The organism is Cellulomonas sp. EB106-03-03-XG116 (genome assembly GCF_058792015.1).
In genome coordinates this window covers 1-55,890 of the sequence record NZ_JBYTEP010000002.1, presented here as the reverse complement: position 1 = coordinate 55,890, position 55,890 = coordinate 1, and the positions used below count along the sequence as shown (strand labels likewise).

Below are 55,890 nucleotides of genomic sequence, written 5' to 3'. Positions count from 1 at the left end.
GAGCAGGTCGAGGTCGGCGCGCAGGGCGTCGGTCTCGCGACCGACTACTACGGAGCGTCCGCGGAGGGCTCGATCGACGACGCGGTCGGCAGCTACCTGGCGCTGACCCGGCGCGGACCGGCGATCACGCTCGTCGGGTTCGAGGGCGGCGAGGGCACCATCGCGACGGAGCGCGCGACCGCGACCGGGCTGGCGCAGGAGGCGTGGGGCCTGCTCTGCGCGTACGACGAGGCCGGGTGCTGATCGCGCGCCGAGCGGGGCGGTCGTACCCTCCGACGATGGCCGACATGGTGGAACGCGACGTCCGAGAGCTCCGCACCGCGGGCTCCGAGGTCCCGCTGCCGGGGTCCTGAGCGTGGCCGCCGCTGCCGCCCGCACGAGCGCGGGTCTGCTGCTGCACCGGCCGGCGCCCGGCGGTCCCGAGGTCCTGCTCGGGCACATGGGCGGCCCGTTCTGGGCGCGGAAGCCGCACGGCTGGACCGTCCCCAAGGGCGAGCCGCTGGACGGCGAGGACCCGCACGCCACCGCCCTGCGCGAGTTCGCCGAGGAGGTCGGCGTCCCCGCGCCCGACGGCGAGGACGTCGACCTCGGCGAGGTCCGGCAGCGCGCGGGGAAGGTGGTCCGGGTCTGGGCGCGCGCCGCCACCCTCGACCTCGACGCCCCGCGCGGACCGGTCAGCGAGGTGACGGTCGACTGGCCGCCGCGCAGCGGGCGGACGGTCACGTTCCCGGAGCTCGACGAGCTGCGGTGGCTGCCGGTGCCGGAGGCCCGGGAGCTCGTCGTCACGGCCCAGGCGGAGTTCCTGGACCGGCTGCTGGCGCACCTCGCCGGGCGCTGAGCCAAGGCCCGTCGTGCGGGCGCCGAGTCGTCCACAGGTGTCGTGGTCGTGCGGCGTCCCCAGGCCCGGCTGGTGCGCCGGGGGCGTGTCGGTGGCCGTCGGTAGCGTCGTTCCATGGCATCTGACCTGCAGGAACACCCGGAAGGCGACCCGGTCGCCGCCGTGGTGCTGCCGGTCTACGGGCCCGACGGGACGTGCCTGACCGACTTCGGCCCGGACCCCGTCGTGGCCGCCGGCGGGACACCGAGGACGGGTGAGCAGCGGCAGGTCGAGGCGATCGCGGCGTGCCCGCCGGGGCCAGAGCTCGACGCCTGGCTGCGAGGGTTGGATCTGCACGTGCTGTCCTCGACGGTGCTGGTCGAGGTGATCGCCGCGCAGGACCGGGTCGAGAGTCATCAGCACGCCCGCAAGCTGGCCATGGTCGCCGAGCTCGCCTCCCGGGAGGAGATGAGCCCGGAGTGGTCGCCGCTCGCCGGTGCCCCGCCGACCCAGGCGTGCGTGGCCGGGGACGAGCTGGCGATGCGCCTCGGGTGGCCGCGGGTCACCGCGACGAAGACCGTGCAGCGCGCGTTGGTCCTCGACGGGCTGCTCGGCGCGACCCGGGAGGCGTTGGAGACCGGGCACCTCGACGCGGCCAAGGCCGGGGTGCTGGCGGCGGCGCTGACCGACCTGCCGTTCCAGGTCGCGCACGCCGTCGAGGACGCCGTGCTCCCCGACGCCGACCAGTGCTCGGTCGCTCAACTCCGACAGCGGGTCGAGCGCGAGATCCGGCTCGTGGACCCCGACGGCGCCGCCGACCGGCACGACCGGGCCCGGTGCACCCGAAAGGTCTCCCACCCCCGCCCGCAGCCCGACGGCATGGCCTCGATGTGGCTGGTGCTGGACGCGGCGGACGCGCTGCGGGTCGACGGGGTCCTGACCCATGCCGCCAAGACCGCCAAGGCCCTGGGTGACGACCGCACCTTGGACCAACTCCGCGCCGACGGGCTGCGGGACCTGGTGGTCGGGGACGTGCCTGCATCTGACGGGCCGGCGTTCGAGGTCCACCTGACCCCCGGCGTGCCGGTGCCGCCGCAGCCGAAGCGGTCGTGGAACGGGGCGCTGTTCATGGACCGGGACGGTCTGGTGCTCGCGCGCCCGGTCGAGCCGATCCCGGTCGCCACCCTCACCCCGCTCGGTGACGCGGCCGCGCACCCCGGGCCCGACCTGCGCCACCCCGCCTCCCGGCGCGGAGCACCAGACGGACCGACCGGGACTCAGACCGACACCGGGACCGATATCGAGGCTGACGCCAGGACCGCGATCGAGGTCGAGACCGGGGTCGAGACCGGCACCGAGACCGGGGTCGACACCAGGACCGGCACCGTCCCCACGGCGCCCGGCGCACCGACCGGGGCCGCCGAGCCTGCCATCGTGCCCACCGGGTCCGCGCCCGCGCGTCGCGCCTGCACCCGCTGCGCGGGCCGACCGGGCGCCGAGGTCCGCATCACCATCCCCGCCTCGACCCTGCTCGGCCTGGACGACCAACCCGCCCACCTCGACGGGCACGGACCCATCGACGCGGTCGCCGCCCGCGCTCTCGCCGCCGGCGGGGTCTGGCAGCGGATCGTCACGGACCCGCTCACCGACCGGGTCCTGGACGTCGGCCGCGAACGCTACCGACCACCCACCGCCCTGTCCGAACTCGTCCGCACCCGCGACAAGACCTGCGCCGCACCGGGCTGCACGGTCCCCGCCCGCGGCTGCGACCTCGACCACACCCAGGAGTTCCACCCCCAACCCTGCGCCGACCCCGACGCGCCCCTGGGGCGGACAGACGCGGACAACCTCGGGCCTCTGTGCCGCCGGCACCACCGCCTGAAGACCGACGGAGGGTTCCGGCTGCGCCAGATCAGCCCCGGGCTGTTCGAGTGGATCACCCCGACCGGCCACCGGTACCTCACCCGGCCCGGCACCGGGCAGTCCCACGACGCCACCGCCGACCCGCACGACGAACCGCCCCCGTTCTGAGTCGAACGGGCCGGCTCGGCCGACGGCGTCACGACCGCGTCCGTCGAGCCGACCGCGTGCGCTGAGGCGACGACGTGCCGGGCGCGTCCGCTGAGCCGACGCGCCCGCTCCGAAGTGAGCACTCCTGCCCGGACTCGCGCCCGCCAGGGCGCCCCATCGCCGTCCGGACGCCCGCGGGGCGGCGGGCTCACCGCCCGCGCACAGGGGCGTGTCAGTGGTGGGTCGTACGGTTCGGGGCATGAGCAGGCGGCCGATCGACCACGAGCGACTCCGGGAGATCCACGCGCGGTTCTCGGCGACGCCGCCGCCGCGCACCCTCGCGGAGCAGGACGCCTACGACCAGCTCGAGGCCGAGCTCATCGAGGCGATGGGGCTGACCCGCGACGAGTTCGAGCGGATGTCCGCGACGTACGCCCAGCTGCGCCGCGCCAGCTGACCCCCGGACGCGCACGTCCGGTCACCGGTCGGCGTCCTCCTCGCGGCCGTCCGAGAGCGTGCCGCATCACCAGACCGGCGGCCGCCGGTCCGGCCACCGCAGCCGCTCCTCCAGCTGCGCCGCGAGCGCCAGCAGCACGTGCTCGCCGCCGGGCCGCCCGACGAGCTGGACGCCCATCGGCAGCCCCGCGGGCGCGCCGGCGTCGGGCTCGGTCCAGTGCGTCGGCACCGTGATCGCGGGCAGGCCGCAGACGTTGAGCATCGACGTGTACGGCGTGTACTCGCACTGCTGGGCGAAGTTCCGCTCCGGGTCCTCGGCGTCGTACCAGCCGAGGGGTCGCGGGGTGAGCGCCATCGCGGGCAGCAGCACCGCGTCGTACTCCTCGACCCGCGCGACCATCGTCCGCTCGAAGGCCGCGAGCGCCCCGACCGCCTCGACGAGCTGCCGTGCGGGGACGGCCCGGCCGCGCTCGATCAGCCACTGCGTGAGCGGCTCCAGCAGCGCCAGCCGCTCGGGGTCGTCGATCGGGACGGCGGACGCGCCCGCCATCCACAGGGTCCGGAACGCCGGCGCGTAGGCGGGGTCCGGCTCCCAGGTGCCGGCGTCGACGACGGCGTGGCCGAGCCCGTCGAGGGCGGCGGACCCGGCGTCGAGCGCGGCCCTCGCCTCGGGGCCGAGGACGATGTCGTACGCCCCCTCCCAGGCGCTGAACGTGCTGACGCCGATCCGGAAGGCCGCCCGGCCGTCCGGGGTCCGCCCCTGCTGGGCGGCGTCCAGGTAGGAGCCCCGCGGGCCGGCGGCCGTGCGCAGGGTCCGCGGGTGGTCGACGGTCCCGTCCGCGCGCCGCGGCAGCATGCCCTCGAGCAGCAGCGCGGCGTCCGCGGTCGCGCGGGCGATCGGGCCGTGCACGACCAGGCCGCCCAGCGACTCCACCCCGCCGCCGGCCGGCAGCAGCCCGCGGGTGGTCTTGAGCCCGACGAGCCCGCAGGCCGCCGCCGGGATGCGGACCGACCCGCCGCCGTCGGACCCGGGGGCGACCGGCAGCAGCCCGGCCGCCACCGCGACGGCCGCCCCGCCGCTCGACCCGCCCGACCCGCGCGACGGGTCCCAGGGGTTCCGCGCGGGCGGGCCGACGAGCGTCTCGGTGTACGAGGGGAAGCCGAGCTCGGGCGCCGCGGTCTTGCCGAGCGACACGATGCCGGCGTCGTCGAGGACCCGCGTGATGTCGCTGCTGACCTCGGGCACGTACCGGTACCGCCCGGCGAACGCCCGCGAGCCGAAGCCCGTGGGGACGCCCGCGCGGTCGGTGAGGTCCTTGTCCGCGGTGGGCAGGCCCCAGAGCGGAGCGTCCGGGCCGGGGCGGGCGTCGCGGCGCAGGGCCGCGGCGCGCTCCCGGGCGAGGTCCGGCGTGACCGTCGCGAAGGCACCCAGCCCGGGGTCGCGGTCCGCGATGCGCTCCAGGTAGTGCTCGGCGAGCTGGGTGGGGTCGACCTCGCCGGACCTGAGCAGGTCACGGAGGGCGACGGCGGTCATCTCGTGCAGCGCGGTCACCCGGCCAGCCTAGGCACGCAGCGGCGCGCAGGGCCGCGGCGCGGAGGGCCCGGGGCGCGGGGTCGGGGCCCGGGGCGAGCACCTACGCGGCGGCCCGCAGCACGACCGGGCGCGACCGGGGCGCGACCCGGCCGCGGGAGCATGGCCCCATGCGCACCGACGTCACGCTCGAGGACCGCCTGCCCACCCCGTCGGAGCACCGCCGCCTGGCGGAGGCCGTCGGCTGGGCCCACGCGTTCGACTGGCCGTCCCAGGCCGCGTCGCTGGCCGGCTCGACCCTCGGCGTCGTGGCGGTGACGGCCGACGGCGAGGCGGTCGGCATGGCGCGGGTCGTCGGGGACGGCGTGAAGTACTTCATGGTGCAGGACGTCGTCGTGCTGCCCGACCACCAGGGCCGGGGCATCGGGCGGGCGCTGCTCGCGCGGGTGCTCGACCTGATCGCCCGGCGCGCGCCGGCACCGGCGTTCGTCACGCTGTTCGCGACGGCCGAGGGCAGCGCGCTCTACCGGGCGGCGGGGTTCGAGGTCGGCGACATGACGGGCATGGTCCGGGTGGTCGACCCGCGGTCCTGAGCGCGCCCGCGGCACCCTCGGCGGCTTCCGCACGCTCGGCGCCCTCCGCGCGCCCTCCGCGCGGCCCGGCCCCCTCAGCCGCCCTCCGGCACCAGGCGCAGCGTCACGTCCGCGACCTGCGGACCCACCACGGTCCCGACGATGCGAGGGCCGTGCCGGTCGTACTTCGCGTGGTACGCCGCGTCGACGGCGTCGTGCGCCGCGGGGTCCCCGGCCACGAACCGCACCTCCTTGGTCACGCCGCCCGCCTCGATGCGCCCGCGGCCCGCGGCCTGCGCGCGGCGGAACCAGCCGTTCCCCGGGCCGTACGCCGAGCGCACCACGAGGTCGTCCCCGACCCGCACCACCCAGATGGTCGCGGCGGGGCGCAGCGAGCCGTCCGGCCGGTACGAGGCGAGCCGCAGCTCCTCCGCCCGGCCGACCCGGTCGAGCTCGTCGGCGGTCCAGCCGCTCACCGCGCCCCACCCCCGTCGTACTGCATGTCGGCGACCGGCTCCGCCCAGGTGGTCTCCGAGCCGTCCCGGGCGTCGGTCGTCTCCCACATCGCGAGGTGCTCCATGAAGGCGTCGGGGCCGGCACCGTGCCAGTGCTCCTCGCCCGGCGGGCACCAGACGGTCTGCCCCGGCACGGCCTCGAGCACGCGGCCGTCGCGGGTCCCGACCCGGGCGACGCCCTGCGTCACGCGCAGCGACTGCCCCACCGCGTGGCTGTGCCAGTGCGTGCGCGCACCCGGCGCGAACCGGACGACGTTGACCCGCAGCCGCGACGGGGCGGGCGGCGCGGCGAGGACGTCGAACCAGACGTCCCCGGTGAACAGGGCGGACGGGCCGGCGGTCGTCGGCTCCTGGGTGCGGATCTCCACGCAGGTCTCCTCGGTGCGCTCCGGCGCCGCGCGGACCGCGGCGCACCGTCCCAGCAGACACCCGGGCCGTCGCACCCGGGAGGCCCCGCCGTGACGGGTACTGGCAGGACCTGCCAGCCGCGCCGCGCCGGACGTACCGTCGAGGCATGGACAACCGCGACGAGGTGCGTGACTTCCTGGCGTCCCGCCGGGCGCGGATCACGCCCGCCCAGGCCGGGCTCACCGCCTACGGGTCGAACCGTCGCGTCGCCGGCCTGCGCCGCGAGGAGGTCGCGATGCTGGCCGGGGTGTCCTCCGACTACTACGTGCGCCTGGAGCGCGGGAACCTGTCGGGCGTCTCCGAGTCGGTGCTCGCCGCGATCGCCCGGGCCCTGCAGCTCGACGAGGCGGAGACCCTGCACCTGCACGACCTCGCCCGCGCAGCGGGCCCCCGCACCGCGCGCGCCCGCCGCCGGCCCACGCCGCCGGTGCCGCCGAGCGTCCAGGTGATGCTGGACGCGATGACCGGCGCCCCGGCCGTCGTCCGGAACGACCGGCTCGACATCCTCGCGACCAACGCGCTGGGCCGGGCGCTCTACGCGCCGCTGTTCACCGGTCCGTCGCACGTCGAGGGCCGCCCCGCCAACCACGCGCGGTTCGCCTTCCTGGACCCCGCCGCGCACGACTACTGGGTCGACTGGGAGAAGGCCGCGAAGGACACGGTCGGCATCCTGCGCGGCGTCGCGGGTCGCGATCCCCACGACAAGGCGGTGCACGACCTCGTCGGCGAGCTGTCCACCCGCAGCGAGGAGTTCCGCGAGCGCTGGGCCCGGCACGACGTGCACCTGCACCGCGGCGGCCTCAAGCACATCCAGCACCCGGTCGCCGGCCGGCTGGACCTCATGTACGACACGCTGCCGATCGCGCAGGCGCCCGGGCTGACGATGCTCGTCTACACCGCCGGTCCCGGGACGGCGTCCGCCGACGCCCTGCAGCTGCTCGCGAGCTGGTCCGCGAGCGCGGACGGCGAGGCGGCGCAGCAGCCCGCGCCCGCCACGCCCGCCACGCCCGCGACCCCCACGACCGCCGTCGGCTGACCGCGGCCGCCCCCCGCACCCTCCCCACGCACGACCCCCGCACCCGGCCGACCCGGCCGGGCGTCCCGTCGACCCCCACGGAAGGCACCGCCATGCACACCCGCACGCTCGGACAGGGTCTCGAGGTCTCGGCCGTCGGCCTCGGCGCGATGGGCATGTCCATGTCCTACGGCCCGAACCCCGGCAGCCGCGACGACATGATCGCGGTGCTGCGCGGCGCCGTGGAGCTCGGCGTCACGTTCGTCGACACCGCCGAGGTGTACGGCCCCTACGTCAACGAGGAGCTGGTCGGGGAGGCGCTGGCGCCGCTGCGCGACCGGGTCGTCGTCGCCACCAAGTTCGGCTGGGACATCGCCGACGGGCGGATGGTCGGGCTGAACTCGCGCCCCGAGCAGATCCGCGCGGTCGCCGAGGCGTCGCTGCGCCGGCTCCGGGTCGAGACGATCGACCTCTTCTACCAGCACCGGGTCGACCCGGACGTGCCGGTCGAGGACGTCGCCGGCACGGTCGGCGAGCTCGTGGCCGAGGGCAAGGTGCGGCACCTCGGGCTGTCCGAGGCGGGCGCGGCCACCATCCGGCGCGCGCACGCCGTGCACCCGGTCACCGCCGTGCAGTCGGAGTACTCGCTGTGGACGCGCGACCCCGAGCCCGAGGTGCTGCCGACCTGCGCGGAGCTCGGCATCGGGTTCGTGCCGTTCAGCCCGCTCGGCAAGGGGTTCCTCACCGGCACGGTCGACTCGTCGACGACGTTCGCGGAGGGCGACATCCGGCACCGGGTGCCGCGGTTCACCGCCGAGAACCGGGACGCGAACGAGGCGCTGGTCGCCCGGGTGCGCGCGCTGGCCGAGACCCGCGGGGCGACGCCGGGTCAGGTCGCCCTCGCGTGGCTGCTCGCGCAGCAGCCGTGGATCGTGCCGATCCCGGGGACGCGGCGGCTGTCGCGGGTGCAGGAGAACGCGGACGCGACGACGGTGGCCCTGTCCGCGGACGAGCGGTCGGAGCTCGACGCGCTCGCGGCGACGCTCGGGGTGTCGGGCAACCGGTACGACGACGCGGGCATGGCGATGGTCGGCCGCTGAGCCCGCCGGCGCCCCCGCGCCCCCGCAGCGAGGTCAGGCGCGCGGGAGCGGGCGGGGCTCCCCCGCCGGCTGGTCCGGGAGCAGGGCGACCACCGTGGTGAGCACCCCCCACGCCAGCGCCGGGCGGGTGTGCGCGAACCGCACGCCGGCGGCCCGGCGGCGCTCGCCGCGGCGGAACACCGCCCGCTCGATCGCGACGACCGACGCGACGGAGCCGGCGAGCACCGCGGCGCCCGCGCCCACCGCCGAGGCGCGGGCGCCCGGCGACATCGAGCCCCACATGGCCGGCCAGTCGACCTGCTCGGCCTGGGGGTCCTGCGCGTCGGCCGCGCGCTGGGCGCGCACCTCGGCGAGCCCTCGGCGCATGTCGGGAACGGACGTCGCGACGACGACGGCGGTCAGGGCGGCCTTGGCCCAGCCGCGGGCCGCGCGGGACCGGATGAGGTCCGGCGCGGCGTAGTAGGCGGTCGCGGCCAGTCCGCCCAGCGCGGCGTTCAGCACGCGGGGGGCGGGCGGGGTGGACGGCATGACGGGTCCTCCGGGGTGGTCGACGGGTCGTCCCGCCACGCTAACCAGCGGGCCCTGCCGCCCACATCCGCCCTGCGGCGGAGCGCGCGTGGTCCGTCCGGCGTACCGCTCCCGGGCGGGCCGGCACCGCGATCCCGCCGCCGGCCCCGGGGCACCCGGACGGGCGAACGCCCTGGACAGCGCCTCCCCCCGCTGGCGAGCCCCTCGGACCCGGGCGATGATCGCGGCCGGAACCGCCCCCCGGCGCGTCCGCCGATCCCCGAGCCGCGAGGAGACCCATGCCCGACGGCACCCGCCCCGTCCGCCTCCAGGACACCAGCCCGCCGCCGGACCTGCTCCTCGCCCCGCTGCCGGCGACCGTCGCCGACGCGCTCCGGGCGGCCGCCGCCTGGCCGGAGCACCTGCGCCCCGGCGCCAGCGCCACGGCGGCGCTCTGGGAGCTGCTCGCCACGCTCGGGGCGCACGACCTCGCGGTCGCGCGGGCCGTGGAGCCGCACCTCGACGCCCGCGCGATCCTCGACCAGACCGGGACCGGCACCCCCCTCGACGCCGGCGCGACCACCTGGGGCGTGTACGCGGCCGAGGGCCCCGGCCCCGCGCTCACCGCCACCGCCGACGCCGACGGCTGGCTGCTCGACGGCACCAAGCCCTGGTGCTCGCTGGCGGGCGAGCTCGACGCCGCCCTCGTCACCGCGCGCCTGGCGGACGACGACACGCGCCGCGGCCTGTTCGCCGTCGACCTGCGGGCGCCGGAGGTCCAGCCGGTCGACGCCCCGTGGCCGTCACGCGGCCTCGCCGAGATCCCGAGCACCCCGGTGCGGTTCGACCGGGCGCGGGCGACGCTGGTCGCGGAGGGCTCCTGGTACCTGGACCGACCCGGCTTCTGGTGGGGCGCGATCGGGGTCGCGGCGTGCTGGTTCGGCGGCGCCGTCGGCGTCGCCCGGCGCCTGCACGCGCACGCCGCCGCGCGGCCCGACGACCGGCTGCTCGCGATGCACCTGGGCGCGGTCGACGAGCGGCTGGCCGCCGCGCGCGTGGTGCTCGCGGACGCCGCCGCCCGCGTCGACGCGTCGGGCGCCGCCACCCGCGGCGGGCTCGACCCGGAGCCGGAGGCGGACCGCGCCGCGGGCCGGGTGCTCGCCAAGCGGGTCCGCGCCACCGTCGCCCGCACCTGCGAGGACGTGCTCCGGCTCGCCGGTCACGCGCTCGGCCCCGGACCCCTGACGCAGGAGCCCGGGCACGCCAAGCGGGTCGCCGACCTGGAGGTCTACGTCCGGCAGCAGCACGCCGAGCGCGACGACGCGTCGCTCGGCGGCCTGCTCGCGGCGGGACCGGCGCCGTGGTGATCTTCGACGGCCGGGCGGGCGGCACCCCGGCCGGGATCTGGGAGGCCTCCGCGCGGTTCGCCGCCCTGCCCGGGCTGGCGCTGCCCGCCGGCCGCACGGTGGTCGTGGCGGCGCACCCCGACGACGAGACCCTCGGCGCCGGCGGCCTGCTGCACCGGCTCGCCGAGGCCGGGCGGCCCGCGGACGTCGTGGTGGTGACCGACGGGGCGGGCTCGCACGCCGGCTCCGCCACCCTGGCGCCGGAGGACCTGGTCCCGATGCGGGCGCGCGAGCTGGCCGCGGGGGTCGCCGTGCTGTCCCCCGGGTCGGCCGTCACCACGCTCGGCTTCCCCGACGGCGGGACGCGCGAGCACCGCGAGGCGGTCGCGGCGGCGCTGCGCGCGGCGGTCGGCGACGAGCCGCTCGCCGTCCTGGTCGCGCCGTGGCGCGGCGACGGCCACCGGGACCACCGCGTCGTCGGGGAGGTCTGCGCCGAGCTGGCGGCCGAGACCGGCGCGCAGCTCCTGGAGTACCCCGTGTGGCTGTGGCACTGGGCGACGCCGGACCACGCCGACGTCCCGTGGGACCGGCTGCGGGCGCTGCCCCTCGACGACCGGGACCTGACCGCGAAGCGCCGCGCGCTCGCCCAGCACGTGACCCAGACCCAGCCCTGGTCGCCCGCGCCCGAGGACGCCGCGCCGCTGCACCCGGAGTTCCTGCGGAACTTCGACCGGGACGTCGAGCCGTTCGTGGTCGCCGACGACCTGCCCGCCGGGGTCCCGCCGGAGTACTTCGCCGGGAAGTACGAGCGGCGCGACGACCCGTGGGGGCTCGCGACGCGCTGGTACGAGGAGCGCAAGCGGGCGCTCACCCTCGCGGCGCTGCCGGCGCGGCGGTACGGCTCGGTGCTGGAGGTCGGCTGCTCGGTCGGCACCCTGACGGCCGGGCTGGCGGGACGGAGCGACCGGCTGCTGGCGACCGACGTCGTGCCGGCCGCGGTCGAGGCGGCCCGGGAGCGCGTGGCCGACCAGCCGCACGTGACGGTCCGCCGGCACGACGCGCGGTCCGGCGTCCCGGCGGGGCCGTACGACCTCGTCGTGCTGTCCGAGGTCGCGTACTACCTCACCCGGCCCGAGCTGCTCGACCTGGTGGAGCGGCTGCGTCCGGAGCTCGCGCCCGGCGCCACCGTGCTCGGCTGCCACTGGCGGCACCCCGTCGCCGAGCACGCCCAGACGGGCGACGACGTCCAGGCGACGCTCGACCGCGCGCTCGACCTGGCCCGCGTGGCGTCGTACCGGGACGCGGACGTGGCGCTCGACGTGTGGTCCGCCGACCCGGCGTCCGTCGCGGAGCGCGAGGGCCTGCTGCCGTGAGCCCGCGCCCGGCCGCCGCGCGCCCGCCCGTCGAGCGGCTGCTGGTCGTCGTGCCCGTCCACGACGAGGAGGAGCTGCTGGCCGCGTGCCTGGCGTCCGTCGCGGCCGCCGCCGACGCCGCGGGGGCCCCGGTGGACGTGGTGGTCGTCCTCGACGACTGCCGCGACGGGTCGGCCGCGGTGGCCGCGACCGCGGGCGTGCGCACGCTGACCGTCCGGGCGGGGGCCGTCGGGGCGGCGCGCGCGGCCGGGGTCGGGACCGGCCTCGCCCTGCGCGCGGACGACCCCCGTGCGGTGTGGATCGCCTGCACCGACGCCGACACCGTCGTGCCCCCGCACTGGCTGCGCGGGCACCGCGCGCTCGCCGACGCCGGCGCGGACGTCGTGGTCGGCACCGTCCGCCCCGACCCGCGCGACCTCACGCCGCGGCAGCTCGCCGCGTGGCGGGCCACCCGGGTCCCCGGCCGGCCGAACGGGCACGTGCACGGCGCGAACCTCGGGATCCGCGCCGACGCCTACCTCCGCGCGGGCGGCTTCGCCCCGCTCGTCGAGCACGAGGACGTCGACCTCGTGGCGCGGCTGCGGGCCGACCCCGAGGTCGTGGTGCGGGCGTCCGACGAGGTGGACGTCGTGACGTCCGGCCGCACGGTCGGCCGCACCCCCGGCGGCTACGCGGGCTACCTGCGGGACGCGTTCCCCGCCTGACCCGCGTCCCCACCGTGCCGGGGCCCGTCGGCGCCCGGCACGGGCTCCCCCGCCACCTCGGCGTCGAACCGGACCGGCCCGGCCCCGCGCCCGCCCAGCACGTCGTCCGGGTTGAGCAGCGCGCAGGCCCGGAGCGACAGGCAGCCGCACCCGATGCAGCCGGCGAGATCCCGCTCCAGGCGCTCGATGGTGCGCCGGCGCTCCTCCAGCCGCTCCTTCCACCCCCGGGACAGCCGCCGCCACTCCCCGGTGGTCGGCGCGCGGTCGAGCGGCACCGCGGCGAACACCTCGCTCAGCTCGGCCAGCGGCACGCCGAGCCGCTTCGCCACGACGATCAGCGAGATCCGCCGGAGCATGTGCCGCGCGTACCGGCGCTGGTTGCCGGCCGTCCGGGTCGACACGATGAGGCCGCGGCGCTCGTAGAAGTGCAGGGCGGAGACGGGCACGCCGGTGCGGCGGCTCACCTCGCCGACGGACAGCGTGTCGTCCGGCTCCACGGGCCTCCTCGGTGCGACGCGACGATCGGCCTCAGTCCCCGTGCACCTGGAGCGGCAGCGTGGCGATCACGGGGTGGTCGAACGCCTGCGCCCCGGTCCGCGCGGCACCGCCCGGCGAGCCGAGGGTGTCGAAGAACTCGACGTTGGCGCGGTAGTACTCGCTCCACTGCTCGGGGACGTCGTCCTCGTAGTAGATCGCCTCGACGGGGCAGACCGGCTCGCATGCCCCGCAGTCGACGCACTCGTCGGGGTGGATGTACAGCGAGCGCTTGCCCTCGTAGATGCAGTCGACCGGGCACTCCTCGATGCACGCCTTGTCCTTGACGTCCACGCAGGGCTGGGCGATCACGTACGTCACGGGGCCTCCGTCCGGGCCCGCGCCCCGGCGGCCGGGCCCGCGTCGACGCTAGGACCTCAACCATGGTCGAGATCAAGGCGCGGTGGCCGAGGTCACACCCCGCGGTCCAGTGCCGCGAGCCACCGGCGGAGCAGCCGCTCCAGCTCCGCGGCGTCCTCCTCGGGGCCGAGCAGGTCGAGCAGCCGCCGCTCGTTCGCCATGTGCGCGGTGAACGCCGCGTCGATCACCTCCCGGCCGCGCGGCGTGAGCGCGACGACCCGCCCGCGGCCGTCGACGGCGCTCGGCCGGCGGGTGACCAGGCCGGCGCGCTCCAGGCGGTCGACCCGCTTCGTCATCGCCCCGGTGGTCACCATCGTGTGCGCCGCGAGGTCGCCCGGAGCCCGCTCGTACGGCTCCCCCGCCCGGCGCAGCGCGGCGAGCACGTCGAACTCGCCCTCGCCGAGCCCGTGCTCCCGGTAGACCTCGGTGATCTCGCCGGTGAGGGCGAGCGCGAGCCGGTGCAGCCGGCCGATGACGCCCTGCGGGCGCACGTCGACGTCCGGCCGCTCGCGGGCCCACTCCTGCTGGATGCGGTCGACGTGGTCGGGTGCCATGCCCACCATCATATCTTCCGCGGAAGGTATAGTCGCTTCCGTGGAAGACAACCGCCGGTGGCTGCCGGTCGCCGCGATCGCCCCGGTCCTGTGGGGCAGCACCTACTACGTCACCCGGCACGCCCTGCCGGCCGACAGCCCGCTGTGGGGCGCCCTGCTCCGCGCGCTGCCCGCGGGGATCGTGCTTCTCGTGCTGGCGCGCCGGCTGCCGCGCGGCTCCTGGTGGTGGCGGTCCCTGGTGCTCGGCACGCTCACCGTCGGCGCGTTCTTCGCGCTGGTCTACGTGGCCGCGCAGGCGCTGCCCAGCAGCATCGCGTCGACCGTCATGGCGGTGGGGCCGGTCGCGATGATGCTGGCGGCGTGGGTGCTGCTGGGGCAGCGGCCCCGGCTGCGCGCGGTGGTCGGCGGCGTGCTGGGCGTCGTCGGCGTGGCGGTGATGCTGCTGGGCGGCGGGGACGGCGTCGCGCTCGACCCGCGCGGGATCCTCGCCTCGGTCGCGGCGATGCTCATGTCGTCGGTCGGCTACGTCCTGGCGAACCGCTGGCAGGGCGAGGTCGAGGTGCTGCCGCTCACCGCGTGGCAGCTCGTCGCCGGGTCCCTCGTGCTGCTGCCGGTCGCGGTCGCCGTCGAGGGGGCGCCGCCGGCGCTCGACGGCACGGCGGTGCTCGGGTTCGCGTACGTCTCGCTGGTCGCGACCGCCGTGGCGAACGTCGCGTGGTTCGCGGCGCTGCGGCACCTCGGGCCGTCGACGGTCGGGCTGGTCGGGCTGCTCAACCCGGTGACCGGCGTGCTGCTCGGGACGGTTCTGGCGGCGGAGGTGCTGTCCTGGCGCCAGGCCGCGGGGATCGCGGTGGTGCTCGGCGCGATGGCGCTGGGCGCGACCCGCGCGCGGCGGCGCGTCCCCGACGGCGTCGAGGGCGCGGGTCACCCCGCCGGCTCCGCCGCCCCCTCCGGCGCGAACCGGTAGCCCATCCCCTGCTCGGTCAGCAGGTACCGCGGCGCCCCGGGCTCCGCCTCCAGCTTCTTACGGAGCTGCGACAGGTAGAGCCGCAGGTAGCCGGACGACGTGACGTGGTGGGTGCCCCAGATCTCCGACAGGATCGTCTGCCGCGTGACCAGCCGGCCGGGGTTCCGGACGAGGATCTCCAGCACCTGCCACTCCGTCGGCGTGAGGTGCACCGGGCCCACGCCGTCGCGGGTCACGACCTTGGCCGCCAGGTCCACCCGCACCCCGCCGAACGTGACGACGGGTGCCTCGTCGTCGGGCGCGCCGGAGCGCCGCCCGAGCGCGCGCAGCCGCGCGAGCAGCTCGTCCAGGTTGAACGGCTTGGTCACGTAGTCGTCCGCGCCGGCGTCGAGGGCCTCGACCTTGTCGTCCGACCCCGTGCGGCCGGAGACGACGAGGATCGGCGCCTGGGTCCAGCCGCGCAGCGCCTGGATCAGGGCGATGCCGTCGAGCCGCGGCATGCCGAGGTCGACCAGGTACAGGTCGGGGCGGTGCGCGGCGGCGCGGTCGATCGCCTCCGTGCCGTCGGAGGCGGTGAGCACCTCGTAGCCCCGGGCGCGCAGCGTGATGCGCAGCGCACGCAGGATCTGCGGGTCGTCGTCGGCCACCAGGATCTTCACGGCCGGACCTCCGCGGGGTCGAGGGCGGTCGGCAGCCCGACGACCATCGTCAGGCCGCCGCCGGGGGTGTCCTCGGGGGTCAGCGTGCCCCCCATCCCCTCGGCGAACCCGCGGGACAGGGCGAGCCCGAGGCCGAGGCCGGCGGTGTTGTCGGTGTCGCCGAGCCGCTGGAACGGCACGAACAGGTCCGCGCGCCGCTCGGCCGCCACGCCCGGCCCGTGGTCGACGACCCGGATCTCCACCCGGTCCGCGAACGCGCTCGTGGTCAGGCGCGGGCGGCACCCCGGCGGGCTGAACTGGACGGCGTTGGCCAGCACGTTGACCACCACCCGGCGCAGCAGGGCGGGGTCGGCCTGCACCCGCGGCAGGTCGGGGTCCAGGTCCAGCTCCACGTCGTCGGGACCGAGGTGCAGCTCGTCGAGCGCGGGCAGGATCACGTCGTCCACGTCGGTGCTGGTGCAGGAGACGCCGAGGACGCCGGCCTGCACCCGGCTGACGTCCAGCAGGTCCGTCACCAGCACGGTCAGCGTGTCGAGGCTCTCCTCGGCCGTGGCGAGCAGCTCGGCGCGGTCGGCGGGCGACCAGTCGACGTCGTCGGCGCGCAGGCTGCTGACGGCGGTCGCGGCGGCGGTGAGCGGGCGGCGCAGGTCGTGGCTCACCGCGGAGAGCAGCGCGCTGCGCACCTGGTCCGTCTCGAGCAGCGGGGCGATCTCGCGCGCGGTCGCGGTGAGCCGCTCGTGCTCGAGCGCCGCGGCGGCCTGGGTGACGACGACCGGGAGCAGCCGGCTCGCCGAGCGGTCCAGGGGCGGGCCCGCCAGCTCGAGGGTCGCGTCCGCGGTCACCGGGACCACCACCGGCGCGGACGCCGCCGACGCGTCGCCCTTCTCCACCCGGAGGGCACCCGCCACCCGCAGCCGCACGGCGTCCAGGCCGAACGCCTCACGGGTGCGGGCCAGGAGCGCGCCGAGGGCGTCCTCGCCCCGCAGCACGCCGCCGGCGATGCCGATCAGCATCTCCGACTCCGCGGCCGCCCGCTGCGCGACCCGGCTGCGCCGCGCGGCCTGGTCGACGACGAGGCTGACCAGGGCGCCGTTGGCCACGTACAGCGCGAGCGCGAGCGCGTGCACCGGCTCGCTCACCGTGATGGTGTGCACCGGCGCGACGAACACGTAGTTGAGGGTGAGCCCGGACATCAGCGCGGTGAACAGCGCCGGCCACAGGCCGCCGACCAGCGCGATCACGACGACGAGCAGCTGGTAGGCCAGCACGTCGCTGGCGAGCGACTGCTCGTTGCGGGCCACGACCAGCAGCCAGGTGAGCAGCGGGCCGAGCACGAGGGCGAGCAGGAAGCCCAGCACCCGGCGGCGCACGGTCAGCGCCCCGGTGAGCCGCGGCAGCGCGAGCCGGGTGCCGGCGGCGGCGTGGTTGACGATGTGCACGTCGATGGCGCCGGCCTGCCGGATGACCGTCGCGCCGATGCCCGGGCCGGTGAGCGCCGCCTTCAGCCAGCTCCGCCGGCTCAGCCCGATGACCAGCTGCGTCGCGTCCTGCCCGCGCGCGAACCCCACCAGGGCGTCGGGCACGTCCTCCCCCACCACCTGGTGGAAGCTGCCCCCGAGCTGCTCCGCGAGCGCCGCCTGCGCCGCCAGCGCGCCGGGGCTCGCGTCCCGGAGCCCGGTCTGGGCGGAGACGTGCACCGCGAGCAGCTCCCCGCCGGCCGACCGCGCGGCGATCCGCGCGCCGCGGCGCAGCAGCGTCTCCCCCTCCGGGCCGCCGGTCAGCGCGACCACCACCCGCTCCCGGGCCTCCCAGGGCGCCTCGATCGCGTGCTCCGCCCGGTACGTGCGCAGCGCGGAGTCCACCTCGTCCGCCAGCCAGAGCAGCGCCAGCTCCCGCAGGGCCGTCAGGTTCCCCAGCCGGAAGTAGTTCGACAGCGCCGCGTCGACCCGCTCCGCGGGGTACACGTTGCCCTCCGCCAGCCGGTCGCGCAGCGACTGCGGCGCGAGGTCCACCAGCTCGACGTCGTCTGCGGCGCGGAGCACCGCGTCCGGCACCGTCTCGCGCTGCGGCACCCCCGTGATCGTGCGCACCACGTCGTTCAGCGACGCGATGTGCTGGATGTTCACCGTGGTGACCACGTGGATCCCCGCGTCCAGCAGCTCCGCCACGTCCTGCCAGCGCTTCTCGTTCCGCGACCCGGGGGCGTTCGTGTGCGCGAGCTCGTCCACCAGCGCCACCACCGGTCGTCGGACGAGCACCGCGTCCAGGTCCATCTCCGCCAGCCGCACCCCGCGGTGCTCGACCTCGGCGCGCGGCACGACCTCCATGCCGTCCAGCAGCGCGGCCGTGGCGGCGCGGCCGTGGGTCTCCACGACCGCGACCACCACGTCCTTGCCGTCGCGGTGCATGTCCCGCCCCGCCTCGAGCATCGCGAAGGTCTTGCCGACCCCCGGCGCCGCGCCGAGCAGGACCCGCAGCCGCCCCCTCGGCACGCCTCAGCCCGCCAGCCGGTCGAGCGCGAGGTTGAGCTCGAGCACGCGCACGCCGGCCTGGCCCAGGAAGCCCAGGTCCGGCCCGGTGGTGGCCGCCGCCACCAGCCCGCGGACCTCGTCCTCGGACAGGCCGCGCTCGGCGGCGACCCGCGGGACCTGCAGGTCGGCGTACTCCGGGCTGATCTGCGGGTCGAGGCCCGACGCCGAGGCGGTCAGGGCGTCGGCGGGCACCGCGGCGGGGTCGACGTCCTCCAGGTCCGCGACGGCGGCGCGGCGGTCCTCGATCGCCGCGACCAGGTCCGGGTTCTCCGGCCCCAGGTTCGACCCGGACGACGCGGCCCCGTCGTACCCGTCGCCGGCCGCGGACGGCCGGGACTGGAAGTACTGCGGCAGCGGCGCGCCGTCCGCGTCGGTGAACGACTGGCCGAGCAGCGACGACCCGACGACGGCGCCGTCCGCCCCGGTCACCAGGGACCCGTCGGCCCGCGCCGGCAGCAGCCGGCCCAGCCCGGTGACGAGCAGCGGGTACGCGACCCCGAGGATGACGGTGAGGACCAGCATCGCCCGCAGGGAGACGACGAGGTGCGACCAGGTGGTGCGAGGGGAGCTCACGGCTCTCTCCTTCAGTCCGAGGGGGTCAGAAGCCGGGCAGCAGGCTGACGAGCAGGTCGATCAGCTTGATGCCGAGGAAGGGCGCGACGACGCCGCCGAGGCCGTAGACCAGCAGGTTGCGGCCGAGGATCGACGACGCGGCCGCGGCGCGGTACCGCACCCCGCGCAGAGACAGCGGGATCAGCGCGACGATGACCAGCGCGTTGAACACGATCGCGGAGAGGATCGCGGACGCGGGCGACGACAGCTGCATGATGTTGAGCGCCGCCAGCCCCGGGAACACCCCGGCGAACAGCGCCGGGATGATCGCGAAGTACTTTGCCACGTCGTTCGCGATGGAGAACGTCGTCAGCGCGCCGCGGGTGATGAGCAGCTGCTTGCCGATCCGGACGACGTCGATCAGCTTGGTCGGGTCCGAGTCGAGGTCGACCATGTTCCCGGCCTCCTTGGCGGCCGAGGTCCCGGTGTTCATCGCCACGCCGACGTCGGCCTGCGCGAGCGCGGGGGCGTCGTTGGTGCCGTCCCCGGTCATCGCGACGAGGTTGCCGCCCTCCTGCTCCCGCTTGATCAGCGCGAGCTTGTCCTCCGGGGTGGCCTCCGCGAGGAAGTCGTCCACCCCGGCCTCGGCGGCGATCGCCTTCGCGGTCAGCGGGTTGTCGCCGGTGATCATCACGGTGCGGATGCCCATCGCGCGCAGCTCGGCGAACCGCTCGGCCAGGCCGTCCTTGACGACGTCCTTGAGGTGCACAACCCCGAGGACCCGGCCGCGGCCGGACCAGTCCTTCGCCGCGACGACCAGCGGGGTGCCGCCCTCGGACGAGATGCGCTCCACGTGGCCGTCGAGCTCGCGGCGCACGGCGGCGGGCAGGGCGCCCTCCTCCTCGAGCCACGCGACGACGGCGCTGCCGGCGCCCTTGCGGATCCGGGTGACGTCCGGCAGGTCGACGCCGCTCATCCGGGTCTGCGCGGTGAACGGCACGACCTCCGTGCCGGCGGCGATCGTCGCGGCGTCGCCCGCCACGCCCTGCTCGGCGGCGAGGTCGACGATCGACTTCCCCTCCGGCGTCGGGTCGGCGGCCGAGGCCTGGGCGGCGGACCGCACCAGGTCGTGCGCGTCGACACCGCCCAGCGGCAGGAAGGCGACCGCGCGGCGGTTGCCGTAGGTGATGGTGCCGGTCTTGTCGAGCAGCAGGGTCGTGACGTCGCCCGCCGCCTCGACGGCGCGGCCGGACATCGCCAGCACGTTGCGCTGCACCAGCCGGTCCATGCCGGCGATGCCGATCGCGGACAGCAGGGCACCGATCGTCGTCGGGATCAGGCACACCAGCAGGGCGATCAGCACCGGCACGCTCACCGAGGCCCCGGAGTACCCGGCGATCGGGTTCAGCGTGAGCGCGACGACCACGAACACGATCGACAGCGACGCCAGCAGGATGTTCAGCGCGATCTCGTTCGGCGTCTTCTGCCGGGCCGCGCCCTCGACCAGCGCGATCATCCGGTCGACGAACGTCTCGCCGGGCTTGGACGTGATCCGCACGACGATCCGGTCGGACAGCACCCGGGTGCCGCCGGTGACGGCCGACCGGTCGCCGCCGGACTCCCGGACCACGGGCGCCGACTCGCCGGTGATGGCGGACTCGTCGACCGAGGCGATGCCCCAGACGATGTCGCCGTCGCCCGGGATCAGCTCCCCGGCGGTCACCACCACCACGTCGCCGAGCGCCAGGTCCGGCGAGGCGACCGGCCGGGTGCGGGCGCGCTCGGCACCCGGGTCGCGCACGGGGTCGTACCCGTCGACCACCGCGGCCGTGGTGCTCGACCGGGTCTGCCGGAGGCTGTCCGCCTGGGCCTTGCCGCGGCCCTCGGCGACGGCCTCCGCGAAGTTCGCGAACAGCACCGTGAGCCAGAGCCACACGGCGATGCCGGCGGTGAACGTGGCCGGCGTGTCGGTCCCGCCGGACTGCTCGGGGCCGCCGGTGAACGGCTCGACGACCGCCAGGACCGTGGTGAGCGCCGCGCCGACCTCGACGACGAACATCACCGGGTTGTGCCACATCAGGCGGGGGTCGAGCTTGCGGAACGTGTCGGGCAGCGCCTCCCGGGCCTGCGCGAGGCTCAGCCCGCGGGGGCGGCGGGGGGCGGGCGCGGCCGGGTCGGCCGGGCCCGTCGTCGGGGCAGCGTCGTGCTGCAGGGCAGTACTCATCGACGTCACAGACCTTCCGCCAGGGGACCCAGCGCGAGAACGGGGAAGTAGGTGAGGGCGGTCACGATCACCGCGACGCCCGTGAGGAGGCCGACGAACTGCGGCCGGGAGGTGGGCAGGGTGCCGGCGGTGGCCGGGACCTTGTCCTGCGCGGCGAGCGAGCCCGCGAGCGCCAGCACCAGCACGATCGGGACGAACCGGCCGAGCAGGATCGCGACGCCCAGCGCGGTGTTGAACCACGGGGTGTTCGCGGTCAGGCCCGCGAAGGCCGAGCCGTTGTTGTTCGCCGCGGACGTGAACGCGTACAGCACCTCGGAGAAGCCGTGCACCCCGGGGTTCCAGATCGACGTGGACTCCACGGACTCCCGCACCGCCGGGACCGCGAACGACAGCGCGGTGCCGGCCAGGACGAGCGTCGGGGTCACCAGGATGTACAGGGACGCGAGCTTGATCTCGCGCGGGCCGATCTTCTTGCCCAGGTACTCGGGCGTCCGCCCGACCATGAGGCCGCCGACGAACACCGCGATGACCGCGAGCACGAGCATCCCGTAGAGCCCCGACCCGACGCCGCCGGGGGCGATCTCGCCGAGCATCATGTTGAGCATCGGGAACAGCCCGCCGAGCGCGGTGAACGAGTCGTGCATGCCGTTGACCGCGCCGGTCGACGTCAGCGTGCTGACGCTGCCGAACAGCGTGGTGGCGGCGACGCCGAACCGCTGCTCCTTGCCCTCCATCGCCGCGCCCGCGAGCTGCGGGGCGGTGCCCGCGCCGTGGCTCTCGACGACCGTGAGCAGGACGGTGCTGGCGAGGAAGATCGCGCCCATCGCGGCGAGGATCGCGTAGCCCTGCTTGTGCGAGCCGACCATGCGGCCGAACGTGCGCGGCAGGGAGAACGGGATCGCGAGCATGAGCACGACCTCGAACAGGCTGGTCCAGCCCGTCGGGTTCTCGAACGGGTGCGCGGAGTTGGCGTTGAAGAACCCGCCGCCGTTCGTGCCGAACAGCTTGATGACCTCCTGCGAGGCCACGGGTCCGCCGGGGATCGACTGCACGCCGCCGGCCAGGGTCGTGACGTCCGTGGGGGCGGCCCAGTTCTGGATGACGCCGCCGGCGATCAGGACGCCCGCGCCGAGCACCGCGACCGGCAGCAGCACCCGCAGCGTGCCGCGGGTGAGGTCCACCCAGAAGTTGCCGATCGTGCCCGTGCGGCGGCGGGCGAACCCGCGCACCAGGGCGACGGCGACCGCCATGCCGACGGCCGCCGACACGAAGTTCTGCACCGCCAGGCCGAGCACCTGCACGGAGTACCCGAGGGTCTGCTCCGGCGAGTACGACTGCCAGTTGGTGTTGCCGACGAAGGAGGCCGCGGTGTTGAACGCCAGGTCGGGGCGGACGGCCGGCAGCCCCAGGTCCCAGGGCAGCCAGGCCTGCGCCCGCTGCAGCAGGTAGACGAGCAGCAGCCCGACGAGCGAGAACGCCAGCACGCTCCGGACGTAGGAGCGCCAGGACTGCTCGGACCGGGAGTCGACGCCGACCAGCCGGTACAGCACGCGCTCGACCCGCAGGTCGCGCGGCGAGGTGTACACGTGGGCCAGGTAGTCGCCGAGGGGCCGGTACAGCGCCGCGACCACGACGGCCACCAGCAGCAGCTGCGCGGCGGCCAGCCAGCCGGCCATCAGAACCGCTCCGGCTTCACGAGCGCCCACACCAGGTAGACGACCGCCGCGACGCCGAGCGCCGCCGCGACGAGGTCGAGGACGATCACAGCCTCTCGACCCCCGCGGCGACGGCGCTCACGAGCGCGAACAGGGCGACCGCGGCCGCCACGAACACCAGGTCCAGCACGGGGGGACTCCAGACGTCGAACCGAGCCGGCGGGCCCCGGGGTGGGCACCCTGCCGGCGGACCCGGGTCGGTTCCCCGGGCCGGGTCCCATCCGACTCCCGCCCGGCCGCGCCGGCGGCCATCCTCACGGGTTCCATACGGGCCGCGGCCGGTTCCTGACGGATCGCGTGCGGAGGACCTCCGGGTCAGCCGACGTCGAGCCCCACGGCGCGCGAGCAGCGCCCGACCTCCTCGGCGGTGAGCGCCAGGTCGGCCGCCTGCGCGGAGTCGGTGATGGACGCCGGCCGCCGGGCGCCGGGGATCGCGACCAGCACGTCGCTCAGCGCGAGCTCCCACGCGAGGACGACCTGCTGCGGGCTGACCCCGTGCGCCTCGCCGACCTCCCGGAACACGGAGAACCGGTCGCCGACGCCGCGGCCGCCGCCGCCCGTGCCGCCGAGCGGGCTCCACGGCAGGAACGCGATCCCGTGCTCCTCGCAGTACCGCAGCTCGTCGTAGCTGCCGGGGTGCCGCGGGGAGAACTCGTTCTGCACGCTGACCAGGCCGCCGTCGCCCAGCACCTGCTGCGCGATCTCGATCTCCTCGACGCTGGCGTTGGAGATGCCGATCTCGCGGATCTTGCCCTCCTGCTTCAGCGTCGCCAGGTGCTCCATGATCTCGCCGTAGACGAGCCACCGGTCGGGGCGGTGGTACTGGTAGAGGTCGATCGCCTCGACGCCGAGCTCGCGGAGCGACTTCTCCACCGCCGACCGGAGGTAGGCGAGGGAGCCGTCGCGGCCCCACTGCTCACCCTCGCTGCGGGTGATGCCGCCCTTGGTGGTGATCAGCAGGCCGTCGGTGTCGCCGCCCCAGGTGCGGACGGCCTCCGCGACGAGGCGCTCGTTGTGGCCCATCTGGTCCCAGGTCGGTGCGTAGATGTCGGCGGTGTCGATCAGCGTGACGCCCGCGTCGAGCGCGGCGTGCACCGTCGCGATCGCCTCGTCGTGGTCCGGGTAGACCTTGTCGTTGTTCATCGACATCGGCATGGCGCCGAGGCCGATCGCGGAGACGGTGTACGGGCCGATGCTGCGGTGCTGCACGGGTGCTCCTTCGCGCGGGGTGCCGCCCCGCGGCGGGCTGCGGCGGGGCCGGGGCCCAGCATCCCGCCGCCGCCCGCCGGGAGCATCCCGACGCCCCTCAGCACTCCACGACGTTGACGGCGAGACCGCCGCGGCTCGTCTCCTTGTACTTCTCGCTCATGTCCAGGCCGGTCTGCCGCATGGTCTCCACCACGGCGTCGAGGGAGACGATGTGCGACCCGTCCCCGTGCAGCGCCAGCCGGACGGCGGTGACGGCCGTCGTCGCCGCGATCGCGTTCCGCTCGATGCACGGCACCTGCACCAGCCCGGCGATGGGGTCGCAGGTGAGCCCGAGGTGGTGCTCCATCGCGATCTCGGCCGCGTTCTCCACCTGCTCCGGCGTCCCGCCCAGCACGGCGCAGTACCCGGCGGCGGCCATCGCGCACGCCGACCCGACCTCCGCCTGGCACCCGCCCTCGGCGCCCGAGATCGACGCGTTCGCCTTGATCAGCGACCCGACGGCCGCCGCGGTGAGCAGGAACCGGTGCACACCCTCGGTCGACGCCCCCGGCTCCGTGGCCCAGTAGTGGTGGAGCACGGCGGGCAGGATGCCGGCCGCGCCGTTCGTCGGCGCGGTGACGACCCTCCCGCCGGCGGCGTTCTCCTCGTTCACCGCGAGCGCGTACACCTGCAGCCACTCGCTCCCGGTGCGCCGGCCGTGCGCCTCCGCGCCCTCGAGGCTCGCGCGCATCGCGGCGGCCCGCCGCCGGACGCGCAGGCCCCCCGGGAGCGTGCCCTCGGTCGTGGTCCCCGCCTCGACGCACGCGCGCATCGCCGCCCACACGGCGTCCAGACCCGCCCGGACGTCCGCGGGCTCCCGCTGGGCGACCTCGTGCGCCCAGGCGACGTCCGCGATCGTCCGCCCGCCGCGGCAGCGCGCCAGCAGCTCGGCACCGGACCGGAACACCGGCAGGTCGGCGGCGGCCGCCTCCCGGGCGGCGGCCACCGGGGCGACGGGCTCCGCCGGCTCGTCGCCCACGCACCGGATGAACCCGCCGCCCACCGACTCGTAGGTCTTCTCCAGCGCGGGCTCGTCGGCGCCGTCCGCCCACGCGCGCAGCACGAGCGTGTTGGGGTGCCCGGGTCGCCGCACCCGGGGTTCCAGCACGACGTCGGCGGCCGCGAACGCCACCGGGAGCACACCGCCGAGCAGCAGGACCTGGCCCTCCGGGTGCGCGGACCAGGCGCCGCGCACGGCCGCGGGGTCGCAGGTCTCCGGCGCGAGGCCCGCGAGCCCGGCGACCAGCGCGTCCGGCGTCCCGTGCCCGAGGCCGGTGGCGGCGAGGGACCCGTACAGGACCGCGCCGACCCGGGTCACGCGGCCCGGGAGCGCGGCCAGCGCGCGGCGCGCGAAGTCCGCCCCGGCCCGCATGGGCCCCACCGTGTGCGACGACGAGGGGCCGATGCCGATGGAGAACAGGTCGAGGGCGGAGACGTACACGCCCACATCCTCGCGCGACCGGACCGGCGCCGCCGTCACTCGCGTCCCTGGGGCGTCGTGGTGGCGCCCGCCGGCCGGGCCGCCTGCCGGGCGAGGAGGTCGGCGCGGGTCTCCGGGGACAGCGCCGCGGCGCACGCCGCCCACGCCAGGCCGGTCGCGGCGTCGAGGACCGCGGCGTCCGCCGCCGGGGAGGCCGCGTCGGCGGCGAAGCCCACGGTGTGCGGGGCAGCGGTCGAGCCCCGGACCGCGATCCCCGGGTGGATGGACGGCACGACCTGCGAGACGTTGCCCATGTCCGTCGAACCCCCGGCGGCCCCGCCGAGCGACACGGTGGGGCGGCCCAGGTCCGCGAGCGCCGCGTTCCACGCCTCCGCCAGCACCGGCTCCTGCCGCAGCGGGTCGTACCGCGGCTCGGTCGGGCGCTGCTCCCACGTGCAGCCCGAGGCGACCGCCCCGGCCTCGAAGCACGCGAGGACGCGGCGCTTGGCGTCGCGGAGCTCGTCCAGGTCGAACGAGCGGACCTCGGCCTGCAGGACCACCCGGGCCGGGATGATGTTCGTGACCTCGCCGCCCGAGGTCACCACGGCGGCGGTCCGCACCGTGCCCGGCAGCTGCTGGCGCAGCAGCCCGATCGAGGTGAGCGCGATCGTCGCCGCGTCCAGCGCGTTGATCCCCGCCTGCGGCGCGGCGGCCGCGTGCGCCGCCCGCCCGGTGTAGACGACCTCGAACCGGTCGACGGCCTGCGTCGTGAACTCGTCGCAGCGCACGTCGACGCCGGGCGCGCCGTGCACCATGAGCGAGATCGTCGCGTCCTCCCAGGCGCCGGCCTCGAGCATGTGCACCTTGCCGCCCCCGTGCTCCTCGGCGGGCGTGCCGAGCAGCCGGACCGTCAGGCCCGCCTCGTCCGCGACGGACGCCAGGGCGACCGCCGCCCCGAGACCGGCCGCGGCGATGATGTTGTGCCCGCAGGCGTGCCCGAGGCCCGGGAGGGCGTCGTACTCCGCGCACACCGCCACCACGAACTCCCCCGAGCCGGCCGTCGCGTCGATCGCGGTGTCGAGCCCGAAGGCGCCGACCGTGACGTCGAACCCGGCGTCCCGCAGGGCGTCGGCGAGCAGGCCGGCCGCCCGGTGCTCCGCGAACGCGATCTCCGGGTGCGCGTGGATCTCGTGGCTGACCGCGAGCAGCCGCTGCTCCCAGCCGCGGACGACCTCGGCGGTGCGGCGCCGCGCCTCGGCGACGTCGATGCGCACCGGGGCGGGCGTCGGGGTGGTCGGGCTGACGGATCCGGTGAGGGTCATGCGTGCTCTCCTGCGGTGACGGGCTGGACGGCGGGGACGGTGGCGGCGGGCTGGGCGGCGGGCTCGGTCTCGGCGGCCGCCGGCCCGCGGAGGAGGCGGGCGAGGGCGGTGACCGCGACGCCGATCGCCGCGCACACCCCCCAGACGGCGACGTACCCGGTGAACGAGGTGGTGGTGACGGCCTCGTCGCCCGACCCGACGGTGGCGACGAAGCTCGCCATGAGGAGCGCGAACACGGCGCCGGCGACCGCACCGGCCGCGGTGCGCGAGGTGTTGTACAGCGCCGAGGCGATCCCCACCGAGTCGGCCGGCGCGCGGGTCACGACGATCGTCGGCAGGACCGAGATCAGGATGCCGTTGCCGAGGCCGCCGACCAGCATCGCCGCGATCACGACCACCGCGGACCCCGATCCCAGCAGCAGGCCGACGTAGCTGACCGTGAGCAGCGCGCCGCCGAGCGCGACGGCGCCCGGCACGCCGAGCCGCGTCGCGACCCGGTCGCCGGCGCTCGACGCCACGAACGCGGCGAGCGCCACGACGAGCGAGACGATGCCGACGGCCGCGGAGGTGAGGCCGAGGCCGAAGCCGACCGCGGCGGGGTCGCTCAGCATGAAGAGCGTCGAGGCGGTCTGGCTGCCGAACAGCTGCGCGCCGAACAGGAACGCGACCACGATCGGCAGGCCGATGCCGCCGCGGACGAGGAGCGTCACGTCGACCAGCGGGTGCGCGACCCGGCGCTCGACGGCCACCCAGGCGACGAGCACGGCGAGGCCGCCGAGCACCGCCAGCGCCGTGAGGGGGCTCGTCCAGCCCCAGGACGCGGCGTTCGAGATCCCGCCGAGCACGGCGAGCAGGCCGACGCCCAGCAGCGCCGCGCCGAGCCAGTCGGTCGTGCCGCTCGCCCGCACCCGGGACTCGGGCACCAGGAACGCGACGACCGGGACGCAGACCGCGAGGAACAGCGCGGGCACCCACAGCACGAGCCGCAGGTCCCCGACGGCACCGTAGAGGGCGCCGGCCCCGAGCGACCCGATCGCGGCGCCGAACGTCAGCGCCCCGACCAGCTTGCCGATGGACCGGCCGGCGGACTTCGGGTCCCGGTCCCGCACGATCGCGAACTCCAGCGGCAGGAAGGCGGCCAGCGGGGCCTGCAGGGCGCGCCCGACCAGCAGCACCGCGAAGTTCGGGGCGAGCGCGACGACGACCGAGCCGAGCGCGACCAGCGCGGCGGCCACGGTCAGCATCCGCCGGTGCCCGTACCGGTCCCCGAGCTTCGCGATGATCGGCACGCACACCACGGTGGCGAGCATGTAGGCGGCGCTGACCCAGTTGAGCGAGGCCGCGGTGACGCCGAACTCGGACCCGATGGCCGACAGCAGGACGGGGTACCAGCCCTGCAGCATGCCGGAGCCGAGCTCCATGACGACGAGGAAGCCGACGACCCCGCGGAGCGCGGGGCGGGCCTGGGCGGTGCCGGGAGGTGCGGAGGCGGTCATGAGGTCTCCTGGGACGGGCCGACGAGGTGGCGCGACGCTAGGAGGCGCACCGGCGTCGATGGTGCAGACTGCCGGAAACAGACCGAAAGGCGGTGCGCTGTGCAGGATGAGGCCCTCGACCACCTGGACCAGCGCCTGATCCACGCGCTGCAGATCAGCCCGCGCGCGCCGTGGTCCGGCCTCGCGCCGGTGCTGGGGGCGGACCCCGTCACCCTGTCCCGGCGCTGGGCCCGGCTCACCCGCGAGGGCCTCGTCTACGTCACGGGGTACGGCTGGGGGGACCAGACCCAGCTGTCCCTGATCGAGATCGAGTGCAGCCCCGGCGAGACCCTCGCGGTCGCCCACGCGCTGGCGGCCGACGGGGAGGCCTTCACCATCGACCTCACCGCCGGGGGCCGCGACATCATGCTCAGCCTCGGCTCCACCGGGACCGAGGCCGTGGCGTCCTGGACGCTCGAGCGGATCCGCGGCGTCTCCGGCGTCCGCGCGATGCGCACCCACCTGGTGTCGGACGTCGTCACCGACGCCCGCAGCTGGCGGATGCGCGCGCTGTCGAAGGAGGAGGTCGCGCGGGTCGCCGCGCTGGACGCCCGGCCGACCGGCGGGGCGGTCGCCGTGCGCCCGCACGAGGCGCGGGCGCTGAGCGAGGCGCTCACCGAGGACGCGCGGATCGGCGTGGCCGAGCTCGCCGCCCGGGTCGGGATGACGCCCCGCCGCACCCGGGACGCCCTCGCGACGATGCGGGCGTCCGGCCGGTTCGTCATGCGGGTCGACGTGGCGCGGGCGCACACCCCGTGGCCGATCTACGCCTGGTACTTCCTGCGGGTGCCGGCGGCGATGGTCGCGCGGGTCGGCCCGCAGCTCGGCCGGATGGACGAGGTCCGGCTGGTCGTCACCACCGTGGGCGAGTACAACGTGATCGTCGCCGTCTGGCTGCGGACCCTGCAGGACGTCGGAAGGCTCGAGGCCGTCGTCGAGGAGCGCCTGCCCGGCGTGACGATCGCCGACCGGTCCGTGGTGCTGCGGACCACCAAGCACCTGGGGCACCTGCTCGACGCCGGCGGGCGGGCCACCGCCGGGATCGTCCCGATGCCCTGAGGCGGCCCGGCGCGCGCCTCAGGCCACCCGGTACCGGGCCACCAGGTCGTCCATCACCGCGTCGAGGCGCGCGTCGACCACGCGGCGCACCGCGTCGGCGTCGTGCCACTCGACGATCTCCCGGGCGCCCTGCTCGAACCGGATCGTCGTCGCGAAGTCGGGCACCAGCCGGCGCAGCTTCGTCGTGTCGAACACCATCGAGTGCGCCTTGTCGCCGAGGAGGCCGGCGCCCCACTCCGGGTCCGCGCCCGCGATCGCGTCCGACGGCACGTGCACGATCCGCGGCTCCACCCCGAGCGCGGCCGCGAGCGCCCGCACCACCTGGTCCCAGGTCAGCACGTCGTCCGAGGTGATGTGGAACGCCTCGCCGAGCGTGCGCGGGTGCCCCAGCAGCGGGACCAGGCCGCGGGCGAAGTCCTCGTGGTGGGTCAGCGTCCACAGCGAGGTGCCGTCGCCGTGCACCACGACCTCGCGGCCCTGCCGCATCCGCTCCATCGCCGTCCAGCCGCCGTCGAGCGGGACGAGCGTGCGGTCGTAGGTGTGCGACGGGCGGATCACCGTCGCCGGGAAGCCGGAGTCCCGGTACGCCCGCACCAGCAGGTCCTCGCACGCGATCTTGTCCCGGGAGTACTGCCAGAACGGGTTACGCAGCGGGGTCGACTCGGTGACCGGCAGCCGCTCCGGCGGGGTCTGGTACGCCGACGCGGACGAGATGAACACGTACTGGCCCGTCCGCCCGGCGAACAGGTCGACGTCGGTCTGCACGTGCTCCGGCGTGAACGCCACCCAGTCGACGACCGAGTCGAACTCGCGGTCGCCCAGCGCGGCGCGGACGGACGCCGGGTCCCGGACGTCGGCCTGGACCACCTCCGCGCCCTCCGGGAGCGGGCGGGTCGCGCTCGACCCGCGGTTGAGGACCGTGACGTCGAGGCCCCGCTCGACCGCGAGCCGGGTGACGGCCGAGCTGATGACGCCGGTGCCGCCGATGACGAGGAGCCGCGTTGCTGCCATGCCCGGCACGGTAGCCGGGCGCGGCCCGCGGCGCCCGACCGGTGCCGGCGCCCTGGGCGCGCGACGGCGCGGCAGGGCACCGGTGCCGGGCGCGGTGAGCCGGCCCGGCGTCAGCCCTCCTCGGCGACGCGGACGAGCATCTTCCCGGTGTTCGCCCCGCGCATCATGTCGAGGAACGCGTCGACGGCGTTCTCGATCCCGTCGACGATCGTCTCGTCGTAGGCGATCTTCCCGGCGCCGAGCCAGCCGGCCATCTTCGCGGAGAACTCCGGGGCGAGGTGCACGTACCCGGCGAGCGTGAACCCCTGCAGGGTGAGCCCGCGCGTGATGATGTTCGCCATGTTGTCCGGCCCGGCCGGCTTCTCGGTGGTGTTGCACCCGGCGATCGCGCCGCACAGCGCCACCCGCCCCCCGGGGTTCATCACGTCGAGGGCCGCCTCCAGGTGGTCGCCGCCGACGTTGTCGAAGAACACGTCCACGCCCTCGGGGGCGAGCGCGGCGAGCTGCTCCCGCACCGGGGCGTCCTTGTAGTTGAACGCCGCGTCGTAGCCGTACTTGCCGGTCAGCAGCGCGACCTTCTCGGCCGAGCCGGCGGACCCGATGACGCGCTCCGCCCCGAGCAGCCGCGCGATCTGCCCGGCGGCGGTGCCGACGGCGCCGGCCGCCCCGGAGACGAACACGGTGTCCCCCTCGCGCATCCCGGCGATCGCCGTCAGACCCACGTACCCGGTGAGGCCGGTCATGCCGAGGATGCCCAGGCGCACCGAGAGCGGCACGCCGGGCAGCTCCGGGACGAGCCGGAAGGCCGCGCGGTCCGCCTGGGCGACGTCGCGCCAGCCGAGCTCGTGCTGCACCAGCGACCCGACCGGCACGTCGTCGGCGGCGGACTCGACCACGTGGCCGATGGCGCCGCCGGTCATCGTCTCGCCCAGCGCGAACGGCGGGGTGTAGCTCTTGACGTCGTTCATCCGGCCGCGCATGTACGGGTCGACCGAGAGGAACGCGTTGCGCACGCGCACCTGCCCGGGCTCGAGGTCGCCGTACTCGACCGTCACGGTGCGGAAGTCGTCGTGGGTCGGCCACCCCTGCGGACGCGCGACGAGCTGGATCTGGGTGCTGGTGGTGCGGGACATGCATCTCCTCGTCCCGACGACGCCGGGAGCTCCGGTTTTTGGACTGACCGGTCCACTATAGGCTGGACCCCTCGGTCCGCACACCGGAGGGATCCCATGGGGCGCAACCAGGCGTTCGACACCGCAGAGGCGGTCCGCGCCGCGAGGGCGGTGTTCTGGGAGCTCGGGTACGAGGCCACGGCGCTGCCCGACCTGGAACGGGCGACCGGTCTCAGCCGATCGAGCATCTACCACGCCTTCACGTCCAAACGAGGGCTGTTCGACGCCGCCGTCGACAGCTACCTGGACGAGGTCGTCCGACCACGTCTGCGCCCGCTCGCCGGGGACGACGTCGCGCCCGGTGCGCTGGAGGACTACCTGCTCGGGCTCCGCGACGCCCTGCTCCGCGGCGGCACGCTCCCGGCGACCAGCGGCTGCCTGCTCGTCAACTCGGCCAACGCGCCGATCGGGCACGAGGACGGCGTCGCCGCGGTCGTCGAGGCGTACGCCACCGAGCTGCGCACAGCGATGGCCGCGGGCGTCCGGGCTCGGCTCCCGCACCTGCCGGCGGACGCGCGACGCACGCTGTCCGACGTCTGCGTCGGCCTGGTGATCTCCGCGTTCGCGCTCGTCCGGGTGAACGCGGAGGAGGCGGCACGGACCCTGGACACCGCGCGGGCCGTGCTCGCCGGCGCGGGCACCGGCAGCAGCCCGGCCTGAGCCGCCGGCACCGCGGCGCCCCCCGCCCGCCGTCGGTCCGGACCCGGTTCGCCGGGTCCGGACCGGTGGAATCCCGTGCTCAGGCGTCGACGTCCCGGAGGAACGCCAGCACCGCGTCCGCGAGCGCCCGCGGGGCCTCGAGGGCGACGTGGTGCCCCACGCCGTCCAGCACCACCGATCGCACCTCGCCCCGCACCACCTGCTCCAGGGTCGCGGCGGTGAAGCCGCCGCCGGAGCCGCCGATCGCCAGCACCGGGACGGTGATCGGGTGGGCGGCCACGAGCGCCCGGCTCTCCTCCCCCTCGGAGAGCACCGACCGGTAGAGGCCCGCCGCTCCGCGCCAGCCCCCGGGACGCGCGAAGCCGCGCGCGAGCTCCGCGACGTCGGAGTCGGTGACCGCGCCCGCGACCGCCGTCATCGCGCCGAACCACCAGTCGAGCAGGGCGCGCGCCCTCCCGGCGAGGAGCAGCTCCGGCACCCCGGGCGCCGCGAGCGCGCCGATGTGCCAGGACCCGCCGTGCGTGACGTCGGCGAACGCCTCGAGGCCGTACCCGGCGAGCCCCATCTCGACCGCGACCAGCGACGCCACGTCCTCGGCGTGCCGGGCCGCCAGCCGCAGGACCGCGCCCCCCGCGACGTCCTGCCCGAGCAGGTGGACGGGCCCGAGGCCGAGGTGCTGGACGAGCGCGTGCAGGTCGTCGGCGGCGACGCCGCTGGTGAACGCGTCGTCGGCGACCGCCGAGTCCCCGAAGCCGCGCAGGTCCACCGCGATGACACGGTGCTCCGCGGCGAGCAGCGGGATGACGCGGTGGAAGGCCCACCAGGACTCGGGGAACCCGTGCACCAGCAGGACGGGCGAGCCGTCCGTGCCGGCGGAGACGTAGTGCAGCGTGGTCCCGTCGAGCTCGGCGCGGTGGTGGCGGACCGACGGGAGATCGGCGGGTGCGGACGTGGCAGACATGGCACCTCCTTGGTTGACAACGTGGTTGTCATCCTCGTGATGGGCAACCACGTTGTCAATGGCCCCGCGCCCCGCCTAGGCTCGGGGTGTGCCCGAACCCACCCGCGGAGTCCAGCTCGCCCTCCTGCTGCTCGGCGGGTTCGAGTCGATGGTCGACGACGTCGTGGAGCACCTGGCGGAGCGCGGGCACCCCGGCGTGACCGCCACGCTCGAGTTCGCCCTCGCCGCGGTCGCCGACGGCGCCGACAGCGCCGCCGCGCTCGGCCGTCGGCTCGGGACGACCCGGCAGGCCGCCGCCAAGACGGTCGCGACGCTCGAGCAGCTCGGCTACGTCGAGCGCGTCGACGACCCCGCCGACGCCCGGCTCAAGCGGCTGCGCGTCACCGCGCGCGGCGACGAGATGACCGCGATCGGGGCCGCCCGGTTCGACGTGCTCCGCGACCGGTGGGTGGCGCGGCTCGAGCCGGGCACCGCCGAGGTCGTGGAGGCCGCGCTCCGGCGGCTTCCGGGCGGACGTCCCGACCTCGCGGGCTGACGCCGCGGCGCCCACCTCCCCCGGCGGCACCGCCGCCCTCGGCGACGCGCGCTGCTCACGCGCGCCCGGACTCCTGCTCGCACCACGCGCCGAGAGTGCTCCTCCCCTCGGCACGGGCTGCTCCACCGCGTCCGCCGCGCCCCTGTGCGGCCACGCGGCGGACGTCGCATGGAGGCGTCACCGCGACCGCAGCAGCGGATCGCGACCGCCTACCTGTGAGGAGGAACCATGTCCACCCTCGCCGTGCCCGCCGCCGCCGTGGCACTGCTGCTCTCCACCCCCACCGCGGCACTCCCCGTCGAGGAGACCCCACCGGCCGAGCCGCCCGTGGTCGGCATCGGGACGACGGTCCCGGTCGACGCCGCGTCCGCGGGGATCGAGCCCGTCGAGACCGATCCGGTCGAGAACCAGGAGGGCGAGAGCGGCGCGGGCGAGAGCGGCGCGGTCGACGGCGGGGAGGTCGAGGGCGGGGAGGTCGAGGGCGGGGAGGTCGAGGGCGAGGTCGCCACGCTCGACGTCGCCGTCGACCTCGAGGGCGGCGAGGCCACCGACCCGGCGGCGCTGCCCGACGACCCGGCCACGATCGAGAGCACCGGGCCGACCTTCGCCGCCACCGAGTGCGCCAGCTGCGACCCCGCGGACCTGCCGAGCCCCCTGGGCGCGGCGGTCACCGACGGCTACCAGGACGACGGGCACGACCGACCGTTCTGGTGGGAGCGCGACGGCCTGCACTTCCGCGACCCGATCCCCGCCAACGGGTACGTCAACATCAACGTCCCGGGGGCGAGCAACCTGAACGTCGACGTCCACCGCGACCTCATCGGTGCGACCTTCGTGCCGTGGTCGGCCTTCGGCCTCGAACCGGGGATGTGCATCGCCTGGACCGAGTCGAACGGGTACGACTACCACTTCGGCGAGGACAACTCCGGCCGCGGCGGCGTCGACGAGCGAGGCTGGGAGTACTGCGTGCCGGAAGACCCGAGCGAGCCGACCGACCCCAGCGAGCCGACCGAGCCGACCGAGCCGACCGACCCCACCGAGCCGACCGACCCCACCGACCCGAGCGAGCCGACCGAGCCGACCGGGCCCGAGGTGCTGACGGCGTCGGCGGCCGGCAGCACCCCCTCCGCCGCGCCCACGGCGACCCCGACCCCCGCGCGGACGACGCCCCCGGCCCTCGCCGTCACCGGCGCGGGTGCTGCAGCGTCCGCCGCGGTCGCGGGCCTGGCCGCGGTGGCGGGGGCGGCGCTCAAGTCGGTCTCCGGGCTTCGTCGGCACCGTTGATGCCGGGGCGTCGCCGGCCCGGCACCGGGTCCACCCGGTGCGGGGCCGGCGGCGAGCCCTCTCAGACCACGACCGACCTAGGCCTGCATGTCCACGAACCGCGAGTAGTGCCCCTGGAACGCCACGGTGATGACGTCGGTCGGGCCGTTGCGGTGCTTGGCCACGATCAGGTCGGCCTCGCCGGCGCGGGGCGACTCGCGCTCGTAGGCGTCCTCGCGGTGCAGCAGGATCACCATGTCGGCGTCCTGCTCGATGGAGCCGGACTCACGCAGGTCGGACATCGCGGGCTTCTTGTCGGTGCGCTGCTCGGGGCCACGGTTCAGCTGCGACAGCGCGATGACCGGGACCTCGAGCTCCTTCGCGAGCAGCTTGAGCGCGCGCGAGAACTCCGAGACCTCCTGCTGGCGGGACTCGACGCGCTTGCCCGACGACATCAGCTGCAGGTAGTCGATGATCACGAGCTTGAGGTCGTGCTTCTGCTTGAGCCGCCGGCACTTCGCCCGGATCTCCATGAGCGACATGTTGGGCGAGTCGTCGATGAACAGCGGCGCCTCGGTGAGCTTGCCCTGGATCTGGGCGAGCTTCTGCCAGTCGTCGTCGCCCATCGAGCCGTTGCGCATCTTCTGCAGGGGCACGCGGCCCTCCGCGGACAGCAGGCGCATGGTGATCTCGGAGCGGCTCATCTCGAGCGAGAACACGACGGACGCCTGCTGGTGCTTGATGGAGGCGGCGCGCGCGAAGTCCAGCGCGAGCGTCGACTTGCCGATGGCGGGGCGGGCCGCGATGACGATCATCTGGCCCGGGTGCAGGCCGTTGGTCAGGCGGTCGAGGTCCGCGAAGCCGGTCGGCACGCCGACCATCCCCTCGCCGCGGTGCCCGGCGGACTCGATCTCGTCCAGCGTGCCGGCGACGACCTCGCCGAGACGGTGGTAGTCCTCGGTGGTGCGGCGGTCGCTGACCGCGTAGACCTCGGCCTGCGCGTTGTTGACGATCTCCTCGACGTCGCCGCCGTCGGTCGCGTAGCCGAGCTGGACGATGCGGGTGCCGGCCTCGACGAGGCGGCGGAGCACGGCGCGCTCCCGGACGATGCGGGCGTAGTAGCCCGCGTTCGCCGCGGTCGGCACCATCGAGATGAGCGTGTGCAGATACGGCACGCCGCCGACGCGACCGATCTCGCCGCGCTTGGTCAGCTCGTCCGCGACGGTGACGGCGTCGGCGGGCTCGCCGCGGCCGTACAGGTCGAGGACCGCGTCGTAGATCGCCTCGTGCGCCGGGCGGTAGAAGTCGCTGCCGCGGATCTCCTCGACGACGTCCGCGATGGCGTCCTTCGAGATCATCATGCCGCCGAGCACGCTCTGCTCGGCGTCGAGGTCCTGCGGCGGGGTCCGGTCGAACGCCGCGCGGCCCTGGCCCGCGGGGGCCCCGTACTCGAGCTCCTCGATCGTCACGCTGCTGCCCGCCCCACCTTCGCTCGTCCCCCGGCGACTGCCGTCGAACACCCGTTCTAGCACCGCCCCCCGACACGTCGGCGGAGGGCGGGCGACCGTGTCCGGTGCGCGCGCCGACGCGAGGTTAGGACCCCGGGGGACCGTCCGTCGAGCGAGACGTCCACAGGGGCTGGGGACGACGTTGTGGAAGGCTGTGGACACGCACCGTGAGATGTCCACAGGTCGTGGACACAGGTGTGGATGAAGCCGGGCACCGCTCTGATCAGGGCGTTCTCACCGGCGCAAACACCGCGAACCCATGTGGACGGGAAGAAGTTGGCCGCCATTTCACGCCTCGGACAGGTGCCGTCCACCGTCGACCGCCAGATCCTCGGCCTCGCGGTGCCCGCGCTGGGCGCGCTGGTGGCCGAGCCGCTGTTCGTCCTGGTCGACTCGGCCGTCGTCGGACGCCTGGGGACGACCGAGCTCGCGGGGCTGTCGCTCGCCTCCACGCTCCTGGTGACGGTCGTCGGCCTGTGCGTGTTCCTCGCGTACGCGACCACCGCGGTCGTCGCCCGGCGGCTCGGGGCGGGCGACCGCACCGGCGCGCTGCAGGTCGGCGTCGACGGGCTGTGGCTCGCGGCCGGCCTGGGTGTGGTCCTGGCGGCGGTCGCGATGCTGGTGGCGCCCTGGGCGGTCGGGGCGCTCGGCGCGACCGGGGACGTCGCGCACCAGGCCGTGCTCTACCTGCGCGCGTCCGCCCCGGGGCTGCCGGGGATGCTGGTCGTGCTCGCCGCCACCGGGGCGCTGCGCGGCCTGCAGGACACGAGGACGCCCCTGGTGGTCGCCGGGGTCGGCGCGGCGGTCAACGCGGTGCTCAACGTCGTGCTCGTCCACGGCCTGCACCTCGGCATCGCCGGCTCGGGCGCGGGCACCGCCGCCACGCAGGTGGCCATGGGCGTGGCGCTCGTCGTGGTCGTGGTCCGGGGCGCGCGGGCGGCCGGGTCCTCGCTGCGGCCGGCGCCCGGCGGCATCCTCGCCGGCGTCCGCACCGGCACCCCGCTGCTGCTGCGGACCCTGTCGCTGCGCGCGGCGATCCTGCTGACCGTGTGGGTCGCCACGGGCCTCGGCCCGGTCGCCCTGGCCGGGCACCAGGTCGTCAACGCGGTCTGGGGGTTCGTGGCGTTCGCCCTCGACGCGCTCGCGATCGCCGCCCAGGCGCTGATCGGGCACGCCCTCGGCGCCGGCGACACGGGCCTGGTGCGCGCGCTGCTGCGCCGCACGCTCGCCTGGGGCGTCGGCGCCGGCGTCGTGCTCGGGGTGCTGACCGGCGGGCTGGGCTGGTGGCTGTCGGCGCTGTTCACCTCGGACCCGGACGTGCGGCACGCGGTGACCCTGAGCCTCGCGGTCGCCGCGGTGCTGATGCCGATGGCCGGCTGGGTGTTCGTGCTGGACGGCGTCCTCATCGGCGCCGGCGACGGCCGGTTCCTCGCCGCGGCCGGGATGGTGACCCTCGCGGTCTACGTGCCGTTCGCGCTGGCGGTGCGGGCGTGGGCGCCGGACGGCTGGGCCGGTCTGGCGTGGCTCTGGGCGGCCTTCGCGGGGGTGTTCATGCTCGCACGGGCCGTGACCACCGGGCTGCGGGCACGGCGCGACACGTGGATGGTCACCGGGGCCTGACGTGCCCGGAGGCGCCGGGTCGGCGTCCCGGGACCGCCGCCGTGAGCGCGCCCGTGACCTCGTCCAGCGCGCCCGGGCGGAGCGCGTAGTAGGCCCAGACCCCGCGCTTGTCCCGGGTCACCAGGCCCGCGTCCACGAGCTGCTTGAGGTGGTGCGAGACGGTCGGCTGGGAGAGCCCGACGGGCTCGGTGAGATCGCAGACGCACGCCTCTCCCCCGTCGTGCGCGGCGATGATCGAGAGCAGCCGGAGCCGGGTCGGGTCGGCGAGCGCCTTGAGCCGGCGCGCGAGGTCGTGCGCGCCGGCCTCGTCGAGCGCGGGCGCGCCCCCCGGGCCGCAGCATCCGTCGGTGGCGAGCGGCAGCAGGGCGGGCGTCGCGGTGACCATCGCCCCATGGTGCCGCAGACATCGACGCATGTCGATGGTTGACACGGGGGCCGCCGGGCGCCACGATCGCATCGACGACCTTCGATGCGAGGAGACGACGATGGGCGACGTGCGCGACGAGGTCCGCCGCCGGTACGCGGCGGCCGCCACGTCGGTGACCCTCGCGGCGACCGCGGCCCCCGCCCAGGACTGCTGCGGCGGGACCTGCGGCACGGACGCCCCGGAGAGCCGGTTCGGCGCGTCCCTCTACGACGCGACAGCGCTGGCGGGCATCCCCGTCGAGGCGCAGCTCGCCTCCCTCGGCTGCGGCAACCCCGTGGCGGTCGCCGACCTCCGCCCGGGCGAGCGCGTGCTCGACCTCGGGTCCGGTGGCGGCATCGACGTGCTGCTGTCCGCGCGGCGCGTCGGCCCGACCGGGTTCGCCCACGGGGTGGACATGACGGACGAGATGCTCGGGCTCGCCCGGGACAACGCCGCACGCGCCGGCGCGACCAACGTGGCGTTCCACCGCGGCACCATCGAGGACCTGCCGCTCCCGGATGCGTCGGTCGACGTCGTGATCTCGAACTGCGTCGTCAACCTGTCGCCCGACAAGCCGCGGGTGCTGGCCGAGGCCTTCCGCGTGCTCGCGCCCGGCGGCCGCCTCGGCATCTCCGACGTCGTGGCGGAGGACCGGCTCACGCCGGACCAGCGAGCCGAGCGCGGCTCGTACGTCGGCTGCATCGCGGGTGCCCTGTCCCGCAGCGAGTACCTCGCGCTCCTGGCCGCAGCCGGGTTCGTGGCCGCCGACGTCACCCTCACCCACGCCGTCGCCGACGGCATGCACGGCGCCCTCGTGCGCGCCACCAAGCCGGCCGCCGCGCCGACGACCGAGGAGAACCGATGACCGACCCCCGTCCCAGCGTCCTGTTCGTCTGCGTGCACAACGCCGGCCGCTCGCAGATGGCCGCCGGCCTGCTGACGTCGCTCTCCGGTGGCGCCGTCGAGGTGCGCTCGGCCGGCTCCGCCCCTGCCGACCGGGTCAACCCCGTGGCGATCGAGGCGATGGCCGAGCTCGGGGTCGACCTCACCGCCGAGCAGCCCAAGGTGCTGACCCCCGAGGCGGTGCAGGCCTCCGACGTGGTGGTGACGATGGGCTGCGGCGACGCGTGCCCGTACTACCCCGGGACGCGGTACGAGGACTGGGTGCTCGAGGACCCGGCCGGCCAGGACCTCGCGATGGTGCGGGGGGTGCGGGACGAGATCCGGGGGCGCGTCGAGGCGCTGCTGGCGTCGCTGGGCGTGCCGCAGGCGGGCCCGCTCGCCCGGGCCTGACCCGGACGCCGATCCCGCGGTGCCGCCGCCGCTCGCCGTCCGAGGGCTCAGCCGGCCGGCGGGCGGTCCGCGTCGCTCGGGCCCTGGCCCGCGTCACCGCTCGCCGCGTCGTCGTCCGTCCGCCCCTGCATCGCCAGGATCAGGAACACGGACCCCACCGGCAGGAACGCCAGCGCCCCGTACCGCAGGGAGTCGTTGAACAGCCCGGAGAACCCCAGCACCAGGAACACGAGCCCGATGGGCAGGTAGGCGACCCGGGCCTGCGCGTCGTCGGACGGGGGCTCCGGCTGCGGCGGGCTCGTGGGCTCGGGCTGATCGGCCATGCCCCGACGGTAGGCGGCACGACCCCCGGGTCGCCTCCGCCGCGGGACGGAGATCGTCCCCCGACCCCGGGAACGACCGCGCCCCCGCCCCGGGGACCGGGACGGGGGCGCGGTGCGCGCTGGCGCGTGGCGTCAGGCCGCGACGACCTTGACGGTCAGCTTCGCGGAGACCTCCGGGTGCAGGCGGACCTGCACCGCGTACTCGCCGGTCGCCTTGATCGGCTGCGCGACCTCGATCTTGCGGCGGTCGATCGACGGGCCGCCGGCGGCCTTGACGGCCTCGGCGATCTCGGCGGTCGTGACCGCGCCGAAGAGGCGGCCGGCGTCGCCGGACTTCGCCGCCACGGTGACCGGGTTGCCCTGGAGCGAGTCGCGCACGGCGCGCGCCTCGTCGAGGGTCGCGATCTCGCGGGTCTTGCGAGCACGGCGGATCGCCGTGATCTCCTTCTCCGCACCCTTGCTCCACGTGGTCGCGAGACCGCGCGGGACGAGGTAGTTGCGGGCGTACCCGTCCTTGACGTCGACGACGTCGCCGGGAGCGCCGAGGCCCGTGACCTCGTGGGTCAGGATGAGCTTGGCCATCTTGTTGCTCCTTCTCAGCGAGCCGACGACGAGTACGGCAGGAGCGCCATCTCGCGGGCGTTCTTCACGGCCCGCGCGATCGCGCGCTGCTCCTGGACGGACACGCCGGTCACGCGGCGGGCGCGGATCTTCCCGCGGTCGGAGATGAACTTCCGCAGCAGGGCGGTGTCCTTGTAGTCGACCGACTCGATCTTCGCCGCCTTGAGCGGGTTCTGCTTCTTCTTGGGCTTCCGGACAACGGCCTTGGCCATCGTGGTGCTCCTTGTTCTACGTACGGAGCCCGGGGCGTTGCCATGCCCCGGGATGGGATGTTCGGGATGGCGCGCGCGGCGCCGGTGCCGACCTGGCGGTCAGCGGTGCTCGATCAGAACGGGGGCTCGTCGGAGTAGCCACCCGCGCCGCCGCCGCCCGCGGGCGTGGCCCACGGGTCGTCCTGCTGCGCGGGCTGGCCGCCGCCGTTGAACCCGCCACCGCCGCCGCCACCGCCGTTGAAGCCGCCGCCACCGCCGCCGCCGAACCCGCCGCCGCCACCGCCGGACCGCTGGGTCCGGGTGACCTTGGCCGAGGCGTAGCGGAGCGACGGGCCGACCTCGTCGACCTGCAGCTCGTAGACGGTGCGCTTCTCGCCCTCGCGGGTCTCGTAGGACCGCTGGACGAGCCGGCCGCTGACGATCACGCGGGTGCCCTTGGTGAGCGACTCGGCGACGTTCTCCGCCGCCTCCCGCCAGATCGAGCAGCGGAGGAACAGCGTGTCGCCGTCCTTCCACTCGTTGCTCTGGCGGTCGAACGTGCGCGGCGTGGACGCCACGGTGAAGTTCGCGACCGCGGCGCCGGACGGCGTGAACCGCAGCTCCGGGTCGGCGGTCAGGTTCCCGATCACCGTGATGGTGGTGTCACCAGCCATGCCAGCTCCTCGTTCTCGTCGATGCTCGTCGAAGGGGTGTCCCGCACGGTACGCGCGCGGTCTGACGCGTCAGGACTCCTTGCGGAGGACCTTCGTGCGCAGGACGACCTCGTTCAGGCCCAGCTGACGGTCCAGCTCCTTGGCGGTGTCCGACGTCGAGGAGAAGTCGACGACGGCGTAGATGCCCTCGGACTTCTTCTTGATGTCGTACGCCAGGCGGCGACGGCCCCAGATGTCCACGTTGTCGACGGAGCCACCGTCGGTCTTGACGACCGACAGGTACTTGTCGAGCGACGGGGCGACGGTGCGCTCGTCGATGCTGGGGTCGAGGATGATCATGATCTCGTACTGACGCAGGCTCATACCCACCTCCTCTGGTCTCGGCGGCCACGGTCGTTCCGTGGCAGGAGGGTGTCGTTGCGTCGCTGCCCCCGGCCCGTGGTGTCGATGGCGACGGTGCGGGCGGGCACAGCAGCACACCAGTCTACCCGGTCGCGCGACCCCTCGGGGCCGCGCGTCCGGGTGGACGGTGCGGGTCCTCGGGTCCCGCTCAGCCGTTGGGGTTCGGGTTCACGGCGTTGCCGCCGGCCTGGCCGTTGTTGCCGCCCTGCCCCGCGCCCTCGGTGGGCTGCTGGGTCGGCTGCGGCTGCGGCTGCGGCTCGGGGCCCTTCGAGACCCGGAGCGTCACCGTCGACCCCGGGGCCACCTGCGACCCCTCGCCCGGGCTGACGCCCAGGACCGTGCCGGCTGCCGCGGCGTTGAACTCCTCCGCGACCGACGGGACGAGCCCGGCGTTCTGGAGCGCGGCCTGCGCGTCGCCGGACAGCTGCCCGGTGAGGCCGGACGGCACCGCGACGGTCGTCGGCTGCTCGGGCTCGGGCGCCTGCGTCTCGACGGGCGCGGGCGTGGTCGGCTCGGAGGACGGCACGGCGGCCGCGTTGACGTTCGCCCGCGGCGGGAAGTCGACGACCGCGGCGTACTGCGGCAGCTCGAAGACCGGCTTCATGTACGAGGCCCAGAGCTCGGCCGGGTAGGTCGACCCGGTGACCTCCTTCACCCCGCCCCACGGGGTGATGGTGACCTGGTCCTTGCCGTTCTCGCCGACCTGGCTGAGGCCGACCGCGGTCGCGATCTGCGGGGTGAACCCGACGAACCAGGCCGACCTGTTGTCCGAGGACGTGCCGGTCTTGCCGGCGATCGGCCGGCCGAGCGGGCTGATGTAGCGCTCGCCGGACCCCTTCTCGACGACCTGGGTCATCGCGTACGTCGTGTCGGCCATGACCCCGGCGTCGAAGGTCTGCACCGGCTGGGTCTGGCCGGCGTAGGCGACGTCGCCGTCCGGGTACACGGCCTGGGCCACCATGAACGGCTTGTGGTAGACGCCCTGCGCCGCGATCGTCGCGTAGGCGGACGCCATCTCCAGCGGGGAGACGATGTCGGCGCCGAGCACGTTCGACGGCACCGAGCTCACCGGCGACGTGACGCCGGCCCGACCCGCGACGTCCGCGGTCTTCTCGGGCCCGACCTCGAGGTTGAGCTGCGCGTAGACGGTGTTCACCGACTGCTCGGTCGCCTTGACCAGGTCGATGCGACCGAAATCCTGCCCGCCGAAGTTGTTGACCGGCTCCGGGCCCCACGCGTCGAACGTCTGGGGCGAGACGCCCGAGTACCGCTTGCTGAGCGGGATGCCGTTCTCGAGGGCGGCGATGAGGGTGAACGGCTTGAAGGTCGAGCCACCCTGGATGCGGTCGCGGCTGGCCCGGTCGATCTGGTCGGCGAGGAAGTCGGACCCGCCGTACATCGACACGATGCCCCCGGTGGCCGGGTCGATCGAGACCGTGCCCACCTTCAGCGCCTCGGGCGGCAGCTCGCCGTCGGACAGGCCGCCCTCGCGCATGCTCTGCACGGCGGCCTCCGCGTTCCCCTGCACCGCGGGGTCGATGGTCGTCGTGATCGTCAGGCCGCCCGAGCTGATCATCTCGTCGCTGATCGAGCCGGTGGCGGTGAGCTCCCGCTTCACGTACTGCAGCAGGTAGCCGGTGGTGCCGCCGTAGGTCTCGTTGCGCTGGAAGTCGACGACCGCGGGGAACGTCTGCGCGTCCCGGTCGGCCTGCGTCAGGTAGCCGTCGCGGACCATGCCGTCGAGGACGTAGTCCCAGCGCTGCTGCGCCTTCTCCGGGCTGACCGCGGGGTCCCAGTTGTTCGGCGACGGGATGACCCCGGCGAGCAGTGCGGCCTCGGCGACGGTCAGCTGCGCCGACGGGTGCCCGAAGTAGGCCTGGGACGCGGCCTCGACGCCGTACGCGTCCCGGCCGAAGTAGATCGTGTTGAGGTAGCGCCCGAGGATCTGCTCCTTGGTCTCCGACTGCGCGATCTTGATCGCGAGCAGCGCCTCCTTGGCCTTGCCGACGTAGCCCGTCGTGGTCTGGCCGACGTAGTACCGCTCCACGTACTGCTGGGTGAGGGTCGACCCGCCCTGCGTCGCGCCGCCGCGGACGTTGTTGATGAACGCCCGGGCCATGCCGGTGACGGAGATGCCCTGGTTCTCGAAGAACGTGCGGTCCTCGGCCGACACCACGGCCTGGCCCATGAACTCGGGCAGCGACTCGTAGTCGACGATGGTGCGGTTCGGGCCCGGGAACGTGCCCATCGGCGACCCGTCGGCGTAGAGCACGGTCGACTTCTGCGCCTCGACGAACTCGTCCGGCGCCGGCACGTCGGTGAGCGCGTACGCCGCGACGCCGAGCCCGAGGCACAGGAAGACGAAGCCGATGACGGAGCCGACGACGAACCGCCACGACGGCAGCCAGCGGTGCAGACCGCGGTAGCCCCGACGGGGGTAGTCGATGAACCGCCGCCGTCCGCCGGACGCGGCGGTACCGCGTGCGGCGGACGCCGCGGACCGTCGGTTCGAGCCTGCCACGGCACTGCCTTCCTGTGGACTGCTGGGGGGAGGGCCGGCGGCAGGGAGCCGTCCGGGCCCGGATCAGTATGCGCGAGCGGCCGTGCGCCGCCCGCGGGCGGACGACCCCTCCCGGCGACCTGCACACGATCGCCACGAGGCCCCCCGCCCGGCTTCCCGGCCCGATGAGCATCCTGGCAGCCGCGCGGCCGCCGGGCACGTGACCTGCGCGCCGAACCGCCGACGCGGGCTCCGCCACGCCGGTCGAGCCCGGGGTGTTGCCCGGATCACCCGCTTCGTCCTACCCTCCCCGATGTATCAGTTCGATACATCGACGTGCGGAGAGCGGGAGAGGAGGCCACGGTGCGCGGACGTTCCGACGTGCTCGAGTCGGCCATCCTCGGCCTGCTGCACGACTCCCCGATGCACGGGTACGAGCTGCGGAAGCGGCTGAACCTGCTGCTCGGCTCGTTCCGCGCGCTGTCCTACGGGTCGCTGTACCCCGCGCTCAAGTCGCTGGTGGCGCGCGGCCTCATCGCGGGCTCCGACCCGCAGCAGGCCCCCGCGCACGGGCTGGCCGGCAAGCGGGCCCGGATCGTCTACCAGCTCACCGCGGAGGGCAAGGAGCAGTTCCAGCACGTGCTGGCCTCCTCCGGCCCGGCCGCGTGGGAGGACGAGAACTTCGGGTTCCGGTTCGCGTTCTTCGGGCAGACCGACGCCGAGACCCGGCTGCGGATCCTCGAGGGCCGGCGCACCCGGATGACCGAGCGCCTGGAGCTGATCAAGGACTCCGTGTCCCGCACCCGCGTCCGCATGGACGAGTACACCCTCGAGCTGCAGCGTCACGGGCTCGAGCAGGTCGAGCGCGAGGTGCGCTGGCTCGACGACCTCATCGACCACGAGCGCAGCAACCGCGGCGCCCGTCCCCGCGGCGTCGGCCGGCCGGCCGACGCCCGCACGAACGCTGTCGAGGATGACTCCATCGTCGCGGCACCAACCCCTCAGAAGGAGCGAGGATGACCGCCATCCGCGTTGCGATCGCCGGCGTGGGCAACTGCGCCTCGTCGCTTGTCCAGGGCGTGCACTACTACGCCGACGCCGACCCGAGCACCAAGGTGCCGGGCCTCATGCACGTGCAGTTCGGCGACTACCACGTCTCCGACCTGGAGTTCGTGCTGGCGTTCGACGTCGACGCCAAGAAGGTCGGCTTCGACCTGTCCGAGGCGATCGTCGCGTCGGAGAACAACACCATCAAGATCGCCGACGTCCCGCCGCTCGGCGTGACCGTCCAGCGCGGCCCGACCCTCGACGGCGTCGGCAAGTACTACGCGATGACGATCGAGGAGTCCGACGCGGAGCCGGTCGACGTCGTCCAGGCGCTCAAGGACGCGAAGGTCGACGTCCTCGTCTCCTACCTGCCGGTGGGCTCCGAGGAGGCCGACAAGTTCTACGCGCAGGCCTGCATCGACGCGGGCGTGGCGTTCGTCAACGCGCTGCCGGTGTTCATCGCCTCCGACCCCGAGTGGGCGGCGAAGTTCGAGGCGGCCGGCGTGCCGATCGTCGGCGACGACATCAAGTCCCAGGTCGGCGCGACCATCACGCACCGCGTGCTCGCCCGCCTGTTCGAGGACCGCGGCGTCGTCCTGGACCGCACGTACCAGCTGAACGTCGGCGGCAACATGGACTTCAAGAACATGCTCGAGCGCGAGCGCCTGGAGTCCAAGAAGATCTCGAAGACGCAGGCCGTCACCTCGAACCTCGAGGACGGCCCGCTGGCCGGCAAGAAGGACGACCGCAACGTCCACATCGGCCCGTCGGACTACGTCGCCTGGCTCGACGACCGCAAGTGGGCGTACGTCCGCCTCGAGGGTCGCGCGTTCGGCGAGGTGCCCCTGAACCTCGAGTACAAGCTCGAGGTCTGGGACTCCCCGAACTCGGCCGGCATCATCATCGACGCCGTCCGCGCCGCGAAGATCGCCAAGGACCGCGGCATCGGCGGCCCGATCCTGTCGGCGTCGACGTACTTCATGAAGTCCCCGCCGGTCCAGCACGAGGACCAGCACGGCCGGGAGCTCGTGGAGAAGTTCATCCGCGGCGAGATCGAGCGCTGATCCGAAGTGCAGCGGAGGGTGGGTCGCGAGCGCAGCGAGTGACCCACCCGTAGCGGAACGCAGGATCAGCGCGACCAGGAGAACGGCGCGCTGCTTCCGGGGCGACCACGACGAAGGGCCCGGCACCACCACGGTGCCGGGCCCTTCGCGTGCCTCAGGCCCCGGCGATCTCCGCCCGCAGCTGGTCGAGCAGCTCCGCGAGCCCGTCCGCGAGCGCCTCGGCCTGCGCCCGGGTCGCGGTGGCCGACACGGTCCACACGGTCGCGGGCGCGCCGTCGGCACCGGGGACGGCGACGAACTCCTGCACCTGCGTCATCGGCACCGCGACGCCGTCGACGGTCGTCGTGAAGTGCACCTGCTGCGCGACCGCGAAGTCGCCGGTCTGCTCGCGACGGGCCAGGGCGACGTCCCGCTCGGTGGCCTCGATCGCGGCGACCGCCTCCGCGCCGAGCTCGAGCGCCAGGCCGGGGTCGGCGGAGCGCTGCACGCCGACCGTGACGTTGGCGGTGAAGCCCGCGTCGGGGGTCTCGTGCGCGGCGGCGAAGGCGATGCCCGGCGTGCCGAGCGTCTGCGGCGGGATGAGGTGCCAGCCCTCGGGCAGCGCGGGCGCGTCCTGCGGCTCGGTGGTCATGCGTCTCCTCGGTTCCGGGGGTCCGCCGAGTCTAGGCGGCGGCCCGGATAGCCTGGCCCGGTGCAGGTGGTCTCCGATCTGAAGCAGCTCTGGCCCCTGGTGGACTTCCGGCGGCTGCTCACGGTCCGCCTGGTCAGCCAGTGCTCCGACGGCCTGTTCCAGGCGGGGCTGGCCACGCTGTTCTTCTTCTCCCCGGAGAACGCCACCACCGCGACCGGCGTCGCGGCCGCGTTCGCGGTCCTGCTGCTGCCGTTCACCGTGGTCGGCCCGTGGGCCGGCGTGCTGCTCGACCGCTGGCGCCGGCGGCAGGTGCTGCTGGTCGGCAACCTGGTGCGCGCCGGGCTGACGCTGCTGACCGCGCTGGTGATGGCCACGGCCGGGGTCGGGCCCGCGGTGTACGTCCTCGCGCTCGTGACGCTGTCGGTCAACCGGTTCCTGCTGTCGGCGCTGTCGGCGTCCCAGCCGCGGGTCGTGGCCGGGCCGCTGCTGCTCACCGCGAACTCGATCACCCCGACGCTCGGCACGGTGTCGTCCGGCGTCGGCTGGGGCATCGGGTTCCTGCTCGGCCTCGTCCTGCCGTCGGGCACCACCCGCGACGTCGCGTCGCTGGTCGCGGCCGCGGTGCTGATGACGACCGCGTCGCTCGTCGCGACCCGGCTCGGCCGGGACCTGCTGGGTCCGGACGCCCGGGCCGACGCGTCCGAGGTGCGCCGTGCGCTCGGCACCCTCGCGCGCGGGCTGGTCGGCGGCGCCCGCTACCTGGTCCGGCGCGGCACGCCCGCGCGGGCGCTCGGCGTGATGGCGGTGCACCGCTTCCTCTACGGCGCGGTCTTCATCGCGAGCCTGCTCATCTCGCGCAACCTGCTGTCCGACCCCGCCGACGCCCGCGCCGGGCTGATCACGTTCAGCACCGTGGCGGCGGTGACCGGGGTCGGCTTCGCGATGGCCATCGTGGCGACGCCGATCGTGTCGCCGCTCGTCGGCCCGCAGGGCTGGATCTCGATCTGCCTGGTCCTCGCCGCGGCGACCCAGGCGCTGCTCGCGATCACGGTGGCCTACCCCGCGGTGCTGGCCGGCTCCTTCGTGCTCGGGCTCGCCGCGCAGGGCGCGAAGATCGCCGTCGACACGATCGTCCAGCGGGACACCGCCGACGCGTTCCGCGGGCGGGCGTTCGCGCTGTACGACGTCCTGTACAACGCGGCGTTCGTCGGCGCGGCGGCGCTGGCCGCGGTCGCGCTGCCGGACACCGGCTGGTCGCGCGGGGTGTTCGCGCTGATCGCGGTCGCCTACCTCGCGACGGCCGTGCTCTACCGCACCCGCGCCACGGAGCCCGCCGAGGTCCCGGTCACCGCCTGACCGCGTGCCTGACAGCGTGCCCGGTCGGGCCTGCCCGGCCGGGCGGTCAGGCCTGCCGGGCCGCCCACCACGACTCGAGCTCGGCGCGCGCGCGCTCCTCCCCCAGCGGGCCGTGCTCCATCCGCAGCTCGAGCAGGTGCTTGTACGCCTCGCCGACCTCGCGGCCGGGCCCGATGCCGAGCACCGCCATGATCTGCGTGCCGTCGAGGTCCGGCCGGATGGCCGCGAGCTCCTCCTCCTCGGCCAGCCGGGCGATCCGCTCCTCGAGGTCGTCGTACGCCGCGGAGAGCCGGCGCGCCTTGCGCACGTTCCGCGTGGTGCAGTCGGACCGGGTCAGCCGGTGCAGCCGCTCCAGGAGCGGTCCGGCGTCGGTCACGTAGCGGCGCACCGCCGAGTCCGTCCACGCGCCCTCGCCGTACCCGTGGAACCGCAGGTGCAGCTCGGTCAGCCGGGCGACCGCCTGGACGGTCGCCTTGTCGAAGTGCAGCGCCCGCAGCCGCTTGGCGACGAGCTTGGCGCCGACGACCTCGTGGTGGTGGAACGAGACCCCGCCGCCGGACTCGAACCGGCGCGTCGCGGGCTTGCCGATGTCGTGCAGCAGCGCCGCGAGGCGCAGCACGAGGTCCGGGCCCGGCACCGGGCCGTCGGGGCCGGTCTCCAGCGCGATCGCCTTGTCGAGGACGGTGAGCGAGTGCTCGTACACGTCCTTGTGCCGGTGGTGCTCGTCGATCTCGAGCCGCAGGGCCGGCAGCTCGGGGAGCACGTGCTGGGCGAGTCCGGTGTCCACGAGCACGCGCAGGCCGGGCCGCGGCTGCCGGGACATCAGCAGCTTGACGAGCTCGTCGCGGACCCGCTCGGCCGAGACGATCGCGAGCCGGTCCGCCATGTCCGTCGCGGCCGCGAGCGTCGCCGGTTCCACGTGGAACCCGAGCTGGGCGGCGAACCGCGCGGCCCGCAGCATGCGCAGCGGGTCGTCGTCGAACGACTGCCGCGGGTCGACCGGCGTCCGCAGCACCCCGCGGGCGAGGTCGCGCAGGCCGTCGTACGGGTCGACGAAGGTCAGGTCCGGCAGCCGGATCGCCATGGAGTTCACGGTGAAGTCGCGGCGGGACAGGTCGCCCTCGAGCGAGTCCCCGAACGCGACCTCCGGCTTCCGGGAGGACGGGTCGTACGCGTCGGTGCGGTAGGTGGTCACCTCGACCACCACGTCCTCCGCGCCACGGCGCCCGTGCCGCCGCGCGCCGATGGTGCCGAACGCCCGCCCGATGTCCCAGTGCGCGTCGCCCCACGCCGCGAGGATCCGCTCCGTCTCGTCGGGGGTCGCGGACGTCGTGAAGTCGAGGTCGGCGCTCGGCCGGCCGAGGAACGCGTCCCGCACCGGGCCGCCCACCAGGGCGAGCTCGTGCCCCGCCGCCTGGAAGAGGTCGCCGAGCTCCAGCGCCGCCGGCGCGAGGCCCGCGATCACGCCGAGCGCGCGCTTCTGCAGCGCGAGCAGCGCGTCGGCGTCGACGGAGGTGCCCGTGCCCGCCGGGGCGGCACCGGGCCCCGCGGCCGGGGTGGGGTCGGGCGCGGTGCGGGGGCTCAGGTCGTCGGACGGCACGACGCCCAAGCCTGCCAGATCCGGGCTGCGGCCCGCCGCCGCGGGGGTCCCCGAGCGCCCCGCCGCCGGTCGGCGCGCACAGGTCCTCCACGCCGAGTCCGTCCGGCGGCCGTGACGGAGTCGTTACAGTGGCCTGCATGCCTGAGCACGCGCGCGCCCTGCCCCCGCAGGGCGTCCCCGCGCCGCCGGGCGGTCACGCGCTCCGGATCGACCCCCGGTCGACGCGCACCCGGCACCCGCACCTGCCCGTCGTCGAGGAGACCTCCGCGGGCGGCCTCGTGGTGCGCCTCGACGCCGGCCTGCACGTCGCCGCCGTCATCGCGCGCCGCAACCGGGCCGGCCGGCTCGAGTGGTGCCTGCCGAAGGGGCACCTCGAGGGCGAGGAGACCCCGGAGCAGGCCGCGGTCCGCGAGATCGCCGAGGAGACGGGCATCGTCGGCCGCATCGTGCGCCGGCTCGGCGTCATCGACTACTGGTTCACCGGGGACGACCGCCGCGTGCACAAGATGGTGCACCACTATCTCCTCGGGGCGGTCGGCGGCGAGCTGACCGTCGAGGGCGACCCGGACGGCGAGGCGGAGGACGTGGCGTGGGTACCGGTGGTGGACCTGCCCGGGCGCCTGGCCTACCCCAACGAGCGACGACTGGCCGAGGCCGCGCACGTGGTCCTCGTCGGCGAGGCATGAGGCTGCGCGGCACGGCGGGGCGCGCACGAGCGGTCACGGCGGCGGTCCTGGCCGCCTGCGTGGTCGCGCTGTCCGGCGCGCCCGCGCTCGGGTCGGCCGGGGTCCCCGCGACCACCCCCGCCGGTGCGCCCGCACCCGCCGCCCCCTCGACGGACGACCTGCCGCTGTCCGTCGCGATCACCGCCGTCGCGCCCCAGGTGCTCGCACCGGGCGACGACCTGACGGTGACCGCCACGCTGCGCAACGACGGCGACGAGGTGGTGGAGCAGCCGCGCGCGTCGGTGCGCATCTACCGCTACCGGATGTCGACGCGGGAGCAGGTCGCCGCCTGGGCCGACGCCGGCGACTCCAGCCCGATCGGCGACGTCGCCGCCTCGACCACGCTCGACGCCCCGCTCGAGCCCGGCGCCACCACGACGGTGCAGGTGACGGTGCCCGCCGAGAGCATCGGCCTGCTCCGCACCGAGGACGCCTGGGGCCCGCGCGGCCTCACGCTCGACGTCGGCGACGGGCGCAGCCGCGTCGGACTGGACCGCAGCTACCTGCTGTGGGACTCCGCGGACGAGCTGCCCAGCGCGCACGTCGGCGTGCTGTCCGCCGTGGTCGGGCCCGCCACCGACCCGTCGGTCGACGACGCGGCGGACGACGCCGGCGACGACGACGCGGCGGCCGTCCCCGGCCCGAGCCCCTCACCGACGCCGTCCGCGGGCGACGCCGCCGAGCAGGGCGCGGACGCGGCGGGCACCGACGACCGCCTCACCGCCCTCACCGCCGCGGGCGGCCGGCTCAGCAAGCTGCTGCAGGCCACGGCCGACCACCCGTACGTGTCCTGGGCGGTCGACCCGGCGCTGGTCGACGGCGCGGCGGCCGGCAGCCGGTCGGACCAGGCGTGGCTCACGGCGCTGACCGCCGCGGCCGCGGACCGCGAGGTCCTGCGGCTGCCGTGGGCGGACCCCGACCTCGCCGCGGTGGCGCACGCCGGCACGGCCGACGGCGCCGCCGACCTGCTGGCCCTCGCCCGCGGGGTGGCGTCGACGTCCGGGGCCGACCTCTGGGCCGACGCCGAGCCGGTGCTGTGGACCGCGGACGACGTCCCGGACCAGGTCACGGCGGCCCGCGCGGCGCAGTCCGACCCCGGCACGCCCCTGGTCGTCGGCCCCGACGCCATGCCCGCGCGCGGGTCCGAGGCGCCGAGCTCGCCCACCACGGTGGACACCACCGGCGGCTCCGTGACGGCCCTGGTCCCGGACCCGACGCTCTCCGACCTGCTGTCCGACCCGGCGACGTCCCAGCCGGGCGTCACCCCCGCGACCGCCGCCCAGCGCGTGCTCGCGGAGACCGCCGTGCTCGCCCGGTCCGACGACGCGCGCAGCACCTACGTCCTCGCGACGACGCCGCGCGACTGGCAGCCCGCGGCCGCGGTCACCCAGGCGCAGCTCGCGGCGCTCGGGTCCGCCCCGTGGGTCGAGACGGCCACCGTCGCCGAGATGCTCACCGCGCACGCGGCGGGCCGCGCGGACGGGGACGAGGCCGAGCGCGCCGCGCTGCCGGAGTCCCAGCGCACCGACACCGAGCTGACCCCGGCGTGGGTCAACGCGCTGGCGGCGCAGTGGCGGTCCGCGGGCGAGTTCGCCGCGGTCGTCCCCGACCCGGCCGCCCTGCTCCGCGGCCTCGACGCCGACCTCGTGTCCCCGCTCGCGGTGGCCTGGCGCGACGACCCCGACGGCCGCGCCGCCGCCATCAACGACGCGATCGCGGAGTCGCAGCAGCGGCAGTCCGGGCTCGACGTGCTGCTCAACGAGCAGTTCACGGTCATCTCCAGCTCCGCGCAGATCAGCGTCGCGGTGCGCAACGACCTCGACCAGGCCGCGCGCGTCCGGGTCGAGCTCCGCCCGCAGAAGGCGTGCCTCGACACCGCGCGGTCCCCGGTCACCGAGGTCGCGCCGAACGCCGACACCACCGTGACGATGACGCTGCGCGCCAGCGCCAACTGCGACGTGACCGTCGACGTGTCGCTGGTGTCCGAGACCGGCCGCCAGCTCACGACGCCGCAGCAGTTCTCCGCGCGGGTCGCCCCGACCATCGAGAGCGTCGGAGGCATCGTCGTCGGCGTGCTGCTCGCCCTGGCGCTCGCCTTCGGCATCTGGCGCACCGTGCGCCGCGGCCAGACCTCGCGGCGCGGGGCCCGGGTGGTGCGGGACGCGGCGGCCGACCGCGACGCGACGCCACCGTCCGCCGGCTCGGCGACCGCACCCGCCCCCCAGCACACGCCCGCCGACCGCCCCGCCGGCGCGCCCCCCGAAGGACAGGACCAGCCATGACCTCCCCCGCCACCGGCCCGGTCGCCGGTGACCCGGACGGCACCGCGGCCAGCGCGACGGCCGGCGGCGGCACGGACGCCGGCACCGGCGCCCCGGCCGGCACCGCCGTCCGCACGCCGGGCCTCGGCCGGTCCTCGCTGATCATGGCGTCGGGCACGGCGGCCTCCCGCGTGCTCGGCGTCGTCAACACCGCCCTGCTCGGCTGGGCGATCGGCGTCACCGGCCACATCGCGAACGCGTTCTCGGTCGCGAACAAGCTGCCGAACACGCTCTACCTGCTGATCGCCGGCGGCGTGCTCAACGCGGTGCTGGTCCCGCAGGTGGTCCGCGCCTACCAGCGCGCCGACGGGCAGCAGTACGTCGACCGCCTGCTCACGGTCGGCATCGTGCTGCTCGGCGGGCTCACCGTCGTGCTCACCGCGGCCGCGCCCCTGTTCGTGGCGTTCTACTCCTCGTTCCCGGACCCCGAGGTCACCCGCGTCGCGACCGCGCTCGCGTTCTGGTGCATCCCGCAGGTGTTCTTCTACGGGCTCTACTCGCTGCTCGGCCAGGTGCTCAACGCCCGCGGCTCCTTCGGCCCGTACATGTGGGCGCCGGTCGTCAACAACGTCGTGTTCATCGCCGGGCTGCTCGTGCTCGCGCAGGTGTTCGGGCGGAACAGCGACGGCGCCGACGCCGGCTCCTGGACCGCCGGCCAGACCGCGCTGCTCGGCGGCGCCGCCACCCTGGGCATCGTCGTGCAGGCGCTGGTGCTCCTCGTCCCGCTGTACCGCAGCGGGTTCCGGTACCGCCCGCGGTGGGGCCTGCGCGGGTCCGGCCTGGGCAGCGCGGGGCGGGTCGCCACCTGGACGTTCCTCGGGCTGCTGATCGGTCAGGTCGGCGTCTGGCGGATCAGCGTCGTCGCGAGCTCCGTCGCGACCGAGGGCGCGGCGGGCAACGCGGTCTACGACCGGGCGTTCCTCATCTTCATGCTGCCGCACTCCCTGGTGACCGTGTCGCTCGCGACCGCGCTGTTCACCCGGCTGTCCGGCCGCGCCGCAGCGGGCGACACCGCGGCGGTCCGGGCGGACCTGTCGCTCGGCCTGCGCACGGTCGGCGTGTTCACGGTGCTGGCGACCACCGGGATCGCGGTGCTGGCGTTCCCGCTGGGGCGCGCGCTGTTCCCGGACTCGCCGGACGGCGAGGTGCACGCGCTCGCGACGACGGTCGTGGCGCTGGTCCTCGGCCTGGTGGCGTTCGGGATCTGGTCGCTGTGCCAGCGGGTGTACTACGCCTACGAGGACGCCCGGTCGATGGTGCCGGTCCAGGTGCTCATGGCCGTGGTGGTCGTCGGGGGCACCGAGCTCGGGCGGGCCACGCTCGACGACCGGTACTGGGTCGCCGCGGCGTGCTTCTCGATGGCGGTGTCCTACGCGGTCGGCGCGGCCGTGGCGCTCGTGTCCGTCCACCGGCGGCTGGGCGGGTTCGACGGGCGGCGGGTGCTGGCGCTGCACCTCAAGGCGGGGGTCGGCGCGGTGCTCGCCGCGGGCGCGGGCCTGGGCCTGCTCGCCCTGCTCGGCCCGGTCGACACCTGGGGCCGCGCGGTGCTGGCCTGCGTGCTCGGCGCCGCGGTCATGTCGGGCGTGTACGTCGGCGTCCTGCTCCTGCTCCGCGTGCGCGAGCTGCGGACCCTCGCCGCCCCGCTGCTGCGGCGGCTCGGGCGCGCGTGAGCCGCCGGGCGCACCCCCACGGGACGGTGCGCGGGCGGCCGCGCGTCGGACGCGGGACCCGCCTGCCCGTCTAGCATGACGGGGAGCCTCGGCCCCACCCGGCCGGGCTCGACGCACACCGACGACCGGACGGAGGACGAGTGGTGCAGGCCCGCCCCGGTGACCCCGGACGCCCCGACGCCCCCGCGCTCGGCCGGCTCGGCGGCACCGTCGCCGGCCGGTACCGGCTGGACGAGCGCCGGCCCACCGACCTGCCCTCCGCCGAGCGCTGGACCGCGACGGACCAGATCCTCGCGCGCCCCGTGACCGTGACGCTCGTGTCCGGCGCGCGGACCGCAGCGGTCCTGGACGCCGCCCGGCGCGCCGCGCTCGTCGTCGAGCCCCGCCTCGCCCGGATCCTCGACGTCGGCCAGACCGAGGGCACCGGCTACGTCGTGACCGCCGCCGTGGAGGGGCGCAGCCTCGCGTCGCTCGCCGGCCGGGCCCCGCTGCCCGCCGACCAGGCACGCGCCGTGGTCGGCGAGGTCGCCGCCGCGCTCGAGGCCGCGCGCCGCCGCGGCGTGCACCACCTGGCGCTCCGCCCCGACGCCGTCGTGCTGACCGCGGGCGGCCGCGTGGTGCTCGAGGGGCTCGCGGTCGACGGGGAGCTGGTCGGCGCGTCCGGCGGCACCGCGCACGCGATGAGCCGCGCCGACGCGGTCGGCCTGGTGCGCGTGCTCTACGCCGCCCTCACCGGTCGGTGGCCCGCCGTGACGGCCGCGGGGACCGGCGCCCTGCCGAGCTTCGCCGAGTGGTCCGCCGGCAGCACCGGGCCCGCGCGCGACGCCGTCGAGCTCGACGCCGGCCTCCCGCTCGCGCCCGAGCACGACGGCGCGCCGCTCCCGCCCGTCGACCTGGTGCCGGACGTGCCCGCCGACCTCGACACGCTCTGCGCCGTCACGCTCGGCCCGCACGACGACGGGCCGCACAGCCCGGGCGAGCTCGTCCGCGAGCTCGAGCCCTGGCGCGCCGTCCGCGCCGACGAGATCTTCCGTGCCGCCGACGCCGGCCGCTGGCCCGCCCTCCCCGGGCAGTCGCCCGCCGGGTCGGCCGCCGCGACCGGGACCGGCTCCGGCACCACCACCGCACCTCCGACGGGAAGCAGCCCGATGACCGACGACCAGAAGCGCGCAGCGGACGACACGACGACGCCGGCGCAGGGCGGGGCGGCGGCCTCGGCCGGCGCCGGGGCCGGGGCGGGTACCGCGACCGGGGCCGGTGCCGGTGCCGCCGCCGGGACCGCCGGGCAGGCCGGTGCGGGTG

General features: G+C 75.6%; 55 protein-coding genes (1 of these 55 only partly in view). 25 read left to right on the top strand and 30 right to left on the bottom strand.

Annotated elements, in window-relative coordinates:
* The 4 genes from AC3WUG_RS01205 to AC3WUG_RS01190 form a co-directional block, all read left to right on the top strand.
* Positions 1-243 carry the 3' portion of a hypothetical protein gene (locus tag AC3WUG_RS01205; RefSeq protein ID WP_492325962.1) on the top strand. 477 nt of this gene lie to the left of the window's left edge, so the window shows 243 of its 720 coding nt (coding positions 478-720); the start codon falls outside the window, past its left edge; the stop codon is at positions 241-243.
* 112 nt (positions 244-355) lie between these two features.
* A complete protein-coding gene (locus AC3WUG_RS01200; protein ID WP_492325961.1) occupies positions 356-838 on the top strand; it encodes an NUDIX hydrolase in 483 nt (160 codons plus the stop codon).
* Between the two features lie 114 nt (positions 839-952).
* Positions 953-2,848 (top strand): DUF222 domain-containing protein, encoded by a 1,896-nt coding sequence (locus AC3WUG_RS01195; protein ID WP_492325960.1) that lies wholly within the window; start codon positions 953-955, stop codon positions 2,846-2,848.
* Between the two features lie 238 nt (positions 2,849-3,086).
* A complete protein-coding gene (locus AC3WUG_RS01190; RefSeq protein ID WP_492325959.1) occupies positions 3,087-3,284 on the top strand; it encodes a hypothetical protein in 198 nt (65 codons plus the stop codon).
* Positions 3,285-3,350: 66 nt separating this feature from the next.
* Here AC3WUG_RS01190 and AC3WUG_RS01185 read toward each other — a convergent pair whose 3' ends face one another.
* The gene (locus AC3WUG_RS01185; RefSeq protein ID WP_492325958.1) at positions 3,351-4,835 is read right to left on the bottom strand and encodes an amidase; all 1,485 of its coding nucleotides are present in this window, start codon (positions 4,833-4,835) and stop codon (positions 3,351-3,353) included.
* A 149-nt stretch (positions 4,836-4,984) separates the two neighbouring features.
* On the opposite strand from AC3WUG_RS01185, the gene AC3WUG_RS01180 reads away from it, so the two are divergent.
* Positions 4,985-5,407 carry a GNAT family N-acetyltransferase gene (locus AC3WUG_RS01180; protein WP_492325957.1) on the top strand — a complete coding sequence of 141 codons (423 nt, stop codon included), beginning with the start codon at positions 4,985-4,987 and terminating at the stop codon, positions 5,405-5,407.
* A gap of 74 nt (positions 5,408-5,481) precedes the next feature.
* Here the strand turns inward: AC3WUG_RS01180 and AC3WUG_RS01175 are convergent, their stop codons facing one another.
* Both AC3WUG_RS01175 and AC3WUG_RS01170 read right to left on the bottom strand, forming a co-directional pair.
* Positions 5,482-5,862: a DUF2255 family protein gene (locus AC3WUG_RS01175; protein WP_492325956.1), complete on the bottom strand. Its 381-nt coding sequence runs from the start codon at positions 5,860-5,862 to the stop codon at positions 5,482-5,484.
* Positions 5,859-6,269: a (R)-mandelonitrile lyase gene (locus AC3WUG_RS01170; protein WP_492325955.1), complete on the bottom strand. Its 411-nt coding sequence runs from the start codon at positions 6,267-6,269 to the stop codon at positions 5,859-5,861. Before AC3WUG_RS01170 ends, AC3WUG_RS01175 begins: the two co-directional genes overlap by 4 nt.
* A 146-nt stretch (positions 6,270-6,415) precedes the next feature.
* On the opposite strand from AC3WUG_RS01170, the gene AC3WUG_RS01165 reads away from it, so the two are divergent.
* The gene (locus AC3WUG_RS01165; RefSeq protein ID WP_492325954.1) at positions 6,416-7,345 is read left to right on the top strand and encodes a helix-turn-helix transcriptional regulator; all 930 of its coding nucleotides are present in this window, start codon (positions 6,416-6,418) and stop codon (positions 7,343-7,345) included.
* Positions 7,346-7,437: 92 nt separating this feature from the next.
* A complete protein-coding gene (locus AC3WUG_RS01160) occupies positions 7,438-8,424 on the top strand; it encodes an aldo/keto reductase (RefSeq protein WP_492325953.1) in 987 nt (328 codons plus the stop codon).
* A 33-nt stretch (positions 8,425-8,457) separates the two neighbouring features.
* On the opposite strand, the gene AC3WUG_RS01155 is transcribed toward AC3WUG_RS01160, so the two are convergent.
* The gene (locus AC3WUG_RS01155) at positions 8,458-8,952 is read right to left on the bottom strand and encodes a hypothetical protein (protein ID WP_492325952.1); all 495 of its coding nucleotides are present in this window, start codon (positions 8,950-8,952) and stop codon (positions 8,458-8,460) included.
* 278 nt (positions 8,953-9,230) lie between these two features.
* Between AC3WUG_RS01155 and AC3WUG_RS01150 the strand changes: the two genes are divergently transcribed.
* The 3 genes from AC3WUG_RS01150 to AC3WUG_RS01140 are packed head-to-tail and all read left to right on the top strand — an operon-like array spanning position 9,231 to position 12,354.
* On the top strand, positions 9,231-10,298 hold the full coding sequence (locus tag AC3WUG_RS01150; protein WP_492325951.1) for an acyl-CoA dehydrogenase family protein: 1,068 nt from the start codon (positions 9,231-9,233) through the stop codon (positions 10,296-10,298).
* Positions 10,292-11,650, top strand: coding sequence for a bifunctional PIG-L family deacetylase/class I SAM-dependent methyltransferase (locus AC3WUG_RS01145; RefSeq protein ID WP_492325950.1), 1,359 nt, complete (start codon positions 10,292-10,294; stop codon positions 11,648-11,650). Before AC3WUG_RS01150 ends, AC3WUG_RS01145 begins: the two co-directional genes overlap by 7 nt.
* Positions 11,647-12,354 carry a glycosyltransferase family 2 protein gene (locus tag AC3WUG_RS01140; protein ID WP_492325949.1) on the top strand — a complete coding sequence of 236 codons (708 nt, stop codon included), beginning with the start codon at positions 11,647-11,649 and terminating at the stop codon, positions 12,352-12,354. Before AC3WUG_RS01145 ends, AC3WUG_RS01140 begins: the two co-directional genes overlap by 4 nt.
* Here the strand turns inward: AC3WUG_RS01140 and soxR are convergent.
* From soxR to AC3WUG_RS01125, 3 genes are all read right to left on the bottom strand, one after another.
* Positions 12,327-12,851, bottom strand: a complete 525-nt coding sequence (soxR, locus tag AC3WUG_RS01135) for a redox-sensitive transcriptional activator SoxR (RefSeq protein WP_492325948.1) — start codon at positions 12,849-12,851, stop codon at positions 12,327-12,329. The genes AC3WUG_RS01140 and soxR overlap by 28 nt on opposite strands.
* 31 nt (positions 12,852-12,882) lie before the next feature.
* Positions 12,883-13,209, bottom strand: a complete 327-nt coding sequence (gene fdxA, locus AC3WUG_RS01130) for a ferredoxin (protein WP_492325947.1) — start codon at positions 13,207-13,209, stop codon at positions 12,883-12,885.
* Between the two features lie 92 nt (positions 13,210-13,301).
* Positions 13,302-13,802, bottom strand: coding sequence for a MarR family winged helix-turn-helix transcriptional regulator (locus AC3WUG_RS01125; protein WP_492325946.1), 501 nt, complete (start codon positions 13,800-13,802; stop codon positions 13,302-13,304).
* A 40-nt stretch (positions 13,803-13,842) separates the two neighbouring features.
* On the opposite strand from AC3WUG_RS01125, the gene AC3WUG_RS01120 reads away from it, so the two are divergent.
* Positions 13,843-14,769, top strand: coding sequence for a DMT family transporter (locus AC3WUG_RS01120; RefSeq protein ID WP_492325945.1), 927 nt, complete (start codon positions 13,843-13,845; stop codon positions 14,767-14,769).
* Here AC3WUG_RS01120 and AC3WUG_RS01115 read toward each other — a convergent pair.
* The 10 genes from AC3WUG_RS01115 to AC3WUG_RS01070 form a co-directional block, all read right to left on the bottom strand.
* On the bottom strand, positions 14,727-15,428 hold the full coding sequence (locus AC3WUG_RS01115; RefSeq protein WP_492325944.1) for a response regulator: 702 nt from the start codon (positions 15,426-15,428) through the stop codon (positions 14,727-14,729). The two genes, AC3WUG_RS01120 and AC3WUG_RS01115, sit on opposite strands and share 43 nt — an antisense overlap.
* Positions 15,425-17,920 (bottom strand): sensor histidine kinase, encoded by a 2,496-nt coding sequence (locus AC3WUG_RS01110; protein ID WP_492325943.1) that lies wholly within the window; start codon positions 17,918-17,920, stop codon positions 15,425-15,427. The genes AC3WUG_RS01115 and AC3WUG_RS01110 overlap by 4 nt, the downstream gene beginning before the upstream one ends.
* A 3-nt stretch (positions 17,921-17,923) precedes the next feature.
* Positions 17,924-18,532 carry a potassium-transporting ATPase subunit KdpC gene (gene kdpC, locus AC3WUG_RS01105; protein ID WP_492325942.1) on the bottom strand — a complete coding sequence of 203 codons (609 nt, stop codon included), beginning with the start codon at positions 18,530-18,532 and terminating at the stop codon, positions 17,924-17,926.
* Positions 18,533-18,557: 25 nt separating this feature from the next.
* Positions 18,558-20,735: a potassium-transporting ATPase subunit KdpB gene (gene kdpB, locus AC3WUG_RS01100; protein ID WP_492325941.1), complete on the bottom strand. Its 2,178-nt coding sequence runs from the start codon at positions 20,733-20,735 to the stop codon at positions 18,558-18,560.
* A gap of 5 nt (positions 20,736-20,740) precedes the next feature.
* Positions 20,741-22,411, bottom strand: a complete 1,671-nt coding sequence (kdpA, locus tag AC3WUG_RS01095; protein ID WP_492325940.1) for a potassium-transporting ATPase subunit KdpA — start codon at positions 22,409-22,411, stop codon at positions 20,741-20,743.
* On the bottom strand, positions 22,411-22,500 hold the full coding sequence (locus AC3WUG_RS01090) for a potassium-transporting ATPase subunit F (protein WP_147795050.1): 90 nt from the start codon (positions 22,498-22,500) through the stop codon (positions 22,411-22,413). Before AC3WUG_RS01090 ends, kdpA begins: the two co-directional genes overlap by 1 nt.
* A 265-nt stretch (positions 22,501-22,765) precedes the next feature.
* Positions 22,766-23,659, bottom strand: coding sequence for an aldo/keto reductase (locus tag AC3WUG_RS01085; RefSeq protein ID WP_492325939.1), 894 nt, complete (start codon positions 23,657-23,659; stop codon positions 22,766-22,768).
* A gap of 97 nt (positions 23,660-23,756) precedes the next feature.
* Positions 23,757-25,145 carry an L-serine ammonia-lyase gene (locus tag AC3WUG_RS01080; RefSeq protein ID WP_492325938.1) on the bottom strand — a complete coding sequence of 463 codons (1,389 nt, stop codon included), beginning with the start codon at positions 25,143-25,145 and terminating at the stop codon, positions 23,757-23,759.
* A 29-nt stretch (positions 25,146-25,174) separates the two neighbouring features.
* A complete protein-coding gene (locus AC3WUG_RS01075) occupies positions 25,175-26,440 on the bottom strand; it encodes a M20 family metallopeptidase (RefSeq protein WP_492325937.1) in 1,266 nt (421 codons plus the stop codon).
* Positions 26,437-27,936, bottom strand: coding sequence for an MFS transporter (locus tag AC3WUG_RS01070; protein ID WP_492325936.1), 1,500 nt, complete (start codon positions 27,934-27,936; stop codon positions 26,437-26,439). Before AC3WUG_RS01070 ends, AC3WUG_RS01075 begins: the two co-directional genes overlap by 4 nt.
* Before the next feature lie 99 nt (positions 27,937-28,035).
* Here AC3WUG_RS01070 and AC3WUG_RS01065 point away from each other — a divergent pair, with 99 nt between their 5' ends.
* Entirely contained in the window at positions 28,036-29,034 is a 999-nt protein-coding gene (locus tag AC3WUG_RS01065) for an Lrp/AsnC family transcriptional regulator (protein ID WP_492325935.1), read from the top strand.
* An 18-nt stretch (positions 29,035-29,052) separates the two neighbouring features.
* On the opposite strand, the gene AC3WUG_RS01060 is transcribed toward AC3WUG_RS01065, so the two are convergent.
* Both AC3WUG_RS01060 and AC3WUG_RS01055 read right to left on the bottom strand, forming a co-directional pair.
* The gene (locus tag AC3WUG_RS01060; RefSeq protein ID WP_492325934.1) at positions 29,053-30,045 is read right to left on the bottom strand and encodes an SDR family oxidoreductase; all 993 of its coding nucleotides are present in this window, start codon (positions 30,043-30,045) and stop codon (positions 29,053-29,055) included.
* Between the two features lie 110 nt (positions 30,046-30,155).
* Positions 30,156-31,178, bottom strand: coding sequence for an NADP-dependent oxidoreductase (locus AC3WUG_RS01055; protein ID WP_492325933.1), 1,023 nt, complete (start codon positions 31,176-31,178; stop codon positions 30,156-30,158).
* A 96-nt stretch (positions 31,179-31,274) separates the two neighbouring features.
* Here AC3WUG_RS01055 and AC3WUG_RS01050 point away from each other — a divergent pair, with 96 nt between their 5' ends.
* On the top strand, positions 31,275-31,877 hold the full coding sequence (locus tag AC3WUG_RS01050) for a TetR/AcrR family transcriptional regulator (RefSeq protein ID WP_492325932.1): 603 nt from the start codon (positions 31,275-31,277) through the stop codon (positions 31,875-31,877).
* A 79-nt stretch (positions 31,878-31,956) separates the two neighbouring features.
* Here AC3WUG_RS01050 and AC3WUG_RS01045 read toward each other — a convergent pair whose 3' ends face one another.
* Positions 31,957-32,838 carry an alpha/beta fold hydrolase gene (locus AC3WUG_RS01045; protein ID WP_492325931.1) on the bottom strand — a complete coding sequence of 294 codons (882 nt, stop codon included), beginning with the start codon at positions 32,836-32,838 and terminating at the stop codon, positions 31,957-31,959.
* A gap of 88 nt (positions 32,839-32,926) precedes the next feature.
* Between AC3WUG_RS01045 and AC3WUG_RS01040 the strand changes: the two genes are divergently transcribed.
* Both AC3WUG_RS01040 and AC3WUG_RS01035 read left to right on the top strand, forming a co-directional pair.
* Positions 32,927-33,373, top strand: coding sequence for a MarR family winged helix-turn-helix transcriptional regulator (locus AC3WUG_RS01040; RefSeq protein ID WP_492325930.1), 447 nt, complete (start codon positions 32,927-32,929; stop codon positions 33,371-33,373).
* Positions 33,374-33,601: 228 nt separating this feature from the next.
* Complete coding sequence (locus AC3WUG_RS01035) at positions 33,602-34,657, top strand: hypothetical protein (protein WP_492325929.1); 1,056 nt, start codon at positions 33,602-33,604, stop codon at positions 34,655-34,657.
* A 77-nt stretch (positions 34,658-34,734) separates the two neighbouring features.
* Here the strand turns inward: AC3WUG_RS01035 and dnaB are convergent, their stop codons facing one another.
* A complete protein-coding gene (dnaB, locus tag AC3WUG_RS01030; protein ID WP_147795057.1) occupies positions 34,735-36,105 on the bottom strand; it encodes a replicative DNA helicase in 1,371 nt (456 codons plus the stop codon).
* A gap of 342 nt (positions 36,106-36,447) precedes the next feature.
* Here dnaB and AC3WUG_RS01025 point away from each other — a divergent pair, with 342 nt between their 5' ends.
* Positions 36,448-37,764 (top strand): MATE family efflux transporter, encoded by a 1,317-nt coding sequence (locus AC3WUG_RS01025; RefSeq protein ID WP_492325928.1) that lies wholly within the window; start codon positions 36,448-36,450, stop codon positions 37,762-37,764.
* On the opposite strand, the gene AC3WUG_RS01020 is transcribed toward AC3WUG_RS01025, so the two are convergent.
* Positions 37,751-38,149, bottom strand: a complete 399-nt coding sequence (locus AC3WUG_RS01020; protein WP_492325927.1) for an ArsR/SmtB family transcription factor — start codon at positions 38,147-38,149, stop codon at positions 37,751-37,753. The genes AC3WUG_RS01025 and AC3WUG_RS01020 overlap by 14 nt on opposite strands.
* Before the next feature lie 100 nt (positions 38,150-38,249).
* On the opposite strand from AC3WUG_RS01020, the gene arsM reads away from it, so the two are divergent.
* Positions 38,250-39,035 carry an arsenite methyltransferase gene (gene arsM / locus AC3WUG_RS01015; protein WP_492325926.1) on the top strand — a complete coding sequence of 262 codons (786 nt, stop codon included), beginning with the start codon at positions 38,250-38,252 and terminating at the stop codon, positions 39,033-39,035.
* Positions 39,032-39,463 (top strand): arsenate reductase ArsC, encoded by a 432-nt coding sequence (locus tag AC3WUG_RS01010; RefSeq protein ID WP_492325925.1) that lies wholly within the window; start codon positions 39,032-39,034, stop codon positions 39,461-39,463. The genes arsM and AC3WUG_RS01010 overlap by 4 nt, the downstream gene beginning before the upstream one ends.
* A 47-nt stretch (positions 39,464-39,510) precedes the next feature.
* Here the strand turns inward: AC3WUG_RS01010 and AC3WUG_RS01005 are convergent, their stop codons facing one another.
* The 6 genes from AC3WUG_RS01005 to AC3WUG_RS00980 all read right to left on the bottom strand — a co-directional run bounded on the left by AC3WUG_RS01005 (position 39,511) and on the right by AC3WUG_RS00980 (position 44,195).
* Positions 39,511-39,786, bottom strand: a complete 276-nt coding sequence (locus AC3WUG_RS01005) for a hypothetical protein (protein WP_492325924.1) — start codon at positions 39,784-39,786, stop codon at positions 39,511-39,513.
* A 132-nt stretch (positions 39,787-39,918) separates the two neighbouring features.
* Entirely contained in the window at positions 39,919-40,368 is a 450-nt protein-coding gene (gene rplI, locus AC3WUG_RS01000) for a 50S ribosomal protein L9 (protein WP_166941584.1), read from the bottom strand.
* Positions 40,369-40,382: 14 nt separating this feature from the next.
* Positions 40,383-40,619, bottom strand: a complete 237-nt coding sequence (gene rpsR, locus AC3WUG_RS00995; RefSeq protein ID WP_013772910.1) for a 30S ribosomal protein S18 — start codon at positions 40,617-40,619, stop codon at positions 40,383-40,385.
* 113 nt (positions 40,620-40,732) lie between these two features.
* Positions 40,733-41,272 carry a single-stranded DNA-binding protein gene (locus tag AC3WUG_RS00990; protein WP_492325923.1) on the bottom strand — a complete coding sequence of 180 codons (540 nt, stop codon included), beginning with the start codon at positions 41,270-41,272 and terminating at the stop codon, positions 40,733-40,735.
* 69 nt (positions 41,273-41,341) lie between these two features.
* Entirely contained in the window at positions 41,342-41,635 is a 294-nt protein-coding gene (gene rpsF, locus AC3WUG_RS00985) for a 30S ribosomal protein S6 (protein ID WP_147795064.1), read from the bottom strand.
* A 187-nt stretch (positions 41,636-41,822) separates the two neighbouring features.
* A complete protein-coding gene (locus tag AC3WUG_RS00980) occupies positions 41,823-44,195 on the bottom strand; it encodes a transglycosylase domain-containing protein (RefSeq protein WP_492325922.1) in 2,373 nt (790 codons plus the stop codon).
* 342 nt (positions 44,196-44,537) lie between these two features.
* Between AC3WUG_RS00980 and AC3WUG_RS00975 the strand changes: the two genes are divergently transcribed.
* Together AC3WUG_RS00975 and AC3WUG_RS00970 are read left to right on the top strand one after the other, a co-directional pair.
* Entirely contained in the window at positions 44,538-45,194 is a 657-nt protein-coding gene (locus AC3WUG_RS00975; protein ID WP_217615975.1) for a PadR family transcriptional regulator, read from the top strand.
* Positions 45,191-46,285, top strand: a complete 1,095-nt coding sequence (locus AC3WUG_RS00970) for an inositol-3-phosphate synthase (protein WP_492325921.1) — start codon at positions 45,191-45,193, stop codon at positions 46,283-46,285. Before AC3WUG_RS00975 ends, AC3WUG_RS00970 begins: the two co-directional genes overlap by 4 nt.
* A 154-nt stretch (positions 46,286-46,439) precedes the next feature.
* On the opposite strand, the gene AC3WUG_RS00965 is transcribed toward AC3WUG_RS00970, so the two are convergent.
* Complete coding sequence (locus AC3WUG_RS00965) at positions 46,440-46,916, bottom strand: hypothetical protein (protein WP_492325920.1); 477 nt, start codon at positions 46,914-46,916, stop codon at positions 46,440-46,442.
* A 60-nt stretch (positions 46,917-46,976) separates the two neighbouring features.
* On the opposite strand from AC3WUG_RS00965, the gene AC3WUG_RS00960 reads away from it, so the two are divergent.
* A complete protein-coding gene (locus AC3WUG_RS00960) occupies positions 46,977-48,272 on the top strand; it encodes an MFS transporter (RefSeq protein ID WP_492325919.1) in 1,296 nt (431 codons plus the stop codon).
* A 46-nt stretch (positions 48,273-48,318) separates the two neighbouring features.
* Here the strand turns inward: AC3WUG_RS00960 and AC3WUG_RS00955 are convergent, their stop codons facing one another.
* Positions 48,319-49,758 carry a CCA tRNA nucleotidyltransferase gene (locus AC3WUG_RS00955; protein WP_492326082.1) on the bottom strand — a complete coding sequence of 480 codons (1,440 nt, stop codon included), beginning with the start codon at positions 49,756-49,758 and terminating at the stop codon, positions 48,319-48,321.
* Between the two features lie 251 nt (positions 49,759-50,009).
* On the opposite strand from AC3WUG_RS00955, the gene AC3WUG_RS00950 reads away from it, so the two are divergent.
* From AC3WUG_RS00950 to AC3WUG_RS00935, 4 genes are all read left to right on the top strand, one after another.
* On the top strand, positions 50,010-50,558 hold the full coding sequence (locus AC3WUG_RS00950) for an NUDIX hydrolase (protein WP_217615978.1): 549 nt from the start codon (positions 50,010-50,012) through the stop codon (positions 50,556-50,558).
* Positions 50,555-52,879: a DUF6049 family protein gene (locus tag AC3WUG_RS00945; protein WP_492325918.1), complete on the top strand. Its 2,325-nt coding sequence runs from the start codon at positions 50,555-50,557 to the stop codon at positions 52,877-52,879. Before AC3WUG_RS00950 ends, AC3WUG_RS00945 begins: the two co-directional genes overlap by 4 nt.
* Positions 52,876-54,588, top strand: a complete 1,713-nt coding sequence (murJ, locus tag AC3WUG_RS00940; protein ID WP_492325917.1) for a murein biosynthesis integral membrane protein MurJ — start codon at positions 52,876-52,878, stop codon at positions 54,586-54,588. The genes AC3WUG_RS00945 and murJ overlap by 4 nt, the downstream gene beginning before the upstream one ends.
* A gap of 143 nt (positions 54,589-54,731) precedes the next feature.
* Positions 54,732-55,890: protein kinase family protein (locus AC3WUG_RS00935; RefSeq protein ID WP_492325916.1), on the top strand; the 1,159-nt coding region annotated here is incomplete at its 3' end.

Bases quoted from the DNA above. Each gene is read 5' to 3' on its own strand.
- kdpB (WP_492325941.1), bottom strand. From the start codon at position 20,735: ATGAGTACTGCCCTGCAGCACGACGCTGCCCCGACGACGGGCCCGGCC.
- AC3WUG_RS01045 (WP_492325931.1), bottom strand. From the start codon at position 32,838: ATGTCTGCCACGTCCGCACCCGCCGATCTCCCGTCGGTCCGCCACCAC.
- AC3WUG_RS01075 (WP_492325937.1), bottom strand. From the start codon at position 26,440: ATGACCCTCACCGGATCCGTCAGCCCGACCACCCCGACGCCCGCCCCG.
- murJ (WP_492325917.1), top strand. From the start codon at position 52,876: ATGACCTCCCCCGCCACCGGCCCGGTCGCCGGTGACCCGGACGGCACC.
- AC3WUG_RS00990 (WP_492325923.1), bottom strand. From the start codon at position 41,272: ATGGCTGGTGACACCACCATCACGGTGATCGGGAACCTGACCGCCGAC.
- AC3WUG_RS01125 (WP_492325946.1), bottom strand. From the start codon at position 13,802: ATGGCACCCGACCACGTCGACCGCATCCAGCAGGAGTGGGCCCGCGAG.
- AC3WUG_RS01050 (WP_492325932.1), top strand. From the start codon at position 31,275: ATGGGGCGCAACCAGGCGTTCGACACCGCAGAGGCGGTCCGCGCCGCG.
- AC3WUG_RS01155 (WP_492325952.1), bottom strand. From the start codon at position 8,952: ATGCCGTCCACCCCGCCCGCCCCCCGCGTGCTGAACGCCGCGCTGGGC.
- rpsR (WP_013772910.1), bottom strand. From the start codon at position 40,619: ATGGCCAAGGCCGTTGTCCGGAAGCCCAAGAAGAAGCAGAACCCGCTC.
- AC3WUG_RS01160 (WP_492325953.1), top strand. From the start codon at position 7,438: ATGCACACCCGCACGCTCGGACAGGGTCTCGAGGTCTCGGCCGTCGGC.
- AC3WUG_RS01150 (WP_492325951.1), top strand. From the start codon at position 9,231: ATGCCCGACGGCACCCGCCCCGTCCGCCTCCAGGACACCAGCCCGCCG.
- AC3WUG_RS01070 (WP_492325936.1), bottom strand. From the start codon at position 27,936: ATGACCGCCTCCGCACCTCCCGGCACCGCCCAGGCCCGCCCCGCGCTC.
- kdpA (WP_492325940.1), bottom strand. From the start codon at position 22,411: ATGGCCGGCTGGCTGGCCGCCGCGCAGCTGCTGCTGGTGGCCGTCGTG.
- AC3WUG_RS00965 (WP_492325920.1), bottom strand. From the start codon at position 46,916: ATGACCACCGAGCCGCAGGACGCGCCCGCGCTGCCCGAGGGCTGGCAC.
- AC3WUG_RS01005 (WP_492325924.1), bottom strand. From the start codon at position 39,786: ATGGCCGATCAGCCCGAGCCCACGAGCCCGCCGCAGCCGGAGCCCCCG.
- AC3WUG_RS00970 (WP_492325921.1), top strand. From the start codon at position 45,191: ATGACCGCCATCCGCGTTGCGATCGCCGGCGTGGGCAACTGCGCCTCG.
- AC3WUG_RS00945 (WP_492325918.1), top strand. From the start codon at position 50,555: ATGAGGCTGCGCGGCACGGCGGGGCGCGCACGAGCGGTCACGGCGGCG.
- AC3WUG_RS01035 (WP_492325929.1), top strand. From the start codon at position 33,602: ATGTCCACCCTCGCCGTGCCCGCCGCCGCCGTGGCACTGCTGCTCTCC.
- AC3WUG_RS01060 (WP_492325934.1), bottom strand. From the start codon at position 30,045: ATGGCAGCAACGCGGCTCCTCGTCATCGGCGGCACCGGCGTCATCAGC.
- AC3WUG_RS01195 (WP_492325960.1), top strand. From the start codon at position 953: ATGGCATCTGACCTGCAGGAACACCCGGAAGGCGACCCGGTCGCCGCC.
- AC3WUG_RS01010 (WP_492325925.1), top strand. From the start codon at position 39,032: ATGACCGACCCCCGTCCCAGCGTCCTGTTCGTCTGCGTGCACAACGCC.
- arsM (WP_492325926.1), top strand. From the start codon at position 38,250: ATGGGCGACGTGCGCGACGAGGTCCGCCGCCGGTACGCGGCGGCCGCC.
- rplI (WP_166941584.1), bottom strand. From the start codon at position 40,368: ATGGCCAAGCTCATCCTGACCCACGAGGTCACGGGCCTCGGCGCTCCC.
- AC3WUG_RS01190 (WP_492325959.1), top strand. From the start codon at position 3,087: ATGAGCAGGCGGCCGATCGACCACGAGCGACTCCGGGAGATCCACGCG.
- AC3WUG_RS01055 (WP_492325933.1), bottom strand. From the start codon at position 31,178: ATGTCCCGCACCACCAGCACCCAGATCCAGCTCGTCGCGCGTCCGCAG.
- AC3WUG_RS01020 (WP_492325927.1), bottom strand. From the start codon at position 38,149: ATGGTCACCGCGACGCCCGCCCTGCTGCCGCTCGCCACCGACGGATGC.
- AC3WUG_RS01165 (WP_492325954.1), top strand. From the start codon at position 6,416: ATGGACAACCGCGACGAGGTGCGTGACTTCCTGGCGTCCCGCCGGGCG.
- rpsF (WP_147795064.1), bottom strand. From the start codon at position 41,635: ATGAGCCTGCGTCAGTACGAGATCATGATCATCCTCGACCCCAGCATC.
- AC3WUG_RS01180 (WP_492325957.1), top strand. From the start codon at position 4,985: ATGCGCACCGACGTCACGCTCGAGGACCGCCTGCCCACCCCGTCGGAG.
- AC3WUG_RS00950 (WP_217615978.1), top strand. From the start codon at position 50,010: ATGCCTGAGCACGCGCGCGCCCTGCCCCCGCAGGGCGTCCCCGCGCCG.